The 57,671-nt window shown below is 36.0% G+C and carries 48 protein-coding genes and 2 tRNA genes (1 of these 50 running past the window's edge); 36 read left to right on the top strand and 14 right to left on the bottom strand.

Going from position 1 to position 57,671, the window contains the following annotated elements:
• From G7Y56_RS08255 to G7Y56_RS08245, 3 genes are all read left to right on the top strand, one after another.
• On the top strand, positions 1-865 hold the 3' portion of the coding sequence (locus G7Y56_RS08255) for a hypothetical protein (protein WP_165042640.1). 137 nt of this gene lie to the left of the window's left edge; 865 of the gene's 1,002 nt are visible here — the last part of the coding sequence; the start codon falls outside the window, past its left edge; the stop codon is at positions 863-865.
• 130 nt (positions 866-995) lie between these two features.
• Positions 996-1,985: an aminodeoxychorismate synthase component I gene (locus G7Y56_RS08250; protein WP_165042638.1), complete on the top strand. Its 990-nt coding sequence runs from the start codon at positions 996-998 to the stop codon at positions 1,983-1,985.
• Positions 1,978-2,610 carry an aminotransferase class IV gene (locus G7Y56_RS08245; protein ID WP_165042636.1) on the top strand — a complete coding sequence of 211 codons (633 nt, stop codon included), beginning with the start codon at positions 1,978-1,980 and terminating at the stop codon, positions 2,608-2,610. Before G7Y56_RS08250 ends, G7Y56_RS08245 begins: the two co-directional genes overlap by 8 nt.
• Positions 2,611-2,718: 108 nt before the next feature.
• Here G7Y56_RS08245 and G7Y56_RS08240 read toward each other — a convergent pair whose 3' ends face one another.
• Positions 2,719-4,365: a diphosphate--fructose-6-phosphate 1-phosphotransferase gene (locus tag G7Y56_RS08240; RefSeq protein WP_165042634.1), complete on the bottom strand. Its 1,647-nt coding sequence runs from the start codon at positions 4,363-4,365 to the stop codon at positions 2,719-2,721.
• 219 nt (positions 4,366-4,584) lie between these two features.
• Here G7Y56_RS08240 and G7Y56_RS08235 point away from each other — a divergent pair, with 219 nt between their 5' ends.
• Together G7Y56_RS08235 and G7Y56_RS08230 are read left to right on the top strand one after the other, a co-directional pair.
• On the top strand, positions 4,585-5,652 hold the full coding sequence (locus G7Y56_RS08235) for a PCMD domain-containing protein (RefSeq protein WP_255498685.1): 1,068 nt from the start codon (positions 4,585-4,587) through the stop codon (positions 5,650-5,652).
• A gap of 14 nt (positions 5,653-5,666) precedes the next feature.
• A complete protein-coding gene (locus G7Y56_RS08230) occupies positions 5,667-6,422 on the top strand; it encodes a porin family protein (protein WP_165042630.1) in 756 nt (251 codons plus the stop codon).
• A gap of 74 nt (positions 6,423-6,496) precedes the next feature.
• Here G7Y56_RS08230 and G7Y56_RS08225 read toward each other — a convergent pair whose 3' ends face one another.
• From G7Y56_RS08225 to G7Y56_RS08215, 3 genes are read right to left on the bottom strand one after another with little or no spacing between them, the layout of a single operon-like run.
• On the bottom strand, positions 6,497-7,363 hold the full coding sequence (locus G7Y56_RS08225; protein WP_165042628.1) for a M48 family metallopeptidase: 867 nt from the start codon (positions 7,361-7,363) through the stop codon (positions 6,497-6,499).
• 13 nt (positions 7,364-7,376) lie between these two features.
• Positions 7,377-7,790 (bottom strand): large-conductance mechanosensitive channel protein MscL, encoded by a 414-nt coding sequence (gene mscL, locus G7Y56_RS08220; protein ID WP_165042626.1) that lies wholly within the window; start codon positions 7,788-7,790, stop codon positions 7,377-7,379.
• A 56-nt stretch (positions 7,791-7,846) separates the two neighbouring features.
• On the bottom strand, positions 7,847-8,647 hold the full coding sequence (locus G7Y56_RS08215) for a hypothetical protein (RefSeq protein WP_165042624.1): 801 nt from the start codon (positions 8,645-8,647) through the stop codon (positions 7,847-7,849).
• Positions 8,648-8,678: 31 nt separating this feature from the next.
• On the opposite strand from G7Y56_RS08215, the gene gldG reads away from it, so the two are divergent.
• The 14 genes from gldG to G7Y56_RS08145 all read left to right on the top strand — a co-directional run bounded on the left by gldG (position 8,679) and on the right by G7Y56_RS08145 (position 22,753).
• Positions 8,679-11,072 carry a gliding motility-associated ABC transporter substrate-binding protein GldG gene (gene gldG / locus G7Y56_RS08210; protein ID WP_165042622.1) on the top strand — a complete coding sequence of 798 codons (2,394 nt, stop codon included), beginning with the start codon at positions 8,679-8,681 and terminating at the stop codon, positions 11,070-11,072.
• A gap of 77 nt (positions 11,073-11,149) precedes the next feature.
• Positions 11,150-13,147, top strand: a complete 1,998-nt coding sequence (ligA, locus tag G7Y56_RS08205; protein ID WP_165042620.1) for an NAD-dependent DNA ligase LigA — start codon at positions 11,150-11,152, stop codon at positions 13,145-13,147.
• Positions 13,148-13,275: 128 nt separating this feature from the next.
• Positions 13,276-13,779: a hypothetical protein gene (locus tag G7Y56_RS08200; protein ID WP_165042618.1), complete on the top strand. Its 504-nt coding sequence runs from the start codon at positions 13,276-13,278 to the stop codon at positions 13,777-13,779.
• Positions 13,780-13,862: 83 nt separating this feature from the next.
• Positions 13,863-14,756: a 4-hydroxy-tetrahydrodipicolinate synthase gene (dapA, locus tag G7Y56_RS08195; RefSeq protein WP_165025429.1), complete on the top strand. Its 894-nt coding sequence runs from the start codon at positions 13,863-13,865 to the stop codon at positions 14,754-14,756.
• Between the two features lie 91 nt (positions 14,757-14,847).
• Positions 14,848-14,921: transfer RNA gene (locus tag G7Y56_RS08190), tRNA-Arg, on the top strand.
• 126 nt (positions 14,922-15,047) lie between these two features.
• Positions 15,048-16,247, top strand: a complete 1,200-nt coding sequence (locus G7Y56_RS08185) for a site-specific integrase (RefSeq protein ID WP_165042616.1) — start codon at positions 15,048-15,050, stop codon at positions 16,245-16,247.
• A gap of 179 nt (positions 16,248-16,426) precedes the next feature.
• The gene (locus G7Y56_RS08180; RefSeq protein ID WP_165042614.1) at positions 16,427-16,825 is read left to right on the top strand and encodes a transposase; all 399 of its coding nucleotides are present in this window, start codon (positions 16,427-16,429) and stop codon (positions 16,823-16,825) included.
• Positions 16,818-16,973, top strand: a complete 156-nt coding sequence (locus G7Y56_RS08175) for a hypothetical protein (protein ID WP_165042612.1) — start codon at positions 16,818-16,820, stop codon at positions 16,971-16,973. Before G7Y56_RS08180 ends, G7Y56_RS08175 begins: the two co-directional genes overlap by 8 nt.
• A 95-nt stretch (positions 16,974-17,068) precedes the next feature.
• Positions 17,069-17,833 carry a hypothetical protein gene (locus tag G7Y56_RS08170; protein ID WP_165042610.1) on the top strand — a complete coding sequence of 255 codons (765 nt, stop codon included), beginning with the start codon at positions 17,069-17,071 and terminating at the stop codon, positions 17,831-17,833.
• The gene (locus G7Y56_RS08165) at positions 17,830-18,117 is read left to right on the top strand and encodes a hypothetical protein (RefSeq protein ID WP_165042608.1); all 288 of its coding nucleotides are present in this window, start codon (positions 17,830-17,832) and stop codon (positions 18,115-18,117) included. The genes G7Y56_RS08170 and G7Y56_RS08165 overlap by 4 nt, the downstream gene beginning before the upstream one ends.
• A 445-nt stretch (positions 18,118-18,562) precedes the next feature.
• Positions 18,563-20,437, top strand: coding sequence for a DEAD/DEAH box helicase family protein (locus G7Y56_RS08160; protein ID WP_165042605.1), 1,875 nt, complete (start codon positions 18,563-18,565; stop codon positions 20,435-20,437).
• 908 nt (positions 20,438-21,345) lie between these two features.
• Positions 21,346-22,227: a hypothetical protein gene (locus G7Y56_RS08155; protein WP_165042603.1), complete on the top strand. Its 882-nt coding sequence runs from the start codon at positions 21,346-21,348 to the stop codon at positions 22,225-22,227.
• 12 nt (positions 22,228-22,239) lie between these two features.
• On the top strand, positions 22,240-22,458 hold the full coding sequence (locus G7Y56_RS08150; RefSeq protein WP_165042601.1) for a hypothetical protein: 219 nt from the start codon (positions 22,240-22,242) through the stop codon (positions 22,456-22,458).
• A 221-nt stretch (positions 22,459-22,679) separates the two neighbouring features.
• A tRNA-Arg gene (locus G7Y56_RS08145) sits at positions 22,680-22,753 on the top strand.
• Between the two features lie 169 nt (positions 22,754-22,922).
• On the opposite strand, the gene G7Y56_RS08140 is transcribed toward G7Y56_RS08145, so the two are convergent.
• Positions 22,923-23,516 (bottom strand): thioredoxin family protein, encoded by a 594-nt coding sequence (locus G7Y56_RS08140; RefSeq protein WP_165042599.1) that lies wholly within the window; start codon positions 23,514-23,516, stop codon positions 22,923-22,925.
• On the bottom strand, positions 23,513-24,037 hold the full coding sequence (locus tag G7Y56_RS08135) for a TlpA disulfide reductase family protein (protein WP_165042597.1): 525 nt from the start codon (positions 24,035-24,037) through the stop codon (positions 23,513-23,515). The genes G7Y56_RS08140 and G7Y56_RS08135 overlap by 4 nt, the downstream gene beginning before the upstream one ends.
• Before the next feature lie 918 nt (positions 24,038-24,955).
• Between G7Y56_RS08135 and G7Y56_RS08130 the strand changes: the two genes are divergently transcribed.
• The 3 genes from G7Y56_RS08130 to G7Y56_RS08120 all read left to right on the top strand — a co-directional run bounded on the left by G7Y56_RS08130 (position 24,956) and on the right by G7Y56_RS08120 (position 31,130).
• Complete coding sequence (locus G7Y56_RS08130) at positions 24,956-28,237, top strand: SusC/RagA family TonB-linked outer membrane protein (protein ID WP_255498684.1); 3,282 nt, start codon at positions 24,956-24,958, stop codon at positions 28,235-28,237.
• A 12-nt stretch (positions 28,238-28,249) separates the two neighbouring features.
• Positions 28,250-29,959 carry a SusD/RagB family nutrient-binding outer membrane lipoprotein gene (locus tag G7Y56_RS08125; RefSeq protein WP_165042592.1) on the top strand — a complete coding sequence of 570 codons (1,710 nt, stop codon included), beginning with the start codon at positions 28,250-28,252 and terminating at the stop codon, positions 29,957-29,959.
• Between the two features lie 307 nt (positions 29,960-30,266).
• On the top strand, positions 30,267-31,130 hold the full coding sequence (locus G7Y56_RS08120; RefSeq protein WP_165042590.1) for an AraC family transcriptional regulator: 864 nt from the start codon (positions 30,267-30,269) through the stop codon (positions 31,128-31,130).
• A 2-nt stretch (positions 31,131-31,132) separates the two neighbouring features.
• Here G7Y56_RS08120 and G7Y56_RS08115 read toward each other — a convergent pair whose 3' ends face one another.
• The gene (locus G7Y56_RS08115) at positions 31,133-31,993 is read right to left on the bottom strand and encodes an AraC family transcriptional regulator (RefSeq protein WP_165042588.1); all 861 of its coding nucleotides are present in this window, start codon (positions 31,991-31,993) and stop codon (positions 31,133-31,135) included.
• 219 nt (positions 31,994-32,212) lie between these two features.
• Here G7Y56_RS08115 and G7Y56_RS08110 point away from each other — a divergent pair, with 219 nt between their 5' ends.
• The 13 genes from G7Y56_RS08110 to G7Y56_RS18560 all read left to right on the top strand — a co-directional run bounded on the left by G7Y56_RS08110 (position 32,213) and on the right by G7Y56_RS18560 (position 48,273).
• Entirely contained in the window at positions 32,213-34,000 is a 1,788-nt protein-coding gene (locus G7Y56_RS08110) for an L-fucose isomerase (protein ID WP_165042586.1), read from the top strand.
• A 63-nt stretch (positions 34,001-34,063) separates the two neighbouring features.
• Positions 34,064-34,708 (top strand): class II aldolase/adducin family protein, encoded by a 645-nt coding sequence (locus G7Y56_RS08105; protein ID WP_165042584.1) that lies wholly within the window; start codon positions 34,064-34,066, stop codon positions 34,706-34,708.
• Between the two features lie 249 nt (positions 34,709-34,957).
• A complete protein-coding gene (locus tag G7Y56_RS08100) occupies positions 34,958-36,424 on the top strand; it encodes a rhamnulokinase family protein (RefSeq protein ID WP_165042582.1) in 1,467 nt (488 codons plus the stop codon).
• A 40-nt stretch (positions 36,425-36,464) separates the two neighbouring features.
• Positions 36,465-37,715, top strand: a complete 1,251-nt coding sequence (locus G7Y56_RS08095) for a sugar MFS transporter (protein ID WP_165042580.1) — start codon at positions 36,465-36,467, stop codon at positions 37,713-37,715.
• A gap of 823 nt (positions 37,716-38,538) precedes the next feature.
• On the top strand, positions 38,539-39,405 hold the full coding sequence (locus G7Y56_RS08090) for a hypothetical protein (protein WP_165042578.1): 867 nt from the start codon (positions 38,539-38,541) through the stop codon (positions 39,403-39,405).
• A gap of 46 nt (positions 39,406-39,451) precedes the next feature.
• Positions 39,452-40,513 carry a FimB/Mfa2 family fimbrial subunit gene (locus tag G7Y56_RS08085; RefSeq protein WP_165042576.1) on the top strand — a complete coding sequence of 354 codons (1,062 nt, stop codon included), beginning with the start codon at positions 39,452-39,454 and terminating at the stop codon, positions 40,511-40,513.
• An 81-nt stretch (positions 40,514-40,594) separates the two neighbouring features.
• Positions 40,595-41,650: a hypothetical protein gene (locus G7Y56_RS08080; RefSeq protein ID WP_165042574.1), complete on the top strand. Its 1,056-nt coding sequence runs from the start codon at positions 40,595-40,597 to the stop codon at positions 41,648-41,650.
• Between the two features lie 19 nt (positions 41,651-41,669).
• On the top strand, positions 41,670-43,196 hold the full coding sequence (locus G7Y56_RS08075) for a hypothetical protein (protein ID WP_165042572.1): 1,527 nt from the start codon (positions 41,670-41,672) through the stop codon (positions 43,194-43,196).
• Positions 43,197-43,222: 26 nt separating this feature from the next.
• Complete coding sequence (locus G7Y56_RS08070) at positions 43,223-43,777, top strand: DUF3575 domain-containing protein (RefSeq protein ID WP_165026614.1); 555 nt, start codon at positions 43,223-43,225, stop codon at positions 43,775-43,777.
• A gap of 11 nt (positions 43,778-43,788) precedes the next feature.
• Complete coding sequence (locus tag G7Y56_RS08065) at positions 43,789-45,255, top strand: DUF3868 domain-containing protein (RefSeq protein WP_165042570.1); 1,467 nt, start codon at positions 43,789-43,791, stop codon at positions 45,253-45,255.
• Positions 45,256-45,624: 369 nt separating this feature from the next.
• Positions 45,625-46,815 carry an FISUMP domain-containing protein gene (locus G7Y56_RS08060; RefSeq protein WP_165042568.1) on the top strand — a complete coding sequence of 397 codons (1,191 nt, stop codon included), beginning with the start codon at positions 45,625-45,627 and terminating at the stop codon, positions 46,813-46,815.
• Positions 46,816-47,339: 524 nt separating this feature from the next.
• A complete protein-coding gene (locus tag G7Y56_RS08055) occupies positions 47,340-47,753 on the top strand; it encodes a helix-turn-helix domain-containing protein (protein WP_165042566.1) in 414 nt (137 codons plus the stop codon).
• Between the two features lie 385 nt (positions 47,754-48,138).
• Entirely contained in the window at positions 48,139-48,273 is a 135-nt protein-coding gene (locus tag G7Y56_RS18560) for a hypothetical protein (RefSeq protein WP_255498683.1), read from the top strand.
• 17 nt (positions 48,274-48,290) lie between these two features.
• Here the strand turns inward: G7Y56_RS18560 and G7Y56_RS08050 are convergent, their stop codons facing one another.
• The 7 genes from G7Y56_RS08050 to G7Y56_RS08020 form a co-directional block, all read right to left on the bottom strand.
• Positions 48,291-49,838, bottom strand: coding sequence for a serine hydrolase (locus tag G7Y56_RS08050; RefSeq protein ID WP_165042564.1), 1,548 nt, complete (start codon positions 49,836-49,838; stop codon positions 48,291-48,293).
• Between the two features lie 241 nt (positions 49,839-50,079).
• Positions 50,080-51,183, bottom strand: coding sequence for a 23S rRNA pseudouridine(2604) synthase RluF (rluF, locus tag G7Y56_RS08045; protein WP_165042562.1), 1,104 nt, complete (start codon positions 51,181-51,183; stop codon positions 50,080-50,082).
• Positions 51,184-51,329: 146 nt separating this feature from the next.
• Positions 51,330-52,559, bottom strand: coding sequence for a DEAD/DEAH box helicase (locus G7Y56_RS08040; protein WP_165042560.1), 1,230 nt, complete (start codon positions 52,557-52,559; stop codon positions 51,330-51,332).
• A gap of 209 nt (positions 52,560-52,768) precedes the next feature.
• Positions 52,769-55,096, bottom strand: a complete 2,328-nt coding sequence (locus tag G7Y56_RS08035) for a GH92 family glycosyl hydrolase (RefSeq protein WP_165042557.1) — start codon at positions 55,094-55,096, stop codon at positions 52,769-52,771.
• Positions 55,097-55,641: 545 nt separating this feature from the next.
• Positions 55,642-55,872 (bottom strand): hypothetical protein, encoded by a 231-nt coding sequence (locus G7Y56_RS08030; RefSeq protein WP_165042555.1) that lies wholly within the window; start codon positions 55,870-55,872, stop codon positions 55,642-55,644.
• A gap of 55 nt (positions 55,873-55,927) precedes the next feature.
• Positions 55,928-56,407: a hypothetical protein gene (locus tag G7Y56_RS08025; RefSeq protein WP_165042553.1), complete on the bottom strand. Its 480-nt coding sequence runs from the start codon at positions 56,405-56,407 to the stop codon at positions 55,928-55,930.
• Positions 56,408-56,409: 2 nt separating this feature from the next.
• Positions 56,410-57,153 (bottom strand): S24 family peptidase, encoded by a 744-nt coding sequence (locus tag G7Y56_RS08020; protein ID WP_165042551.1) that lies wholly within the window; start codon positions 57,151-57,153, stop codon positions 56,410-56,412.
• A gap of 89 nt (positions 57,154-57,242) precedes the next feature.
• Between G7Y56_RS08020 and G7Y56_RS08015 the strand changes: the two genes are divergently transcribed.
• Positions 57,243-57,464 carry a hypothetical protein gene (locus G7Y56_RS08015; protein ID WP_165042549.1) on the top strand — a complete coding sequence of 74 codons (222 nt, stop codon included), beginning with the start codon at positions 57,243-57,245 and terminating at the stop codon, positions 57,462-57,464.
• Positions 57,465-57,671: the final 207 nt, after the last annotated feature.

Below are 57,671 nucleotides of genomic sequence, written 5' to 3'. Positions count from 1 at the left end.
AAACGGTGCTAAGGCTGCGGAAGGAGTGAAAATTACAATTGGCGAGCAGGTAGCTAATGCTGTAGATATTACTTTAGAAAACGTGATACTTGGCGAGCCTAAATTAGTATTGAAAGGTACTTTAGCTCAAGATGGCAGAAATTACACTGTAAAATCTACAGATATGAACGAGAATCGTAACATTACAGTAGAAGGAACCACAACTGGTGATAAATTGACTGTGAAAGTTATTACTAACGTTAAATCGCAACTTGTCGGAACTTGGAATCTGAAAATTACAAATGTAACATCTGGAGATAATCAGGGTAAATTTGCTGATATTCTCTTTAATATCAAAACAAAAGATGGTGGTTTTATGGAGGAGATGATACAAGGATTTGTGCCTCTATTCGCTGGGAAAGCAATTGCAGATAAAGTTGAATCAGTTACAGTTATATTTAACGAAGATGGAACTACTAAAATATCTTATAAAGAACTTGGTGGTATGACAGAATATGTAATAACAGAGACAATTCCTATTTCATATTATACAGATTCGAAAACGAATAAATTATATTTAGCTGTTGAAAAAGGTGCTATTGATCAATTACTCGAAACATTAAAAGAATCATTAGCAGGGATTGATCCCGCAGCGATTAAAGTTATATTGATTGAAAATGGTTTATATTACACATTGCCTATCAATGTTACAATAGAAAATAGTCATGCATATTTTTATATATCCAGAGATACGGTAGATAGAGCAGAGCCTTTATTTGATGTTATAAAAGGACTACTTCCTCCAGAAATGAATTTGGAACCAATGGTAGATATTATATTAACAGCTCCAACGTTAAACTTTGGTCTAGGATTCGATAAACAATAATATTTTATTTTACTATATAAAAGAGGTTGCTGAAATAAGATCAGCAACCTCTTTTTTTATTTAACAATATGATTCTTGCTAAGTTGCATATTTTTGTCTTATTTTGATCTCGGATTTACTGTACAGATAAATGAGTACCACATTTCACAACAATATTGATATAATCACAACAAAAATGAACGTATCGGCAAATAGCCGTCGACCTTTTTTGTTTGGTGTCAATTTTGAGTTGACAGAGGGCTTTTTTATTGAAGATCCACTAAAGCAAAATGAGATATTGTTCCAAATAAAGTCGGTTAGCAATAAATTAAATTCAATAAACGAATATCCGAAGACCACTTTCAGAACGAAGCCTATTTCTTATGATAGTTATAAAGAAAAGTTTAATATTGTTCATAAAGGATTAAGGCGCGGAGATTCTTTCTTAACGAATCTGACAATAAAAACTCCTATTGAAACCAATCTGTCGCTCGAGGATATATTCGCACAAAGCAAAGTGCCTTATTCACTATGTATTCCTGATAGGTTTGTTTGCTTCTCTCCCGAGCGATTTGTGAAAATAGCAAATGGGCGGATATCCTCTAATCCGATGAAGGGTACTATAAATGCGAATATACCCGATGCGGAAAGCATTATTCTTTCAGACTTTAAAGAAACAGCCGAGCATAATACCATTGTAGACCTTATTCGTAACGACCTCAGTATATCGGCACATGATGTAAAAGTGGAGCAGTATAGGTATATAGATAAGATAAAAACGAACAATGTTGATATTTTGCAAGTAAGTTCTATGATCGAAGGTCAGCTGCCCCATAACTATCGAGCGCAGATTGGAGATATCTTTTTTAGTATGTTGCCAGCAGGTTCTATTTGTGGCGCACCTAAGCAAGCCACTGTCGATTTGATAAAATTGGCAGAAGGGGAGAAGCGGGGATACTATACAGGCGTATTTGGATATTTTGATGGTGTAGAACTCGATTCGGCAGTACTAATTCGTTTTGTAGAAAAAGATGGAGATCAATTATTTTTCAGAAGTGGTGGGGGTATAACTGCTTATAGTAAATGTGAAGAAGAGTATCAGGAAGTATTAAATAAAATATATTTACCGTTGTATGAGTAGATTGACATTTATAGAAACAATTAAGGTGCTTGATGGTGTCTATTATAATTTGCCATCACATATCGATCGGATAAGGCAGACGATGCAGCTCTTCTTTAATATTACTACAGATATTAATTCGCTTTTTCTATCTGTTCCGGTTAAGTTTCAAAAGGGACTGGTAAAATGCAGGATTGTTTATTCAAATAAAACTGCAATTATTTCTTTTGAACCCTATATATTTCAGAATATAAGAAGTTTATATTTAATTGAAGATGATCAGATCGATTATAGCTATAAGTCTACTGACAGAGGTAATTTTAAAAAATTATTACTAAAGAAAGGGGAGATGGACGAAGTTCTGATAATAAAAAATGGATTGGTTACTGATACATCATATTCAAACGTTGTGTTCGAAAACGAATCCGGTTTATATACTCCAGATAGTTATCTCTTGAATGGTACTAAACGGCAACTGCTTTTACAAAAAGGAGTAATAAAAGAAATAAGCATAAGGGTAGAAGATATTCCTCTTTATGATAAAGTATATTTGATTAACGCAATGATGGATATTGAAGATTCGGTTTGTGTTTCGAGTGATAATATTTTTTATAATAATAAGAAGAGTATTATTAGGGTTGGTTAGTCGCTATTTATAGTTTATATAATATATCTAAATGTAGGATATGTTTTTTTAAGAGCAAAAAGGGAGCTGATGTAAATCAGCTCCCTTTCATTAAAAATCTATTGTAGATTATTTACCTTGTTCCAGTTTCAATGTAACAGTTGGTTGGTCACATACTTCAGTTGGTCCGAAGTATTGGATAGGACCCGGATATACATATTCTGTACCAACAGCCCAAGCTTCGCGATTTGTTGCGAAGAATTTGAATGGAGCACCATCAAGTCTTACTAGTGCTTTTTGGATAACCGGTTTCATTTCGCCATGACGACGTTCCATATTCATCATCATAGTTACAGGAACACCACCTGCAATCCACTCACTAGCAGGAGCAGTCGTGTTACGTACCGATGACATGTAACCTGTTTTTCCTGCACCGATAAGAGCCGAAGCTGTATATCCTAACGAGTAGCAGTAGTCAGCATCGTAGTTAGAAGGAGCAGCGCAACGACCTTCGTATCCGAAGAAATGTACCTGTGCAGCAAATTTACCCTCATATTTACCTGCTTTTTTCATTTCAGCAAGTTTGTTACCTACCATTTCGGCAAGTAATTTTTCTGTTTCTATAAGTGATACTTGTACATTACCATGAGGGTCACGGTCAAGAGTTAACTGACGAGCAACACCTTCCGGAAGGCTTCCGAATACAGTAGCATTAGCTGCTGATAAATTCTTTTTGATATATGCTAATTGCTCAGCTTTAGCTACAGCGTTGAATTCATCTTGATGATGTGCAAGGAAATCGTTCAATTCAGAGATCAAAGCTTTCATTGCAGGGATAAATTCGATAAGTCCTTCAGGGATAAGTACAGTACCGAAGTTGTCGCCATTAGCAGCACGCTTAGCAACAGAGTCAGCAATATTTGCTACGATATCGTCAAGCGAAAGCTCTTTAGCTTCTACTTCTTCTGATATGATACAAACGTTTGGTTGTACTTGAAGAGCACACTCAAGAGCAATATGAGAAGCTGAACGACCCATTAGTTTGATAAAATGCCAGTATTTACGAGCCGAGTTACAGTCACGTTGTATGTTACCGATAACTTCAGAATATACTTTGCAAGCTGTGTCGAATCCGAATGAAGTTTCGATCATTTCATTTTTCAAGTCACCATCGATCGTTTTAGGACAGCCGATTACTTGTACACCTGCATTGATAGCTTTGTAGTATTCGGCAAGCACGCAAGCGTTAGTGTTAGAATCGTCACCACCGATGATAACCAGTGCTTTGATATCTAATTTTTTCAAGATTTCAAGACCTTTATCGAAATGTTCTTTTGTTTCCAGTTTTGTACGACCGGATCCGATTATGTCAAAACCACCAGTATTACGATATTCATCGATAATGCCCGAAGTAAGTTCCATATATTTATGGTCGATCAAGCCACCAGGTCCCATAAGGAAACCATAAACACGGCTGTCAGCGTTAAGAGACTTCATACCGTCGAAGATACCTGCAATCACATTGTGACCACCGGGTGCTTGTCCGCCTGATAAAATAACACCAACATTGATTGCCGGATGATTTGCTTTGTCAGCAGATTCCACAAACTTAAGAGTAGGCATTCCGTATGTGTTAGGGAATAATCTCTTTACTTCGTCCTGGTCAGCGATAGATTGTGTTGCTGCACCTTCTTCGATTTTCACAGAACCATATAATGCTTTAGGCATTTTAGGCTTGTAAGCAGCTCTTGCTACTTGTAACGCGCTTTTTTTCATTCGTTTTTGTTGTTTATTATATTGAATAATTTAATCGTTTTTAAGGTCTGCAAATTTCGTTATTTTTTTTCAAATATAAAAGTTTAATACTGTTCTTATTCTGGTATGTTCATTAACATTTACGATCGGAGACATGATTCCTATTCATTTTTTCATTTTTTTAAATATTATAAGATATTTATTATGGCTATCTTTGTTGCTGTTTTTAGTAAAAAAAATATGAAATATATATTAATATTATTGAGTCTCGGAACATTGTTTCTGACCTCTTGTATCAAAGATGAGCCACTATACAGAGAGGCTGATATTGTTTCGTTTACAATTAAGAGCGATGATTATATATCGAGTTCGATGACAGAAGATCGGGTTCAGCTTGTACTATCAGCAGCAGATAAAACAAATTTAATTCCTGAAATCGAGGTATCTCCAGGTGCAACGATTTCTCCTGCATCGGGCGTCGCACAAGATTTCACGAATGATGTAGTCTATACTGTTGTGTCGGAAGATGGAAACTATAGTAAAAGATATACTGTAAGTGTTACATCAAGAATGGGTTTCAAATATGATTTTGAAAATTGGACAGAGGAAGGTGCATATTGGAAATATCCGGCAATGAGCGATCCTGCTTGGAAATCTGCAAACCAAGGGGTTATGACTGCTAAGGCAGGGAATGTAACAGAATACCCGACACGTTCAACTATTGATGCTTATAGGGGGAAGTATGCGGCTTTGCTAGAAACACAAGTAGGCGGAAATTTCTTTGTTGTAGGGTATGTTCCAGTTTTTTCCGGATCTCTTTTCAGAGGCGATTTTAAATTGCAAATGTCTAATCCGGCAAAGTCTCCTTTATTTGGACAGATACATCCTAAGGAGGACGGTAAACCGCTAAAAATGACAGGTTACTATAAATATACACCGGGTGAGAAACTGATAAACAAACAAGGTGAAGTTGCGGGACAGATGGACGAGTGCTCTATTTATGCTGTTTTGTATAAGGTAACTAAAGGAGCCGAAGGTCAGAAAGAATATCTGGATGGGACTAATATACTGACTTCGGACAAGGTTGTTGCTACGGCTATATTAGAAGATAGAACAGCGAAGAAGGAATATACGAAATTCGAGCTTCCATTCATTTACAAAGGAGATATAGATTATTCTCAAAATGACTATAAATTGGCTATTGTTTTTGCTTCTAGTAAAAATGGTGATTTCTACGAAGGGGCTGTGGGTAGCACTCTTATAGTAGATGAAGTAGAAGTGGAATGCGAATCTTTCGATGAAAATTAATTATAACTATAAAGATGAAAACAATTAAATATATAGCTTTTCTGCTTTTATCTATACTGATAACTTTACCTTCATTCGCTCAGATATGGAAGAATGGTACTTTTGAACATAAAATTGTAGCCGGTTTTAATATTGGAGCTACAACTCCTTTGTCTATTCCAGCCGAGGTGCGGTCCGTTGAGGCTTGGTGGCCTCAATTCACACCACAACTCGGGTACAATGTCGTCTATAGAACAGAGAGTAAATGGGGATTGGGTAGCGGTATCTTGCTCAATTATAAAGGCATGGGCATACGAGATAGAGTGAAATATATGTATACCGAGGTGATTCCCCAAGAAGGTAGCAATAGTATCTTAAAAGGTTACTTCGTTGGTAAGAATCAAACAACCGTAAAGACTGCCTATGTAACTATACCTCTATATGCAACTTATAAAGCTAGTGAGAACTGGGAAATGCGCTTGGGTGGATACGCTTCTTATTTATTTAGCGGACAGTTCAAAGGGCATGTATCGGATGGTTATATCCGACTTGGTGATCCTACGGGTGAAAAAGTTGAAATTACGGAGAAAGCTACGTTTGATTTTAACGATGATTTAAGATCGTTTGATTTTGGATTGACAGTTGGTGCCGAAAGAAAGATAAATGAGCGTTTTGGTGTTTATGGTAATCTCGATTGGGGATTAAGACCGATTTTCCCTTCCGATTTTAGAGCAGTAGAGTTTAATATGTACAATATCTATTTTACTTTTGGACTGACATATAAACTATAATTTTACAGTTGATATATTATATAAAAAGAGGTTATTATTCAATAACCTCTTTTCTATTTATATTATTTTAATTATCAGAATTTCCATTTTTCTGATGTCTTGGCATCCTTAGTGTTCTTGGTATTTGTCGTACCAGTTCCTACTCCTCCATTATAATATTTCAGGGCGTTGGGCAGAGCCTCTTTTATCTCTTTAATCCGTTTAGCATCCGAAGGGTGAGTGCTGGAGAATTCACTTGTATTACTACCCGATTTTTCAGACATCCGTTCCCAGAATCCAACAGCTGCGCGAGGATCGTATCCTGCCATTGCCATGAATATAAGTCCTAATTCATCCGCTTCCAGTTCGTGCTTGCGCGAATATGGCAACAAAAGCCCATATTGAGTACCTAAGCCAAAAGCCGTTGAGGCAACTGTTTTTGTGATTTCAGATGAACCGCCTAGTACTGCGCTTAAAGCTGTACTGCCATAATTTGCGGCAGTTTGCTGACTCATTCTTTCGTTGGCATGTTTTGCTACCGCGTGCGCTACTTCGTGCCCTATAATAACAGCCAGACCTGTTTCATCTTTCGTGTAAGCAAGTATTCCTTCGTATACGACGATCTTACCACCGGGCATACAAAATGCATTTACTTCATTACTTTTTACCAGATTGAATTCCCATGAAAATTGTGAAACCTCTTTTTCGAGTCCATTCTTTTTGAGATATGCTTCTACGGCATTTGCAATATTCCGTCCTACTTTATTTACAAGTTCTGTATTTTTTTTATCAGTTGATATAGGAGCAGATTGGATAAACTCGCCATATTGTTTTAGACTCGAAGTCAATACTTCCTGATCGGACACTAAAAGCATTTGCTTACGTCCGGTAACAGGAACGCTTCCGCAACTGGTAAACAGGATTGCAGAAACTATAAAAAGAAGGGATATATATTTAAGCATAATGTTGGGTGTATTATTTTTTGTTTTGCTCTTTTAAAAGATCTCTTATCTCCCCTAATAATATTTCTTCTTTACTTGGTGCGGGTGCTTCGGCAGGCGCTTCTTCCACCGGTGCTTTTTTCAATGAATTCATTGCTTTAACAGCAAAGAAGATAGCTGTTGAAATAATAACAAAATCAAGAACTGTCTGGATGAAACTTCCATAATTGATAGAGACTGCTGCCACATCGGCTGTAGCATCCTGAAGTATAAATTTAAGATCGGCAAAATCTACACCGCCCAATACTACTCCTATAGGAGGCATAATAATATCACTCACTAACGATGAAACTATTTTACCGAATGCTCCACCGACTACAACACCGACAGCTAAATCGACTACGTTGCCACGCATCATGAACTCTTTCAACTCTTTTATTACAGACATGCTATTTGTTTTTTATAATTACTATTAAATTATTATTCTATCTATTTAAACACCAATTAAAGGTTTTTGTTTAATATCATTTTTATGGTTTTTATACTGTTAGTATCTGCTATTTGTATCTGTTCGATGCATAGGCTGTCAGGTAGTAACAATTTGTATGGAATATCAGGGTCTATGTCGTGCTTATAGTTTAATAAATAGCCATTTAGTTTGATGGAGTCATTGTTGGTGGTATAGTCGAGAGCAAATAAGTTGTCGTTTTCTTTGATAAACAGGCTTATGGGCGATTTTTTCTTTAATTTATATATTGTATTATCGTCTTCATAATTGGTGAAGAATGTGTTTTGAGGGTCTATGTCAATAAAATCGGTTACAAGTTTGTAGTTTTTGCTCAGTGCGAGAATACCTTTATGATAAGTACAGACTAAAAACTGATTGTCGGAAGTACTATACAATAATAGTATTGAATCTTTATATTTTATTTCTTTTGGAGGGTGTGCAGAGATTATTTTTGTTTCCAAAATATTTTTTATATCTATTTCCTGCTCCTTACTTACTTTCATCAATAATATTTTGTCGTATTTGTCTCCATATATTATGATGGGATAAGATATATATTCTTTCAGTGGTTCTATTATCGCTTTTAAGCCTGCATTGTATTGATACAGTTTATCGAAACTATGATTTCTACTAATATGGATCACCTTTTGTGCTTGTGGTGAGATACATGTGTAAATATCTGTATCGAAAAACTGCTTGTTTTGATTCAGTCGTTGATACATATGCCATCCACAAACAATGACGATAAGCATTAGAATCAATAAAATAACTATCTTTATACTTCGTTTATTCAGCATGAAATAATCTAATCAATTGTTACAAAGATATATGAAAGCTTTAGTAATCAAAGAACTCAAATCTGTTTTTTGTTCTTCCGCAGGCGCTTTTTTCTCTTTCGCATTTCTGCTTGTGATGGGCATTATGCTGTGGGCTTTCGGGGGAAGTTACAACTTTATTGACAGCGGTTATGCAAATATGGGACGTTTCTTTGATTTATCTCCTATTCTACTCTGTATTTTGATTCCGGCATTGACGATGCGACAATTTTCGGAGGAGAAACGAAATGGTACTTTAGATATTCTTCTGTCCAGACCTGTTAGCATACTAAGTATATATTTAAGTAAATTTCTGGCTTCTTATCTGTTTATCCTGATAACCCTGCTTCCTACAACCATATATGTATATTCGTTGTACCAACTTGCTAACCCTGTCGGAAATATAGATATTGAAAGTATTGTCGCCTCATATATTTCGTTGCTTTTACTAATTAAGGTATTTATAAGTATAGGTTTGTTTGCATCTTCTACAAGTCGGAATCAGATTGCAGCGTTGGTTTTGGCTGTGTTTCTTAGTCTCTTTTCTTTTTACGGATTTGAATTATTAGCCGGTATGTTCCTTTCGGGCAAAATACAGGCAATAATATCTTCTGTTGGTCTGGTGCATCATTACCAATTGATGCAACGGGGGGTAATACAACTTAAAGACCTATTGGTGGTCTTCAATTATGTATTTATATTCTCTATTTTTACATTGGTAGTTTTGCGTAGAAGCAAAGGGCGAATAGTGAAGGTCTTAATTATTTTAGCTGCTGTTCTCAATGTCGTATTTCTATCTGTTCCTAATCTGCGATTCGATTTTACAGCGGACAAAAGATATACTTTAAATGATTATTCTAAAAATTTACTGGCAAAGGTTGGAGAACAAGAGTCTGTAAAAGTGAATGTGTATTTAGCCGGAGATTTAAATGCCGGATTTCAGCATTTGCAAGATGCCGTAAGCGAGTTATTGACTGATTTTAACAGATATGCCGATAATAAGATCGAAGTAGCTTATAAGAATCCCTATCAATTATATCCTTCTATTCAGGATATGTATAAAGCAATGACCGAAAACGATATGCCGGGTATTGTTCTCAATGAGGTAGATAGAGAGGGTAAATCCAGTCAGAAGGTTATATATCCTTATGCGGAGCTTACAACATCGAAGGGCTCACTTATAGTGCCTTTACTTAAGAATATTGCAGGCTATACGGCTGATGAAAATCTGAATGCTTCGATAGAAAGCCTCGAATTTGAGTTTATTGATGCTATACGCTTACTTAATCAGGAAAATCCTAAAAATATCGCTTTTATAGAAGGGCATGGAGAGTTACCCAGAGCTTATGTCTACGATGCCGAAGAAGCTCTATCTAAATATTACTTTGTGAATAGGGGAGAGATTGGAGCAGAAATTGGAGTTCTTGATGAGTTGGATGCTATAATTATCGCTGGTCCGACTGAAAAATATACAGAAGAAGAGAAATATATTATCGATCAGTATATAATGTCGGGAGGCAAAGTTCTTTGGCTGGTCGATGGTGTTTACTATTCTCAAAGCGATTTGGCTAGAGAAGGTTTTTCGCCAAGCATGAAAAATGATGTTAGCCTCGATGATTTACTGTTTTCGTATGGTGTAAGGATTAATTCCGATTTGGTGCAGGATAAACAGTCTGCTTCTATTTATTTGATGACTGGCGATGATACCCAGAGCGCAACTTTATTACCTTTCTATTATATGCCATTACTGATCCCTTCGCCCGATGATCCGATAACAAAGAATATAAGGGATGTAAAGACAGCTTTTGCGAGTTCGGTGGATATTGTAAACAACTTGCCACAAATTCAAAAATCTATATTGTTGACTAGTTCAGCAAATACTCATTTGGTAAAAGTACCCGAAATGATAGACTTTGATGTTGAGAAAATACAGAATCAGTCCGGTTATTTCGATCAACAGTATATTCCGGTGGCTGTAAGTCTGGAAGGGGAATTTAATTCGGCTTTTACAAACAGAATGATACCCGATAGGGTTATTGGCCAGCATAAGACAATAAATACGAGCAAAAAAACTAAAATGATAGTTGTTGCTTCATCCGAGATTATCCGTAACGAAATAGAAGGACAAGGCGAAGATTCACATGTATTACCTATGGGATATGATCGTGTTTCGCAAAGGCAATATGGTAACCGTGATTTTATCGTGAATGCAGTAAATTGGCTTACAGACGATGATGGATGGATGCAATTGAGAAGTAAGCAGCAATATATGCGTATTCTGAATAAAAAAGAGTCTTTTTCAAATCGTGATAAGTATGCAGTGCTGAATATCGCTTTCCCTGTCTTATTTATGGGATTGATAATGGGTGGAATATTTATGTACAGAAAAAGGAAGTATGAGAAATAAACATCTTTTAGATTTTTAATTTATTTTTGCTGTCAAATCTTGATTATTTTTGCACACACCTACATATAATTTAATAAATGGATTCTATAAAACAAAAAATAGATACACTTCGTGAGGAGTTGAACAAACATAACTATAACTATTATGTATTGTCTACACCTACTATTTCAGATTTTGATTTCGATAAGAAATTAAAAGAGTTATCCGATCTGGAAACACAATATCCTGAATTTTTCGATGCTAATTCGCCTACACAGCGTGTAGGTAGCGATATCAACAAGACATTCAAACAGGTAGCCCATAAATATCCGATGCTCTCGCTAGGTAATACATATACCGAAGAAGAGGTGACGGATTTTTATAACCGTGTAAAGAAAGGTTTGAACGACGATTTTGAAATTGTTTGTGAACTGAAATATGACGGTACATCCATTTCATTGACTTATGTTGACGGACAACTTACGCAGGCTGTAACGCGTGGTGATGGTGTACAGGGTGATGATGTGACGGCCAACGTGCGCACAATCCGCAGTATCCCTCTGCATCTGAATGGAAGTGATTACCCTAAAGAATTTGAGATAAGGGGAGAGATATTATTGCCTTGGTCGGTATTCGAAGAACTGAATAAGGAGCGGGCAGAACAAGAAGAACAATTATTTGCCAATCCTCGTAATGCAGGATCAGGAACACTTAAGCAGCAAGACCCTAAGATAGTAGCATCGCGTAAACTCGATTCTTATTTCTATTATATATTAGGAGAGGATTTGCCGACAGATGGTCATTACGAGAACTTGATGAAGGCTAAAGAGTGGGGCTTTAAAACGTCTGATGCGATGAGAAAGTGCAAAACTCTGGATGAGATATTTGCTTTCATTCATCATTGGGACATTGAACGTAAAGATCTGCCGGTAGCTACAGACGGTATAGTTCTGAAAGTAAATTCGCTTACCCAGCAACGTAATCTGGGGTACACATCTAAATTTCCTCGTTGGGCTATTGCCTTTAAATTTCAGGCAGAAAAAGCATGGACACGATTGCTGTCAGTATCTTATCAGGTGGGTAGGACAGGGGCTGTTACACCTGTGGCTAATCTGGAAGCGGTTAAGCTATCGGGCACTACGGTTAAACGTGCATCACTGTATAATGAAGACAATATAAAAGCGCTCGATTTGCATATCAATGATTTGGTATCGGTAGAGAAGGGTGGGGAGATAATTCCTAAGATCACAGAAGTAGACACTTCGCAACGTAATATATTTGACGAGAAAGTTGAATTTATAAAAGACTGTCCCGAATGTGGAACTCCCCTTATAAAAGATGAAGGAGAAGCTATATTCTATTGTCCTAACGATACTTTATGTCCTCCGCAAATCAAAGGGCGTATAGAGCATTTCTTTACTCGTAAAGCTATGAATATCGGCGGTGGTTCGGAAACTGTCGAGCATCTTTATAATGCCGGATTTATTCATGATATTGCAGACGTTTATACCTTAAAATGGCAAGATGTTGCACGTTTGGAACGTTGGGCTGAAAAAAGTGCAAAGAATCTTATAAGCAGTATCGAAAATTCGGTTGCTGTACCCTACGAAAGGGTTTTGTTTGCTTTGGGCATCCGATATGTAGGTGAAACAGTAGCAAAAAAGCTGGCTATGGCATTTACTAATATTGATACACTAATGGCGGCGACAACAGAAGATTTGGTTCAGGTGGATGAGATTGGCGAACGTATTGCTCAAAGTGTAGTAGCTTATTTTCAAAAGGAGAAAAACAGAGAGGTTATTGCTAAGTTGAGAGAATATGGTTTGCAGTTTGAATTAAGCGATGATATTATATCACAAAAAACAGATAAGCTTGCCGGTCTGTCAATTGTTATCAGCGGTACATTTGAAAAATATTCACGGGACGAATACAAAGCGATGATAGAGCAGAATGGTGGTAAGAATAGTGGCTCTATTTCGGCGAAAACAAGCTATATTCTAGCTGGTGATAATATGGGTCCAGCCAAACTGGAAAAAGCAGAAAAGCTTGGTGTACCCATTATCGATGAGGCTAAATTCTTGGAAATGATTGAATAGTATGCTTAATTGAGAATAAATAATAAGGTTTCGAGCCTTTTACTTTACTTATTTAACCTTAAATAGAAAACAAAATGATTCTGTTTTAGTTATAATTAGATATCTATAAACATCTTAAGAAAAAATATATGCTTGATTTCTATATAAAAAAGAAGGTAAATTCGGTCTTGAAAAACCATACTCGTAAACATGTTTTCCGTTCTCCCGAAAATATGGTTACGATACTTATTCTTTTCAATTCTAAAGACTGGAAAGAGGTAAGTGAAATAGCTCAGGATATGAGGGATAATGGAAAGGAAGTCTTGTTATGGACTATACAACCAAAGAATGCGCCTGCTTTGGATATGCCTAATGTACGAATAATAACCTCAAAAGAATTATCTAAAACGCAAGTGCTTTCATCCTCTGTTATTAATGAATTCGAATCTTTGGAATATGACACTCTTCTTGATCTGACGACTAAAGATGAGAACGCATTGCTTTACTTATTGGGAATCAATACCTCCGAATTTTGTGTAGGCATTAAAGAGTTAGATTATAAAGTATTTGATTTCATAATATTGAAAGAGGATGATAAAAACTTGGTTGAAACTTACACTCAAATAAAATTTTACCTTAACAATATACGTTGAGGTGCAAATAAATTCTTAATTTTGCACAAACCGAAATCAGTTATCTATTCGTAAGATAGAGAGATTAGCTTGAACGACTTTTTATGCCAAGAATGAATTTGAAAGGAATGGGGGTTGCTTTGATAACTCCTTTTAAAGAAGACGAAAGTGTCGATTATGATGCTCTCTCTCGTCTTGTCGATTATCAATTGCAAAATGGAACCGACTACCTTGTGGTATTGGGGACAACAGCCGAAACGCCTACATTGACAGAAGATGAGAAGAAGCAGATAGTAGAATTGATAATTAGTCGTGTAAATGGTCAGATTCCAATCATTTTAGGAGAGGGTGGTAATAATACCCGTTCGATTGTCGAAAGACTGAAAACGTGTGATTATACAGGTATCGATGGTATACTATCGGTTGTTCCATATTACAATAAACCGTCGCAGGAAGGAATTTATCATCATTATAAAGCTATTTCGGATGCATCTCCACTCCCTATTATTCTATATAATGTTCCGGGGCGTACAGGAGTAAATATGAGTGCAGAAACGACGCTTCGTCTTGCATGCGAATGCGATAATGTAATTGCAGTAAAAGAAGCATCGGGCAATATGACCCAGATGGACGAAATAATTAAACGCAAGCCCGAGAACTTTGATGTCATTTCGGGAGACGATGGTATTACTTTTCCACTGATCACACTGGGTGCTGTAGGCGTTATCTCGGTTATAGGGAACGCTTTTCCAAAAGAGTTTAGTCGAATGACACGTTTAGCTCTTGAAGGAGACTATCAAAGTTCGTTGACAATACATCATAGTTTTAGCGAATTATTTAATCTCTTGTTTGTGGATGGAAATCCGGCAGGAGTGAAAAGTATGCTGAATATGATGGGATATATCGAAAATAAGCTTCGTCTACCTCTTGTACCTACACGTATTACTACATACGAACAAATAAGAAATGTACTTATCGATTTGAATATCAAGTGCTGATGCCATTTCTGGCAATAAAAGGTGAAAAATAATGGTAATTAATTTGCATAATTACCAAAACTGTTTTACCTTTGCAACGCAATTAAGCAATGGCTGCGTAGCTCAACTGAATAGAGTATCTGACTACGGATCAGAAGGTTCTAGGTTTGAATCCTAGCGCGGTCACTTTTAAAAGCACTTATAATGAAAGTTATAGGTGCTTTTTTGATTTTAATATAATTGATATTGTTAGAATGGTTTTAATGTGGTTTTCACATCTTAGTTAAACCAAGAGTTAAACCAGTTAAACCAATGAGTGCAACAGTTAATGTAGTGCTATTCAAGTCTAAAACCTTATCTAATGGAGAACATCCTTTGATGATAAGAATTTGTAAAGACAATAAGAAGAAATACAAAAGTCTAGGAGTCTCAATTCACCCACAATTTTGGGATTTTAACAAGAGCAAACCACGTAGAAATTGCCCTAATAAAGAAGCAATACAGAACCTAATTACAGAAAAAACAAAAGAATATTCAGAGCAAATTCTTGCATTTACGCTAGAAAGTAAAGACTACACAGCTACCAAACTTGTTGAAAAAATTAACATTTTTAAAACTAAAAACACGGTTCAAGAATTATTTGATAAAGAGATCAACCGCTTAAAGCAAGAGGGTAGGTTAAAGTATGCTTCTACGTACAAAGAGTTACTAGTCTCATTATTAAAATTTAACATTCACTTAGACATTTACTTCTCAGAGATTGATGTTATTTGGCTTAAAAGATATGAAGCATGGCTAAGATCAAAAGGACTAGCTAGTAATTCAATTGGGGTAAGGTTTAGAACCTTAAGAGTGCTTTTTAATAAGGCTATTGAAGAGAAACTAGTCAAGGCAGAGTATTACCCATTCAAAACTTATAAAGTCTCTAAACTACATGAAGAAACAGTAAAGAGGTCAATCACAAAACTTGATGTAGAGAGAATAATCAGCTATAAGAGTGATAGAGAATATACTCGACTAGCAATTGATCTATTTTATTTCTCTTACCTCTCAGGAGGGATTAACTTTGTTGATATATCCTATCTTACAGAAAGTAACATTGTAGATCAGAGATTAGTTTATACACGCAGAAAAACAAAGAAGTTGATTAAGATACCTATACAGGAGAAAGCATTTGAAATAGTTGTAAAATATAAGCAACAAGATAATCCTTATTTATTTCCTATATTGTCAACATTTCATAAGACTGATATACAGAGAGCTAACAGAGTAAATAAAGTTTTAGCCATAATAAATAAAGGTTTGAAGGGTATAGGTGAGGAACTAAATCTACCAATTGATCTTACTACTTATGTCGCACGTCATACCTATGCAACCGTTTTAAAACGTTCTGGGGTTAATACTTCTATCATTAGTGAATCATTAGGCCATAGTTCTGAAAAAGTGACTCAAATCTATTTGGATAGCTTTGAAAATAGTCAGATTGATGAAGCTATGAAAAATTTGTTGTGAGTATCAAACTTATTATGAATAATTATCTATGATTGCTAAAAGCATTTAAAATATTATATATAAATTTAGGTAATAACCTACAAACCTGACCCAAGATTCCCCTGAAAAAATAAATATAAATTTGCATAACAACTTGATAATTATTGTATTTAATAGTACAATCATTATCAAATATGGATATGTTTAAAGATGAATTTAACAGTCTGATAAAACTCGTTGAATATTTCAAAGAAGAAAAGACCTGTATTGAATATTTAGCAGTTAAAAGATGGGGAGAAAAACCCTGTTGTCCCCATTGTGAATGTGAAAAAGTGTATTGTTTTTCATTTCAGATGGTAAGAGATATTAATGTTCCTCATGTAGTAAACAATTTATGTTCAGGATGGTACAATATTCGAATCACTCAAAAAGTGGTTCATAGCTATCTACCATTCCATGACCCGAAAACATTTACAGAAATGTGTGATGAATTTGTTTTTAGATACAACACAAGAAAGCTAAAAGAAGGAGAACGTCTAAATAAAATGTTATCTTTGTATTGTGCTCGTTTAACTTATGAAAATTTGATTTATGAGTGATGAAAAAGAAAAGAAAGAAAAACCAAATGACAGTAAGAAGAAACCTAATTTTGGTCAGATTATTACTGAAATAGCAAAAATAAAACCGTCTAAAACTGACAAAAAAAGAAGAGATAACAATTTATTACGCCCTTACTTATTACATTAAAAATGTTTCCGCATAATACAGGTCGTACTTATGTGGATTTTTATTTTAAATATATGCTTATAAATGTTATTTTTACAAAAAAAAATCATTTTTACATGAAAAGAACGATTTGTTATTTGTTAGGAACAATAGGGTTAATATTTGTAGGATATATAATAGCTGCATTTATTCCTATTGATTTTTTCAAACCACAATTTGAGCCAGATACAATAAGTAAAGGTCAATATTATGGGAATTTAGTTGAGTTATTGGGTGCAACAGGAACTATAACTGCTGTTATTGTGGCTCTATTTTTAGATGATATAAAATCATTGTTTAAAAAAGTCAAATTTCAAGTACAGTTAATAAATGAAGAAATATCAGAGGAAATAGGGAAAGGACAAGGTTCTACTAAAAAGGCTGTTAGATATTTTCATTCAATCGAAATTATCAATAATGGAAATATTAATGCTGACAATTGTCAACTATATCTTGAAAATCTTACATTTAAAAATGACTCATTAAAACATCCAATAAAATTATTAACAAAAAATTCACCTATAAAATGGGAGCAAGTAGATAAAGATGAGGTTTATATACCACGTTCAGGTAAGAAAATAATGGAAATATTTTATATTTCTCCTCCCCAAATAACTGGAACTCCCGAACAATCGGGTGATCCTATTCCCGCAAAATTATCTCTAATAGGTGCAGATATTGAACATGAATATTTAGGAGGGAAATGGATTGCAGATTTATGTATATATTCATCTAATTGTCAACCTTTTAAATTCAAAGTTGAGATTGATTGGAATGGAGAATGGCATGATCGCCAAAAAGAAATGAATAATATGATAAAAGTAAACATAAACAAGATATGAAAAATATAATCTTAATAACTCATGATCCTCTCATTCAAAATGAAGTTCTTAAAGAAAGGATACGCAATATTGGAAAACATTATAATTTTTTCAATGGACAATGGGTTGTGGAAACAGATTTAAGTCCACAACAAGTATATAATAAAATTGCGCAAGGTGAATTTGAAAAGATTTCTATTTTAGTTGTGTTGATTGATATGGATTCATTTGAGCAAGGATATTGGGGTAGAATGAATGTTGATTTATGGAATTGGTTTAAAGAAGTGAAAAATTTAAATATATAAATTTTACTTTATTTAGCAAGGCATTCTGATTTAGAATGCCTTGCTAATTTTACCTAAATATATTACATCTATTTCAGACATACATGTATTCATAATATACGAGATATAGCCTTTTATATATCACAAGACTGAATAAAGATTTCTACCTACAATATACCAAACTAAAAAAATAAAAATGTCAGATGCTGCAATATGGAATGTATTATAGTATCTTTAAATATCGCTTTTTCTAGCAATAGGAGTCTTCTATAGACAATTATTACATGAAAGCTCACAAGTATATTGTGTGATTTTTAATTTAAATAATAAATATCAATAATAAATATCAATAATAAATATCAATAATAAATATCAATAATAAATATCAATAATAAATATCAATAATAAATATCAATAATAAATATCAATAATAAATATCAATAATAAATATAAAAAAGAAAACATTTTGAATACTGATATAGAGCTTATTAATGCTCCCAAAGGAGCGATGTATGTTAACGAGTTTATGAGAACACTACCAGATGGTATTTTTAATAAAAAGAATACAGGGTGTGGAGCAACATCTTTGATGATTGAAAATGATCAGCCTGTAATCATTTGCTGCCCAACACAACAACTAGTTAATAATAAAGTCGCACAATATCCCAATGATAGATGTGGATATGTGCTTTTAGGTGTACTAGAAGGTGTATACGAAAGTGACATCAAGGCTTATATTGTTGAATGTGAAGGGGTGCAGCCTGTCAAGATTATGGTTACTTACAACTCATTTGGAAAGGTTAGTAATGCACTTGGTGATAAAATTCAAGACTATAAGATAATTGTAGATGAATATCAAGAACTTCTTGATAGTGTTATGTATCGGGACAAAGTAATATTGAAGTTTTTACAAGAATTACAAGATGTACAACACGTTACCTATTTGTCAGCGACCCCAATACCTAACGAGTTCATTCCAAACGAACTGATAGGGCTAAAGCAGTATGAAATAAATTGGGGTGAAAATCAGGTAATAATTACACCTCATCGAATTGAAGTAGATAGTCCATTCTTATACATTTCCAGAATGATAATAGGACATAGGGCAGGAAACTCATTTTCGATAAAGGAAAAAAATGTAAAAGAATATTTTTTTTATGTAAACTCAGTATCAGCAATAAATACAATCATAAAAAAAGTAGGATTGACAAATGATGATGTAAATATCATATGTGCAGATAATGCAAAAAACAGAACTACTTTGGGAGATATTAAGATAGGCTCTATACCTAAAGAAGGAGAATCAAACAAACCTTTCACGTTTTGTACAAAAACAGCATTCTGTGGTGTCGATTTTTTCTCAAAAGCTGGATTAACTGTCGTTGTTAGTGACGGCAAACATACAAGTACTATGCTGGATGTATCAACAGATATACGACAAATAGCAGGACGTATAAGAAATGAAGACAATTTATTCAAACACGCTATACTCCATGTGTATAACACTGGGTATATACTTGACATATATGAGTTTGAGCGCAAACTTTCTGATAAGATAGCAGATGCAGAAAGAGATATAAAATCCTTCGAATGTTTGAAAAAGGAAGAAAAGGGTTATGAACGCAGTATTATAGAAAAAGTTGATAATGACAGTACTGAAAGTTTCGTAATATATGATGAACTGAATAAGAAGATGTATCTAAACGATTTAAAAATAAAATATAATCAATGGAAATTCGAAACTATCCATGCAGTGTATGCAAATGGTCTAACAATGTCAGAGGCTTATGCTAAAGATGGTTTTAATATAGAGGAAGCTATTAAGTGGGAACAAAAACTAAGAGATTTTATGGATGTTGTAAATAAAACACCTCCTTTCAAATCTTTATATGAGGAATATTGTGTTGTTATGGAAAATAAGCCAGAGGGCTTTGCTGCAATACCTCAAAGAGCCAAAGATATAGAATCGATAAATCCACTCGTTGCACATGCATATCAATTTTTAACTATTGGCAAAGTTAAGGCACTGAGATACAATGTAACTGACATTAAAAATGAGGTTCGTAATAATATGCCAGAAACAAAAGAAGCCATAAAATCAATCTTGAAAGATGTTTTTCGAGAAGGAAGTGTATACACTAATGCAGAAGCAAAAGCTATAATAAAAGACTGTTATAAAAAACTACGCATAAATGCTAAAGCAAAAACAACAGACTTGGTAGAGTATTTTGATATAAAAAAAACTAAAGTGACAATAGAGGATAAACGAATGGATGGAGTTAAGATCAGTAAGATTCATTTTATATATACGAGATCGAAGTATCGATTACAAAGAATGTAATTGTTGATATTTAGTTTATTAATGGGGTATTTCAACAGTTGGAATACCTCTTTTTATTATAAAGTAATGTCGAATAATTCTGCAAGTAATAGTCTCTTAAGAAGAAAATTACATAAAAATTCGACATTTGATATTTTTTATTTAAGTATAACCGTATGCTCTATATAACTTTTTTAACCTTAGATTATAAAGTTATATTTATCGATAATCTAAATAATTCAACTTTATTTACTTCCTTAAACGAATATTTACAATAGTAGTCTACCTCTTTTCTTATATATAATGTGTTTAAATTCAATTTTTTAGGTAAAAATTACATTATTTCATCAAAAATAAGCATGTTTAAGAGTATGATAGACCTTAAAAGACTCCCCCCTGTTATTGGATGGGTGGATATTCCCCCATTCTAACATTTAAAAACAATGATATATGGAAGTAATTGTAAAAATTTTAACCTATCTCGTGTGTGGCATAATTACATTTTTAGTTTTTGGGAGAGACAGGCAAGATCGTAGTAAAAAGAAATAAGTTAGAATAATAAATAGCCCATGCCGAGTGTTTTAATCTTATTTTCTTCAAATATGATTTATTCTAAGTAAGAATTTCTATTTTTGTGTAATAGAATTTAAATCATTGCTTATGAAGAAATAGAAGAATTAGAACATAATTAATATAAAGCGTTTGCTTTATTGCTTGTAGTTTCAGAAAATCGCCAATTTAATTGAAACAGCTACATAGTGATAGGTGAATGTTCATGTTATAGGCATGGGCTTTCCTTATTGTGGCTGTAGGTGTTTGGCGATACCTCTGAAACTGATATAGGCGAGTACCATGCCTTCTTTATGTAAATATGTGCACAAAGGGTTGCTGAAAACTTTTAGAGTAAGCCGATACTAGAACTAAATATTATGAAGAAATTTTTATCTCTGTTATTTATTGTGAATTTATTTGGCTTAAGCGCTATATATAGCAAGGGCATTGAGAATACTAATACAACAAAAGAATTAGACCTACCCTCTATAGAACTAACTATAACAAATCCACCATGTAATTTTATTCAAGGTAAACAAGCTGGCTATGAATATTATTATTCTGGGGCTATCAATGAGAAGGATATAGATAATGCTATAGTATATAAAATAATGGCAAATACACTACCTATGAACTTTTCATCCATGATTGAATCAGATAAAAATACGATAAAATCGAATTTATTGAATTGGGCAAAATCTAAGGGAACTCCACAACAAATTCAAGGAAATAATTATATATATGGTTTGACTTTTAAATATCAAGAACAAGGATTTAATATAAAACAGGCTGTAATATTGACTGAGAAATATGTATATGAATTTATGGTCTTTTCAAAACTATCTGTAGATAATGATTTTTATTCATTTTTAGAGAAATGTTTATCAGGATTAAAAAGTGGTCAAGGGGATAATTTATCTCCTGATGCTGATACAAATGATAGATTAGAAAAATTAAAATTAAGAATAGCTAAAAATACTGAAAATTCATTAACAAGACGAATTGGTGATATATTAAGTGAACATAGACCTGCTGAATCTATTGAATCTATTGGTAATCAACTACCTGATTATAGTAGATATGATGATAATATTCAATCTATGCATGATATAGAGAACATCGAAGACTTTAGGAAAAACGAAAGAAATAATGAAATAGGGACTATTGCAATAAACGTAGGCATAGGAACGACTATTTTATTATTTATAATACTACTCATTATAAAATCAGGTGATAAAAAGAAAAAAGATGATAACTAATAAAAACATATTATGAAACTTTCAAGTAAAGAAAAAGGATCATATTTAATATGGGTAGCATTTAACTTGCTGATACTATTATGTTTTGGTAAATTAAAATTCGATAATAGCGATTTCTACCCATTTAGTGATGGATTTGAAGATATCAGTGATTATGATATTGCTGAATTTTTAGTTTATATTCTCATACCTATATTAGTAATAATAGCAATAAAGTATAGGAAAAGCTAAAGTATACCATTCAGATGGAAAATTTCAAAATGAAAGATTTAGTGAGTATGAAAACTGCTCACTATTTTTGTATAAATAGTAAACAAAATTATTAATCATCTTGATTTAATTAAGAAAGTTAAACCACCAGTTAAACCAACAAAATAATATCAAAGAGTGTTTTGAAAGTCTCATTTATAACCTATTGATTATGAGTTACCTTTGCAACGCAATTAAGCAATGGCTGCGTAGCTCAACTGAATAGAGTATCTGACTACGGATCAGAAGGTTCTAGGTTTGAATCCTAGCGCGGTCACTTTTAATAAATAAGAAAGCATGTAATTCAATGAGTTACATGCTTTCTTTATTTAGATACTTGCCACTGTCTTTATTGTTTAAAGTGTAGATTTAGGGTTAATGCATATTTATTCTAACCCAAGATGTAAACCATAAATCAACATGAGTGGAACAGTCAATGTCTTCTTTTATTTAATTCCGCAGCCGATGGCTTTTGTTGTGGTCACAGCGACAGGTTGTCCTGCTAGTAATGCATCTACTGCATCGGCAATGTAGGTCTTTTTGACAGCCGAAGCATCCTCGTAATTATCGTCAATTGCTCCAATATATCTAACCACATTTCCTTTGCTGGTTCTTTCCAACACAAATGCATGAGGAGTTTTGGTAGCTCCAAAGATCGGATAAACTTTTTGGCCGTCATCAAAAAGATATGGGAATGTGAAACCGGCCTCTTTATGGCGTTTCTTCATTTCATCGAAGCTGTCAGCCGGATAAATTACAGGGCTGTTCGGATTGATTGCTATAACAGGATAGCCCTTTTCTTTATATTTTGAGTCCAGAGCCACCAAACGCTCCTGATATGCTTGTGCATACGGACAATGATTGCAAGTGAATACGACAATAAATCCCTTCGCATCTTTATAATCACCGAGCGAAACAAAAGTATCATCTACATTCTTGAGTCTAAAGTCGGTAACGGTATCACCAATCTGATAACCTTGTGCAAATATTCCTGAGCACATTAAAATTAAAACCCCAGCCAATAATATAATTTTTTTCATTTTTCTAAAAATTTAGTTATTAATAAATCAAGTTCCTCATAGGTAAACTCTTTACTGTAAAAAGCCTTTTCTCCCTTCTTCACAATCAGAGTTGCGGGTATAGTTCCATCCCACGAAGGATCTACTTTGTCGATCCAAGCATTAGCATCCGGATCGGCAAGTACGATAACCGGTAACTTTATATTCCTCTTCTCGATAAAAGGAATTACGCCATTTTCAATACGTGATTTGAAGTCAAGGCTTATTAAGACGATTTTTATTTTTTCGTTGGCATATTTCTTGCCGATTGCTTCAAAGTGAGGAAGTTCTTTGATGCAGGGGGCGCAGTAGGTAGCCCAGAAATTGAAAACGTATGTCGTGTCGTTCGATGTTTCAGGATGAAACATCGGTTCTATCTCATCGAAAGTATAGACCGGAATCTTACTGATTTGACTCTCGTTCTCAGTAGGGGGAATTCCACTTGTGAGGAATATAAAGCAACCGGCTAAAAATATATAAGTTGATAATTTATTGATAATCATATACAAAATTTCTTATAGTATTTATCTATTAAATTAACAGATTGATAAACTATAATGTTTGTTGAGAATCGATTTACATAATAAACTTTATAATAATTTAGGAAAATTGTTTATTATTTCTGTAAACAAATTTCTATTATTAAGTAATCTGAATCTTGGCTACATTTTGCATTATGTTTATGAGATAGCTTTTCCATAAGAATAGTTTGGCCGCCCAGTTTATTTCTGTACAACTGAATGACAAAATAAATCTATTTATTTATCCATTTGGTCGATAATTGATTATTACAGTATTATTATAACTTTTGTATCATCTCTTCTTTTGTATTTCTTTCGTTTTGCTATTGTCGAAATGTTTTTGTTTGCCATTGATTTTTTTATTTGTGTAAGGTGTTAAAGGATAGATGTATGTGTGTATGCTAACAATAAAAAAGAGTTTTCCTTTGATTTCTACCTTAGGGACATAAACGATATGTTTTCTCTGCATTAACCAAAACGTCAATAAGTATTATATCGATTATGTATTATTCATTCATCGAAAATGAGCAAGTGTTTATTGATTGTTAACTATACGTTTGTCTTAACTGATTACAATCTTAAGTTAACATAAGATAGCTTATCAATAAATTGTAAAATTACGAAGCCTAGTTATAAAAGGTATGAACTGATCATCTATAGTGCAATTACTGCATTTAGCAAACATTCTGTACGAGCAATAAAACCTAGATAATAATCTGATTTTCTCTGTTCTATTCACAAATATTTTGTTTTAAGCCCCTATTTAGATATAGCATATTGATTGTCTGCAATAAGGTTAATTTAACCTAAAATAAATGAATTATCATTAACTGAAAAAAGAACTTTTAAACTAGAAATCTTAGATCTAACATTTACTCATTAACCCTAAATTTTACGATTATGAATGTTTATTGTAAAAAAAGAAAAATTAGGCTAATCGTTTTCAGATTACTACTTTTTTGTTGTTTTCTTATTAGCCCTCACCTTTTAGTCCAATCACAAACAGTTAGTGGAACTGTTGTGGATACGAACAATGAGCCTATAGCGGGAGCAAGTGTCGCTGTAAAGTATACTACCAACGGTACAATGACTGATACTAATGGAAAATACACGATCTCGGCAACAAATGAAAAAGCGACTCTGGTATTCTCTTTCATCGGTTTTGCTACGCAGGAAGTAGTGGTTGGCACAAAAAAAGTAATAAATGTGACTATGGCCAGCGACGACAAAATTCTGGATGAAGTTGTTGTAACAGCTTTAGGTATGACAAGAGATTCTAAAGCTTTGGGATATGCTATGACTGAACTGAAAGGCGACGATCTTGTAAAGTCTAATATTGTAAATCCGGTTAATGCTTTGCAAGGTAAAGTAGCCGGAGTTCAGATTAATATGGGTTCGTCCGGACCTCAATCTTCGCAACGTATACTGATTCGGGGAAATACTTCGATGTCGGGCAATAATCAACCTATTTTTGTTATTGATGGAATTATTGTAGATAACGAAGTTACCAAAACAGGGGATAATTTTGATCGGGACTTTGGTAACGATCTTAAGAACTTAAATTCGGATGACTTCGAAACTGTATCTGTGCTTAAAGGTGCAGCAGCAACAGCTTTGTATGGATCTCGTGCCTCTAATGGTGTAATATTAATTACCACCAAAAAAGGAAAAAAGAATCAGGGTTTAGGAATCAATTTCTCGCATACGCAACAATGGGAAAGCGTTTACTCTTTTCCTAAATTACAAAATGAATTTGGGATGGGAACATATCCGCTTTGGCCTCTGAATGATGATGGTACAGAAAATAGAAATATTGAAGTAAACAGAAACTTCGGTCCCAAATACGATTATAAGCCATATACTGTTGCCGGAATTTATGATGGTATACATCAGGCTTATCCTAACAATATGAGAGATATGTATCGCACAGGTAGATATATAAATACCAATGTCGCCCTATCAGGAGGTAGCGATAAGGGAACTTTCCGTTTTTCGTATTCCAATCTCCAAAGCGATGGTATTAGTTTAAACAATACTTTCGACAGAAATAGTTTCTCGCTAAATGCTACCCAAGAGATTAGTAGCATTGTATCTACTGAGGCAGGGTTCAGTTATGTAAGCTCTGATGGACGAAACCCAACCTATCAGGGGGGAGATATGTCACCCGTATACGATTTTTCGTATAGTGTACCTCGTGATTACGATACCCAATACTGGATGCAGAACTATTGGAGTGTAGCTCGTGATGGTTACAATGGTAATGATCCGTTTGGCTATTCATCGACAATATTTGATTATCTGGAAAACAATCAAACTCAGAAAGAAGAAAATTATAGAGGTTATGTAAATGTTAATTTCAAATTGACCAACTGGCTTAAATTTGTTGTAAACGCAGATATGAACCGTATCTATAAAACATTCGAAGTCATGAATCTGGCAACAGAACCATCAGAATTTCGTGGAGCTTCCTATCGCCTCAACGAAAGCAAAAAGCTACAATATAGAGCTGCTGCGATGTTGACGGCAACTCATCGGTTCAATGATCTTGGACTTAGTGGTTCGCTAGCGACAGAGCGTTTCGATGAGCGCCAATCGTATCACAATTCGACAACAAATAATGGATTAAGAGTCCCGGGAATATTCGAGTTAAGCAACTCTGTAGACCCTGCTACAACCGAGGCACGTGCGAATGTAAACAGGAAAAGAATAAATTCTGTATACGGTTTTGTTAATGCCGATTGGAAAAGTCAGGTATACTTGGATATAACAGGACGTAACGACTGGTCTTCGACATTAAGATACGTAGATGGTAGTGGAAATGTATCATATTTCTATCCATCAGTAAGTACATCGTGGCTTTTAACTGAGACTTTCAAAGAGAGCTTGCCTAAAGCTATATCTTTTGCTAAGGTCAGAGCATCTTACGCCATCGTTGGTAACGATACCGATCCGTATATGGTTACTAATCCGGGTACATATCTTTATTATAACTCTTTTAAAGATGGTTATTTCGGTTCGGGAACTTATCCGTATTTCAAATATGCAAATAACAACTTAGGAGCAGCAAACCTGAAACCCGAAAAACAATATGCCATCGAATTCGGTATCGATTACAGAATGTTCGACAATCGTATCGGCATAGACGTAGCATACTATAAAACGAATACTAAAAACCAGATTCTGGCACTTCCTACTTCTACAGAAACGGGTGTTGGTTATAGAATCATTAATGCCGGTAATATTCAGAATTCAGGTATTGAACTATTGTTGACTGCGACACCTATTCGAACCAAAGATCTTGTATGGGATTTATCACTAACCTATACCCGAAACAGAAATAAAATCATTGAATTATATCCGGGTGTAACCAAATATCAACTACCCGGAGGAGGAGCCGATACGCAAGCTTGGGCTACCGAGGGTGGTGCATATGGTGATATATATTCAAGCTATGCTTACAAGCGTGATGAGAATGGAAACAAACTGCTCAATTCTGCCGGAGGATGGATTCGTTCGGGAACATCTGAAAAAATCGGTAGTATACAACCTGATTTTTTAGGTGGTTTGGCTACCAATCTTAAATGGAAAGGATTTAATCTGGGGGCTGTTTTTGATGCTCGTGTTGGGGGCGACATATTTTCAGCCTCGTACAACTATGGTATGGCTGGTGGACGATTGGCGAGTAGTTTAGAAGGCCGTACACAAGAATTAGGAGGATTGGAACGCAAATTGTCCGACGGGCGTACCGTATACGATGGTATGATACCCGATGGTGTTTTCGACAAAGGAATTAAAAATAAAAATGGAGTAGACCTGAGTGGCATGACTTATCGTGAGGCTTATGATAAGCAATTGGTAGATCCTCTTTCGGCATATATGTATTATGCGAATATGTATGACTGGGGAAATGGTATCAGAGAAGCTTCGGTACATAAACTGTCGTGGGTTGCACTTCGTGAGGTATCGTTATACTGGGATATTCCTAAAAGATGGACGGAAAAGGCTTTTATAAAAGGGGCTACTTTAGGATTCATTGTTCGTAATGTCGGTTTTCTATATAATAGCCTGCCGGATAATATCCATCCTGAAGGACTAAAATCCAATTACAGCTCGGAGTATTACGAAGCCGGAGGTAGTGTATACAGTAGAAATTATGGAATAAAACTTAATCTAACCTTCTAAAAATGTACTATCATGAATAAAATTAAAATATTGATAATATCGCTGGTAATATCATTGTGCGGAATCCAATTTACCGGTTGTACAGACGATTTTGAGAATCTGAACACAGACCCTGCATCACTTCCTACAATTAATCCTGAGGAAATGTTGTACACTGCCGAAATAAACATGCTTACATCCGGTCATTGCTGGAATGCAATCTATGCATCGAAATATAGATGGCTGCAATATGGAGCCGGTATATGGGGATATACACAGACTCAGTATGATTATTTCTCTACATCTATAGGGAATTCTATTTATGGCGAATACAATGATATGGGTAGTTATGTGACTAATATCAAGTATTTAAGCAGTCTCAAAGATAATGCATCGGATTATTCAAACCTGAATCAGGTTGCCCGCATACTGCTTATTGCTAAAGGGATACAGACATCCGATATGTTTGGTTCACTGGTGTATAGCCAAGGTTGGCTTGCCCGAGAAGGTAAAGTAGATGATGTGAGTATGACTCCCGAGTTCGAAACACAAGAGCAATTGGTTGCAGTATGGGATAATCAGCTGAAAGAATGTATTACAAATTTGCAAGGTGCGATGGGATCTTCATCTCAAGTTTCATTGAAAGGTCAGGATCGTGCATATAACGGAGATACCCAAAAGTGGATAAAGGCAGCGAATGCAATCAGGCTTCGTTTGGCTAGCCGCATATTGAAAAGAGAGCCGGCTAAGGCTAAAACTATCGCTACCGAAGTGCTGGCTTCATCTAATACAGCAAATGTATTCAGTAGTAACGATGATAGTTTTATACTCTGGTTCGACAATTTATATACTAATATACATGGAGGAGATTGGCATTCCATTAAAGATATGGATATAGCAACATACTGTATGATGGATTATTTGAATAGAAATGAAGATCCCCGAAGACGTATGTATTTCGTTATAAATAATCTGACTCCCGAAAATGTGACTGCATTCAATGCTCAACAGACAGATCCTACAAAATTGATTCCCGATACTTATACAAGATGGGAAGGCAGTTCGGCATCTTATGATAGTTGGACAAAGGATAGGCGTCGACTAAGATATTATTTAGAGCAAGGTACAACTCAAACCGACATGCGTCCGGCTAATATGCCGCAGGTTCGCTTATGGAAAGGGAATGATACGGAAGGCAGTGGCGGAAACTGGGCACCCGTTATGACATATGCCGATTTTTGCTTTCTGGCTGCTGAATTTGTTTTGACGGAGAACATTCCTAGTGCTAAAACAGCACAAAAATGGTATGAAGATGGTGTGAGAGCATCTCTCGATCAGTGGAATGCTTTAGGTAAATTCTGCGACATAGCTAATTATGAAGCTATGACTGAGGCTGAAATAACCAATTTCCTATCAAAACCTGATATTAAATGGAATACCGGTAAAGGATTGGAGCAGATATATGCTCAGACTTATATAGAGCATTTTAAGAATGTCGATGAGGCTTATGCCTTTTGGAAACGTACTAACTATCCGAACAGGACATCTTCGATTGTCAAATTTGAAGAACCTATTATATTAGGAGTATCCCGCATAGTTCCTCGTAAAGTAATATTCTCATATCCTAACGAAGGAGTTCATAATTATATCAACCTGAAAAAACGTTTGGACGATATGAAAAGTAATCCTGAGTTTGGTAATATAGATGATGCATATGGTCGCCTATGGTGGGATAAAGAATAAAGAGTTTTTTTTAAAACCTGATTGATGAGTTTTTATAATCAGCAGCATATGGGGATGGTGTAATTAATTTTTATTCTCGTATGTTGCTGATATTTTGCTTTTTTACCACAATCTTATTGTTTGTTTTCGCTCTTTTTTTATTGTGTTTACATTTCATTGTAATAAAAAACATTCGCTTCGCTTCTGGTTTAATAAATTTATAATTAGTTATTTACAATGAACTAAGTGTGATTTTTTTGCAAGTGGTATAACCTGATACTTATTGTTTTTTTTGTTTACTTTTATATAGTATAAAACGATACACCTTATGCCTAAAGACCTGGAGAATCCTAAGTTTATATTGTTGAATGTAGGGTATTCGGAACTTAATGCCAATTGGAACTGGAAAAAAATATACAGCCCTTTTGCACGGATATATTATGTGTCGGAAGGAGATGCTACTATTTATATAAATGAAGCGACATATGATCTGAAACCGGATCATTTATACTTGATACCACCCTTTACATTACACGATGATGAGTGTAAAAGCTATTTTTCACTTTATTATGTTCATTTCTATGAAGATGTTATTAATCGTGAGTCGATGTTCGACAAATACGATTTTCCGATAGAAATAAGGGCGACATCTTTAGATATGATGTTGGTCAGAAGACTGTGGGATATCAATCCTGACCGGCAACTAAGGGATTATGACCCGCAACTCTATGACAATCCTCCCACGTTTTCGCAGTATGTGGCTGATAATAATAAAATGTCGAGGCGCTCAAAATTCGAAACACAGGGAATCCTGTACCAGCTGTTATCTAAATTTTATGCATTAGTAAAATTAAAAGCAGATAGTAAAGATATAAGGGTTAATAATGTATTGAAATATATTCACGAGACTACAGAAAATAACATCACTCTAACTCAGTTAGCCGACATTGCCTGTGTCACGATCGATCACTTTATTCGCATCTTTAAGAAAGAAATGAAATGTACACCATTGAAGTATATTAATATGAAGAAAATAGAAAAGGCACAACTATTGCTCCTGACCACCGATATGCCGATACGGGAGGTAGCTCTCGAACTGTCTTTGGATAATATTTCTTATTTCAACAGGATATTCAAATATTATACGGGACGGACTCCCACTGAATATAGGAAGATAGGTAATAAATTCTGATATTATTTGCTGTATTTTTTTCTATACTTACTCGGTGTCATATTCATATACTGCTTAAATACACGATTGAAGTACGATATATTGTCAATCGACAGATCGAACGCAATATCTCTTATTGCCCGCTCAGTAGTCAGGAGCAATAGTTGTGCCTTTTCTATTTTTTTTAGATTGATGTATCTGACAGGCGTCTGATTCATTACATTTTTAAAAATGCGTATGAAATGATCTTCGGATATACATGCTGCATCAGATAGATCAGAGATAGAAATATTCTTATCGATATTCTCGTGTATATACTTCAGGCTTTTATTTATGCGCGAATCCTTATCATAAGTCTTTATTCTCACCAACTCAAGAAATCTGGACATTAATTGCGATAAGATACCCTGTGTCTCTACAACAGAATGTAGTGGCATTTTATTATTGTCAGCCACATATTGCGAAAACGTGGGAGGGTTGTCATAGAGTTGCGGGTCGAAATGTCTCAAATGCCGGTCGGGGTTTATTTTCAATAGCCTTTCCGTTAACAATAAGTCCAAAGGTGTCGCTTTAATGCCTATTGGAAAATCAAACTTATCAAATACAGATTCTTTGTTTATCAAATTCTCATAGAAGTGAATGTAGAACAACGAGAAATAACTATCGCATTCATCGTCATGTTCAGTAAACGGTGGAGTAAGGTATAAATGGTTTGGTTCCAGAATATAAGTCTGATTTGCAATATTTGTTTTTGCTATACCATCTTTTATGTAGTAAATCCGTGCAAAAGGGCTGTATATTTTTTTCCAGTTCCAATTGGCATTAAGCTCCGAATAGCCGACATTCAACAGTATCAGATCTAAATTCTCTTTTGTACCATGCATAAGGAGTATCGTTTTTATATTATACTACTAAAATATAAATATACTTATTTCTAGCATATAACAAAACATATTATAGAGTAACATCGGAATAGTGTTATTTATTCGTCGAAATAGTGAAAGGCATTATTGGTTTTTCCACATATATTTGTTTAACAGCCGAAATTAACAAATATATCAGTGTTTCGGCAAATTAACCATTTTAATCTATAACCAAATATCATGATGACAAAAAGATTTCAGGGGCAATGGCCAAAAATTGGTATTCGCCCTACTATCGATGGCCGTATGGGCGGAGTGCGCGAATCTCTGGAAACACAAACCATGGATATGGCAAAAAGTGTAATTGCTCTATTAACTTCAACACTAAAATATCCTGATGGAACTCCTGTCGAGTGTATTGTTGCCGATTCTACAATTGGTCGCGTATCCGAAAGTGCTGCATGTGCCGAAAAATTTCGCAAGGAAGGTGTCGGTGTAACCATTACTGTAACCCCTTGCTGGTGTTATGGCAGTGAAACAATGGATATGGAGCCTCATACGGTAAAAGCAGTTTGGGGATTTAATGGAACAGAACGTCCCGGAGCCGTATATCTGGCAGCAGTATTGGCAGGTCATGCACAAAAGGGATTACCTGCATTCGGTATCTATGGACGCGATGTGCAGGATGCCGGTACACAAGAAATTCCGGAAGATGTAAGAACTAAGCTTTTGCGTTTTGCCAAAGCCGGATTAGCTGTGGCGACTATGCGAGGTAAATCTTATCTGTCTATTGGTGCAGTATGTATGGGTATAGCAGGTTCAATTGTTAATACCGATTTCTTTCAAGATTATCTAGGTATGCGCTGCGAAGGCGTTGACGAAGTAGAAATTATTCGTCGTATGACCGAAGGAATCTACGATAAAGAAGAGTATACAAAAGCATTGGCATGGGCTAAAGCGAATTGTAAAGAAGGAGAAGATAATATTAACCGAGCCGATCTGAAAAAAGATAGAGCCGCTAAAGATAAAGACTGGGAGTTCATTGTGAAGATGACTCTCATTGTTCGGGATTTAATGATTGGCAATCCGAAACTGAAAGAAATGGGATTCGGCGAAGAAGCATTGGGACACAATGCCATTGCAGCAGGTTTCCAAGGTCAGCGCCAATGGACGGATTTCTATGCCAATGGTGATTTTACGGAAGCAATACTTAATTCATCATTCGACTGGACAGGTATTCGTGCTCCGTATATATTGGCAACAGAAAATGATGCTCTGAACGGAACAGTTATGTTATTCAGTTACTTGCTGACTAATACTGCACAAATATTTGCGGATGTACGTACCTACTGGAGTCCTGATGCAGTGGAACGCGTTACAGGTAAAAAACTGGATGGCTTAGCTGCAAATGGTATGATTCACCTTATAAACTCTGGTGCTGCCACTCTCGATGGTAGTGGATATCAAAACGATGCAGACGGTAAGCCTACTATGAAACCATTCTGGGATATATCCGAACAAGAAGCTAAAGCATGTCTTGATGCTACAACATGGATGCCTGCTAACCGCGAGTATTTCCGTGGTGGTGGCTTTTCATCCAAATTCCTTACAAGAGGAGGGATGCCATGCACAATGGTTCGTTTAAATCTGATAAAAGGCCTAGGGCCTGTATTGCAAATAGCAGAGGGATGGACTGTCGATCTTGATCCTGCGGTGCATAAAATATTAGATGACCGTACAGATAAAGGCTGGCCTACAACTTGGTTTGTTCCTCGTTTGACTAACGATCCTAATTTTAAAGATGTGTATTCTGTTATGAATAACTGGGGTGCTAATCATGGTTCTATCAGTTGCGGACATATTGGTGCCGACCTTATAACGTTAGCATCGATGCTTCGAATACCTGTATGTATGCATAATGTAGCCGACGACGATGTTTACCGTCCTGCAGCATGGACAGCATTTGGTATGGATAAAGAAAGTGCTGATTATCGTGCATGCGAAACTTACGGACCAATCTATAAATAATAGGAATATAAACGGGTAGAAATATCTGCCCATTTATTGCTTAAATTAAAATAAACGAAGACAATGATAACAAAAGAACATATTGAAAAATTTATAGAACAAGCCCATCGTGTAGGAAAAGAGCGTTTGCAACTTTGCAGCAGCGGAAACCTCTCATGGAGAGTTGAAGGTAATATCGCTCTGGTATCGGGTACAGGTTCGTGGCTTCCACGATTGGCGGAAGAGAATATCGCAGTCTGTAATATTGCTACCGGAATGCCTGTAAATGGCCCCAAACCATCTATGGAGAGTGTATTTCATTTAGGGGTATTGCGTAAACGAAAAGATATGAATGTAGTCCTGCATTTTCAATCGGAGTACGCTACTATCGTTTCGTGTATGAAGAATAAACCTAAAAACTTTAATGTAGTAGCCGAAGTGCCTTGCTACTGTGGGAGCGAAATTCCTGTTATACCTTATTTCAGGCCGGGGTCGAAAGAATTGGCCGATGCTGTTACCGAAGCATTGACAGATCACGACTGTGTATTGATGAGTAAACACGGACAAGCTGTATGTGGAAAAGATTTTGACGATGCTTATCAGAAGGCTGTATTCTTTGAATTGGCTTGTCGGATTATTGTACTTGCCGGAGAAGGTAATTATTTGACCTTAACCGATGAGGAGATACACGATCTTGATGTATATATACTAGGTAAAGTCTCAAAATAATTTTCTGCTGGTATATCAATATATTGAAGTAGTCTCGACTTTTCTTTAACCACAGGGTCGCGCAGAGTATCACAGAATCTATAATTGCTGTGAAATTGATGGTTTCGTTATCAAAATATAGTTTATTTCGGTACTGAAGCTTTAAAACTCTGTAAAACTCCTTTTACTCTGTGGTTAATAGTCAAGATGAACTCATTGGTATATCTTGATATTCCTATATCTATACATTAAATAATTCAATATATTATTATGGCATATCTAGCATTAGATCTCGGAGCCGGAAGCGGACGTGCTATTGTCGGTATAATCGAGAATGGAAGAATCAAGTTAGATGAAATTCATCGTTTCGCTAATTCTCCTGTTAAACTCGGAGATACGCTATATTGGGACTTCCTCTCATTGTATGCAAATATCAAAGAGGGTATTCGTTTAGCTGTGAAGAAAGGCTACAATCTAAAGGGTATTGCAGTCGATACATGGGGAGTCGATTTCGGTCTGATCGATAAATCGGGGAAGCTACTTGGTAATCCTGTCTGCTATCGTGACTTGCGTACAGAGGGTATGTCTGATAAATCGTCTGCTTATATTTCGAAAGAAGAATTGTATGCAGTTACCGGCATTCAGCAAATGGAAATAAATTCTCTATTCCAATTGTTGAGCCTTAAGGTGTGTGAAGATCAAATACTTTCTGTAGCTGATAAACTATTATTCACTCCCGATTTAATTAATTTTTTTCTCACAGGCATAGCTTGCAATGAGTATACAATTGCCTCTACATCTCAACTGTTAAATGCGCAGACGAGGCAATGGGATGAAAAAATATTCGAAAAATTGAATCTTCCTTCCCATTTAATGAGTAATATTGTGCATCCTTGTTCTCTGATTGGCAAACTCAATACCGAAATTGCAGAAGAAACAGGAGCCCTCGATGCAAAGGTGTTTGCTGTGGGTTCGCACGATACAGCCAGTGCTATTGCTGCTATTCCCACTCAGGGAGATAACTGGGCATTTCTTAGTTCAGGTACATGGTCGCTCTTGGGTGTACTCGCCAATGAGCCTATCTTGGCAAGAGAGGTAATGTTGAATGATTTCACAAATGAAGGAGGCGTAGATAATAAAATATTATTTATGCGCAACATTACAGGACTATGGCTTTTACAACGGTTAATAGCCGAATGGGAAAAGGCCGAAAATCCTAATTGCTCTTATGATTATTTGTTATCCGAATGTGAAAAGAGTAAACCGTTCAGAAGCATTGTCAATAGCGATGATCCTAGTTTTACACATCCTGTTTCGATGTCAAAAGCCATACAGGCATATTGTGAAAGAACAGGGCAGCATGTTCCCCAATCGAAAGGTGAGTTTGTACGCTGTGTATTAGAATCATTAGCCGTAAAATATTACTTCGTGATGGATAAACTACAAAAATCGACAGGGAAAGATATTAAACAACTTTTCGTTGTGGGTGGTGGTAGCCAGAATGAATTATTAAATCAGTACATAGCCAATATTCTGAATATGGATGTGATAGTCGGACTGACAGAGAGTACAGCTATTGGCAATGTTATACAACAGGCTATTGCCAATAATGAAATTGCTGATTGGGTAGAAGGACATAAAATTATTAGAAATAGTTTTACTTTAAAAACTTATAAAGCACAAAACTTTGACTATTGGATAAATGTAATTTCCAAGTCGAAACATTTATTCGAATAGCAAAAACGAAAAATACTAAATAACCTTTAAATGAATACCAATGACCGAAAATAATACAAAAGGCTCTTCTATGTTTCGAGGAAAAGAGGGGCAAAACTATCTGTTTCCTTTTATACTTGTTTGTAGTTTGTTTTTCCTTTGGGGGTTTGCACATGCTTTGCTTGATGTGCTTAATGCTCATTTTCAGGAAATATTGCAGATATCGAAAGCTCGTTCAGCGTTGGTTCAGTTTGCGCTCTATGGCGGATACTTTGTGATGGGTATTCCTGCAGGACTAATTATTAAAAAATACGGGTATAAGAAAGGGATAGTTTTCGGACTACTAGTGTTTGCTATCGGAGCATTCCTGTTTTATCCGGCGACGCTGATACGAACATTCCTTCCATTCCTTATAGCATTATTTGTCATTGCTTGTGGATTGACTTGTCTCGAAACAGCGGCTAATCCATACACTACTGTTTTAGGACCATCTAAGTCGGGTGCAAGGCGTATAAATCTGGCACAGTCATTCAATGGCTTGGGGTGGATTTTAGGACCTTTGGTTGGAGGATTACTCCTTTTTTCGGACGAAGGCGACCCCTTTGCGGCATTGGCAACTCCTTATATTGGTATCGGGATAGTAGTATTGCTTATAGCTGTACTCTTTGTAAGAACACCTTTGCCCCAGATATCGGCAGGGGAGGACGATTCTTTAAGTACAGAGGAAGCAGCACAATTGAATAAAAGGAGCCGTTTCAGAGATCTATTGAAACATCCGCTATTTATATTCGCTGTCATTGCTCAGTTCTTTTATGTAGCGGGTCAGACAGGGATAGGTAGTTTCTTTATAAATTATGTAATCGAAGTGAGACCTGATATAAGCCATTTGCAAGCATCACAAATACTCGCATTTGGTGGTATGGGCTTGTTTATGGTGGGTCGTATATCGGGCAGTTATATTATGAAATACTTTAACCCAAAGAAGTTACTGGCAATATATGCATTAATAAATGTATTATTAATGGTTGTTGTTGTAATGGGATTGGGTATGATATCAGTAGTTTGTCTTTTTGTATCTTACTTCTTTATGTCTATCATGTATCCTACTATTTTTGCAGTAGGCATAAGCGGTCTGAAAGAGAATACCGAGAAAGGTTCGTCACTCATTGTTATGGCTGTAGCCGGCGGCGCTGTTATACCTATGTTGATGGGCCGTATTGCAGATATATCTTCAATGACAACCGGATTTATAGTCCCGTTAGTTTGTTTCGTTGTAATCTTTATTTTTGGATTAAGCAAGATGAAAAACTAACATAATCTTAGAATCTTTAGCTTTCAGTATAGAAAGTAAGCCATATATCCATAACAACTGAAAGACCAATAGCAATATTGGTCTTTTTCTGTTATACCTTCCGTTGATGTTCGCCATATTTTTATGCGATTTATATTTTATGTTGTTATTTTATTAGTAATGATATTAATAGATTATAGCCAAATGTAATATAGGAAATGTTGAATAGTCATAGATATTATAAATGAGTCGTATCTGTATGAGGGTAGTTTTGTTTTATTTTTAAATATTGCTTTTAAGTTATTTTTTTTACTTGAAATAAGATTTGATGATTAGTAATTTATATTATTTGGTAATTATTACTTAGTAAATGTTAACTTTTATTTAATTAAATATATTTAATTAAACTTGCTTTTTGGTATGTGTGTATTTTAAAATGTGTCATATTTATACATCTGCTTGTCTTTGTATTCTACTTTTTATTGAAAGATATCCAATCTGTCTATTTATATAATTTCTATATGGTTATTGTGGGTTTTGCTTAAGTGTAAATAGTGTGTGTTGCTATAATTTCTGATATTATTTATTTTGTTCGTTAAAAAATAAATAATTAAGATATATTGTGTTTTTTATTTGAGGTGTTTTTGAACAAAACTTTGGTTATGGAATATGTTTTACAACAAGGTGTTGTTTGTGATTATTTGTATTATTTAGCTCCTTGCTTATTAATTATTGTAATTTATTGTAATACTTATTAAAAATACATTGAACAAAATGAAGTTAACTTCTGTTTAAGCCTTTAATATGCTATAGATTTTATTAATAATACAAAATTGAGTTGCTCATGTTTAATAAGATATTTGTTTTATTATTCTCGATACCTCTAGTATCATGTGTCAAAGAAGCTCTGCCCGAATGTCCATATCAGTATAATATACAGGTATTTGTGTCCGATAAGAACTATTCTAATATATCCGATTTTCCTGATGAAAAGATATCCGAAGATTTACCTTTCAATAAATATATTCAAAATATTTATTATACGCTCACAGATATTAAAACAGGTAAAAATATGATCGATCCGCAGCGTATAGACGTAGCAGGAGATAGTAAAACTCAATCGATAATTATCGATTTAGTACCTGATGGCAAGTATATTTTAGCTGTATGGGGCAATGTCGATAGTTCGGACAAATCGAATATGCTTCCCGAAAATTTGCATGACAAGAGTGCCGAAAGTAAGAATGTCTATTTAGCTTACGATACACTTGATATTGTAACAGGTATTGCTCAGGAGATGTCTATGGGCTTAAAGAGGACAACCGGAATGTTGATGGTTAAATTTAACGGCCTTCCTACTACTATTGCTAAAATAGATGAATCTATAACTTCAATACAAAAAGATGTGGACTGGCATTTCGACTATTCCAATACAACTGATGTCGAAAAGTCTTTCCTAAGTACCTCACAGTCTTTAAGTAAAATAACTACCTATCTGGCTCCTACTGTAACGGGAGAGAAATCTAAATTATCTCTCATGTTGACTAAAACCGATAATACAGTGATTGCGATTCCGATAGCAGAGGTTGTAATTAAACGTAACGAGATTTTAGGCCTTGAGGTTACTTACAATGATACAAACGATACATGGGAAGTGTGGGCCAATATAAACAATGAGTGGGTCTTGATCAATAATTTAGGAATAGATTAATCAGCATACAATTATTTAAAGTGTTTAATATTAAAAAATATTTATTATGAACAAAATTTTTGCTTTTATTATAGCTAGTTTGCTATTTGTTTCGTGCTCAAGCGATGATCAGTCTCCGATTGATGTTGCGAATGAAAAAGGAATAACTTTCGAAGTTACTACAGTTAACAAGGCTGGTGAAGGCTTGAAAGCCGGTACTCCCCTTTATAGTCAGGAAGCCGTACAACATGTATCAAGAGTTGATATACATGCATTTGTGAAAAATGGGGCAGATTATACGTATGTAAGAACATATTCAATATTCGATTGGGCAGACGGTTCTACATTCAGACGCTTTACTGTAGACCCAGATCAGAAAGTGCCGGCTGGAGACTATAAGTTCTTAGCTGTAGGTAGGGGTTCGGATATGTATACTATCACAACATTCGATAATACCGTTAAATTCCAAGATGTGGCTGCATCTATTGCTGCTGCCGGTGATGAATCTGAGATTTTTGCAGGTTCCGCACAAGCACAAGTTCTAGAAAGCGGAACTCGTGTAAGTCTCGAAATTACCCGTAAAGTAGCAGGTGTATTAGGTTATTTTAAAAATATACCTGAAACATTGAATGGTTCTACTGTGAAGTATTTACGTCTATCGGTTGCAGCAACAAATAGTCAGGTCAATCTATCTACCGGAATTGGCTCGTCTAATTTAGCTGCAGTACATAATTTGATAAATATAGATCTTACAGGTCAAGGTACAACAGGTGGTATATTTAATGGTATCGACCTTTCGGGAGCAGGTGTTGCAACACTGCCTAATTCTCAATTGGGAGGAGCTTTTATTATACCAATATCAAGTGCGTCGTTAACACTGGGTCTTTATGATGCTAGTAACGTTGCTATAAAAACTTGGGTTGTAAAAAGTGGTTCAGCAACAGTATTCGATCTTGTAGCTAATAACTTCTATTCATTAGGTCTTAAAACAAAGGCTAGTACTACAAATGGTACAGATCCTGCAGATCCTAATGATGATGATCAAGCGATCGATCTATTGACAGACGAAACTCTTACAATTACGATTACCCCTACATGGAGTACACTTCATAACTTGACTCTACAGTAATGAAAAAAATAAATACAAGGTATCCGTTACTTGGATACCTTGTATTTTATAAATTATCAATTTTAATAATTGAAAGGCGTTATGAATAATAATATCAGGTATAAACAGGCAAAACTGTATTGCTTCTTATTGACTGCAGTTATCTTTTTATTGTCAGGATGTTCTCAGGATGATGAGGTTGTTTTACAAGACGAAAATAGTGTAGTTGTGCCTATCGAGATCGGCTCTACGGAAATAAGCCAGACAAAGGCAATAGAGAATCAACCTTTTACAACGAATAGGGTTTTGATACTACCTTTTAAGAAAATAAATGAAAGTATAGTTGCTAATGATGATAGTAATTTTGCTCCTGACTATAATGCTGCCAGACAGTATGATATAAACAATACAACAGCTTATACCGGTATGCTTAATCTTACAGCTACTTCTACATACAAAGTAATTGTTATAGGATATAATCGCAACGATTATGATTTCAACAATCAGAGTAGTCCGGCAAATCGCTTTAGCATAGGTGCTGTAACAACTCCTGTGACTCTAGCTAATTTTCATCTTCAATCTACATCGGCTACATCTGTACCTGAGTTCTTTACTGGTGTGTGTATGTCTTATGCCGGGGCAACTGCAACGCCGAATAGTCCTTATTTCAGGCCCGATCAGGTAACCAGCCTAAATCTAAAAGCGACTCTGACACGATTAGTCAGTGGACTCAATTTGCAAATTAACAATATACCGGCCTATGTTACTTCTATAACATTGGTTGCGCAACAACTGGTTAAGGCTGTATTGCCCATAACCGGTACCGGCACAGTTTTTCAATTAGCTGCTGATGCCGACAATTTAAAAACATTTGGTGTAAAGTCGCCTGTGGCAGGGAGTGTAGCCTTCAATTATTACCTTCTCCCGACATTCAGTGCACATAGCACAAAATTCTATTTAGATGTCAAATATGCTACATATACCGAAAGATATACGGTAAATGTGCCTGATCTGACAAATATATCTTCTGCAAGTAATATTACTTTCACCCCCAATGAGGTGGTAACAATAGTAGGAAATTATTCCAATATCAATTTTGGATTTACAATAAATAATTCAATTAATCTCGACGATAATGCGTGGGATGGATTACATTAATATTAAACAGTAGGGTAGGATGAAAACAAAATTATTATTATTCAATATATTGCTGTTATTTTTGTTTGCCAGTTGCGACAAGAATGAGTCGGAGGTTGATCTGGTAGGAGAGGGTGAAACCACAGTCGAGAATACTGATCCTCCAGCCGATTTGCCCGAAGGTTTTTTCGAAGTCCGTTTCTTTCCATCGACTTTCGGTGAACACACCAAGGCTGCGGTAACGGGTGCTGATGGAAGAGTACAGCATATTCGCTATATGATTTATAAATCTACAGGTGAGTTTGTGAAAGAAAAGGTTGTCTTGATACCTTCGCAAGGAACACCCACATGGCCATTGGCTGTAGTTAAAGATACTTTGCCTAAAGGATCTTATAAAGCCGTATTCTTAGGGAATGTAGAAAAGACGTTGTTCCCTTATAATAATGGTGCCAGCACGGGGCTTACTGCCGATGTATTGACTAATTATACTACAACATACAGTGCTGCCAGAATAGTATTGCCAGCCAAAGAGTTTACCGATAATAGCGAGTATTACTGGGCGAATGTATCATTCTCCGATACGAATACAACACCTAGTGTATTATTTCAACGGATAATAGGTTCGTTAAAGCTGCACCGTAATTTTGTCGATGCGCAAACTGCACTAAATCAACTGGTCAATAATATTGTTACGCAGGTAGGATATAGAAACATTATACAAACTACTATTCAAGGCTTATTGCCCGGATTGCTCCGAACAGCTTTGGGTCCACTAGGTACTGCTATCGGTTTATTAGTATCGGGAGGTGTTGACGCAATATTAAATCCGATAGTTACCGCTTTGGTAGCCCCCATAACGGATGCCCTGTACAACTTGCTGTTGCAGCAGCTGGTCAATCAGCTCGGTACCGTCCTGACGGGTAATGCGAATCAGACGGGCTTACTGGGATTTCTCGGTACTGCGCTCAATCCATGGGCAAATGTAGCGGCCAGTTCGACTGTAGTGACAATGAATAATTTCCCGAAAACAATAGACTTCGATCTGAATGTAAGGGATGTATACACAGGTCTTCAGCAATTCAAATATGACTTCAATACCACTGTTGTTAGTGATCAAAGATATATTACAATCAAAGGTTTCAATGGTGTTTATGATGTTCGCGATATAAATGTGCTTAAACAGGGTTTAATTTCGGGTCTTGTGGTCGATCAGGTTGTCGATACTTACCTGCTTCCCGGAGCATTTGTCGATATTAAAGATCCTATACAGGCTACAGGACCGAAGAGTAATCTCAGATATCAGGCAGATTATTCGTTTCTCGATCTCGGACTGAAATCTTATACACAACAAACAGATGGTAACCATAGTCTTACACTATCAGTTAAAATAGGAAATATAGCCAATATCGATGGCATATTGGGGGGAGTTCCAATCTTAGGGCCTGTATTGAGTTTAATATTGACTCCTATAAAAAATATAACAGTAAGTGTTCCGCTCAATCTGCCTTTATTAGGTGTCGATAACCTATCGGTAAGTGGTAGTTGGAGCGCAGTCACCACTTACTAATACTGCTTATTTAAAAACCAAATGATATGAAGCGATTTTTATATATATTCTTATTAAGCTTTGCGGTATTATCGTTGAGCGGTCAAGATCTGGGAGTAAAAACCAATATCCTCTATAATGCCTCAATGACCCTGAATCTGGGTGCCGAAGTTGCATTAAATGATCGTTCGACACTCGATATTTCAGGAAGCTATAACCCATGGGGTTCTTCTACCGGAAAGAGAATGAAACTATGGATGGTGCAACCCGAATATCGTTATTGGCTTTGCGAAAAGTTTAACGGGCACTTTTTCGGAGTACATGCTCATGTAGGGCAATACAATTTCAGTCAGGTGAGCTTTACGCAAAAACTAAAAGACAATAACTATCAGGGTGATTTTTATGGAGCAGGACTATCTTATGGTTATCAATGGATTTTGAGCGACCGATGGGGTATAGAGGCCAGTTTAGGACTCGGATATGCACATTTCAAATACGATAAATATCCGTGTGGTGAATGTGGTGCCAAGATAAAGAGTGACACCAAAAATTATTGGGGTCCTACTAAAGCTAACATAAGCCTTACCTATTTCATCTTTTAATTATATCGTATATGAAAACAAAAGCTATAATATTTTTATTTACAGCATCTTTGGTGTTATCCCTTTGTGCTAAAGGCCAGCAGGTATATGATAATATATCGGTGAGTGATGTCATAGCAGAGCAGCAGGATAGTCTATTAACAGTAGAAATGCGAATAAATGGAAGCAGGACAAATCTGCCATCGAATCAAGCTCTTATACTGACACCCGTTATAAAATCGGCAGATAGACTGAAAGAACTTCAGCCTATTGTAATAAAGGGAAGTAACCGATACAAAGCCGATAAAAGAGCTAAGACTTTCGACGATGCAAGAGTAGTGGTGGATAACCCGTTCGTTTCGTTGACAAAAGATCAATCAAGAAATATCAATTATACTCAAACACTACTTTTTGAAGATTGGATGGTAGGTGCAAGTTTAGAAATGAAAGAACAGGTATATGGTTGCGTAGATTGTAAAGGCGTTGAGAAATGGAATGCGCTTTTAGATCCCATTGTTGCACAACAGCCCGTTGTGAGACCAACTATCAAGTATCTTGTTACATTCATTGCACCCAAAGCCGAAGCCGTGAAATCTCGGGATAATCAGGGTACTGCTTATCTCGAATTTCCGGTGGGTAAATCTGTTATCGTTAGCGATTTCAGAAATAACTTCAGAGAATTAAGTAAGATTAATGATGCTATAAATCAATTGCGGGATAATAAGAATGCAACCATTACATCTATATCTTTAAAAGGTTTCGCATCGCCCGAAGGTCCGTATAAGACCAATAGTGCACTGTCGGAGTCGAGAGCGCAGGCTTTGAAAAATTATCTTCAAACGGAGTTTTCATATCCGAGCAGTTTATTTACCGTCAGTTCGATAGCCGAAGATTGGGATGGTCTGAAAACCCTTGTCGAAAATTCGGATATCACCAATAAAGCAAGTGTGTTAGATATTATCAATTCTTCGGATGGCGACGATGTTAAAGAACAAAAACTAAAGGCATTGGGTAGTACTTATAACACATTATTAACTGATTTCTTTCCTAAATTACGGCGGGTAGATTACAAAGTAAATTATACAATCCGTCCATTTAGTGTAGACGAAGGTAAGGAAATCGTGAAAGTAAGCCCTGCTCAAATGAGCTTGAATGAAATGTTCCTTGTAGCCAATACCTACGAAAAAGGCAGTGACGAGTTTAATAACGTATTCGATATCGCAGTGAGGATATTTCCTCTCGATGTAACAGCGAATCTGAATGCTGCCGCCATTGTTCTCGATAAAAATGATACTGCTGCAGCTCATCGCTATCTCGACAAATACGAAGATGTCTCAGATTCGTGGAACAACCAAGGCATACTATATGCACTGGAAGGAAATATAGAAAAAGCAAAAGAATATTTTTTGAAAGCGCAGGCAACAGGTTCTGTCGAAGCAACTCAAAATCTAGAAAAGATTAAAGAACTTGAAGAGTATAATGCTGCCAGTACGAAATAAGAAAAAAAAGTCTTTCTGTTAAGACTGAAACAATATAAGTCGTTAGGTTTTTATTTTGGTAGGTTTTTTTATTGCAAGAGGGTATCTCCTAGTCAGGATACCCTCTTTTTTTGTTTTAATTATTGCCATAAATCCCTACTATGTGTTTGAGATCGATTGGTCAAACTTAAGATGTAATCCTCTAAAGGGAAGGTTTATGTAGCGTTTTATAAGAGTTTTCGAGTGTTTAAAGTTTTTTTAAGATGTTATAAATGAATAATTTTATTTAAAATATTTTTTTCATATAAAAAAAGACTATATTTGTCACGGAAACTTTATATAAAAACTACGACCAATTAACTTTTCTTTAACTTAATGCTTTTCTACACAATGAACAGTAAAATCTTTCGACTAATATTATTAGTTGTTATCTCTACGTATGCTAATTCTGGCATTCATTCTCAAGTAACAATCGGGAATGATGAAGCCCCTGTTGCCGGAGCTTTGCTTCAATTAAAGGAGCAAGCAAATATTACAAATGGAGCAGCAAATTCCTTAAAGGGACTAGGTATGCCAAGGATGTATTTGAACAGTTTAACCAATCTGAACGATATAGATCCGACCAATACTGCACGTCCCGACCGAGACGAACACGTGGGTCTCATGGTATACAATACCAATGGCTGTGTTAATCCGCTAGATGGCTACGAAGGATTGTATGTCTGGGATGGCACAAAATGGGACATGATAGGAGCCCCGTCCATGTCTTCGAACGTACAAATCTATCAGGATCAGGATGGTAATGATTTTAAGGCTGCTACTTTCGGTCCAGCAGGTACATGGATGGTTGAGAATCTACGGGTGAGTAAATATGCGACAAATGTAACAGGGCAACCGGCTCTCACTCTTGGTCTTCCACTGGGCAAACCTACAACTTCTAATTATGCATATCCTGCACCGTCAGGAGATGGTAAAAATGCAGCCTATGTTACTAAACAACCCTCATTGGGATATCTCTACAACTGGCGGGCTGCTTCTGCCAGGGCTACAGATGTAGAAACGACAGACGATAATAGTTCAACTCAAGCTCAATATCAGGGTATCTGTCCCAATGGCTGGCATTTACCAAGCGATTATGAGTGGAACCAATTGGAACAGCAGATTGCAAACAATCCGCAATTGTACAGCAAGTACCCGGCAGGGACAGCAACAAATTGGAATACTGCTTGGGCTACAACGACCAGCACTCGCCCTACCACAATAACTAATCCTGCTGTCGGCTATGCAAATTCGCTGCTAAGTACATGTCCGCCGGTAGATTTTGTAGCAGGAAGTACGAAGATGTATGGACAAAGCCTTCCTGCCACTAAAGGTGGATTTCATGTTGTATTGGCAGGGTATTCCGCCCAAGAATCAAGTTATAGTGTTAACTCTTATGGAACAATAGGTGAATATTGGACTAGTTCATCTCAAAGTTCTTCGGGTAGTTGGATACGCATATTTGTACAAGGAGAGGGGGGGATAAGGAGAAATACAACTTATCGCAATTTTATGATATCGGTACGCTGTAAGAAGAATTAATTTGCAGAAGTCGTCTTGACTTTTTGTTTTTCGTATTATTTTGTCATCCTGAGGAACGAAGGATCTCGGTTAGGAGATGCTTCACTATCGTTCAGCATTACAAAGAGAGTACAAAACAAACAAAAAGAAAATCTTTTGAAAAGTCAAGACGACTTTACTGTAAAAAAAGCGAAGCTATATAAATAATTAAGGCGTTGCCAAAGATAGAGATACCCTCTTTTAGTTATCCCCTTCATACATACTCTCACCGCTTTCGTCAGCAATTTGGTGAGTTCCAGGTAGGGAATGGATTTTGAATGCAAAAATTATATCATTGTATGAAGGGGTAACAAGGTGTTTAATTATGATTGCAAATTTCCTGATAAAATGAAGCAAAGGCAAGAGTAAAAAGAATTTTTTTACTCATTTTTTCTATTTTACTCGCAAACCGCATAATTTTACTCATACCCGTTTATTTTTTCATATTTTTGTTAAATACACATCATTTGATTTGTATATTTGCTTTAAGAATAAAAATATAAGACATGAAAACAGAAAACTTATCGATAAAAAGAGTTCATCACGGACATAATATCCGCGATATCCGCCGTGGTAAGGGTATCAAACAGGAATCAATGGCTGATATGGTTCATCTTTCGCAACAAACCGTATCGAGATACGAATCTGCTCAGGTGATCGATGATGAAATGCTGGAACGATTTGCTAAGGCTCTAGATGTGTCGGTCGAAGAGATTAAAACTATGGAGGAAGAAGCTGGTATTAATATTGAAAATGTTTGTGAAAATAAAACAGTAAATATTGGAGTTCAAAATTTTAATTCACCCATAAATGAAATAATTGAATTGTGTAATCAAAAAGTGGAATTATACGAACGCCTTCTCGAAGTAGAAAAAGGTAAAATAACATGGCTCGAAAAAATTCTTGAGCAAAAGAAATAAAGAAGTAGTCTTGACTTTTTGTTTTTCGTATTATTTTGTCATCCTGAGGAACGAAGGATCTCGGTTAGAAGATGCTTCACTATCGTTCAGCATGACAAAGAGAGTAAAAAAATAAACAAAAAGAAAACATTTTGAAAAGTCAAGACGACTTCAAAGTATAGAATTTAATGTGAGTTCGATATATGGGAAGGAATAATAACTAATAAAATATTTAGTAGAACTTATCATCCCGAGATATTCACCCTCTCTCGCCTTGCCAAAGGGGAGGAACCTAAAAGAATATACAAAGCCACTCTAAGGAGTGGCTTTTTGTCATCCCGATACGAAGTGAGGGATCTGTTCTCCTATAACAAGGAGTAGTCGGGATCCCTCACTCCGTATCGGGATGACAGAGATAGATAGGACGACGATTTCTCTGGTATGGATAATAGATTGGAATCTCAAAGGAGAAAAAATAAATGAAGATGTAGCGTCAGTCAGGAAATGGAATCAAAAAAAAGCTCATGGTGTAATATCATGAGCTTTTTTAATATCTTATCAATTCAAATTCCCGACCAATTCTATTGGCTTACTATCATCTTCACTATTAGTATATAGCAGATTTATTTTTTTACCGTCGAGCGTAATTTTATAATTCTCAAAGCTGCTGTCTTCCAGATAGACTAATTTCAAAAGCAGATTTTGAGCATCTTTCCATGTATAATATCCAGCCATTTTGAAAGGTGACAATCCGATCGGGTTGCGATAGCTCTGATTATAATACGGACTGTTCCGGTCGGTGACGCTGTATTCCCATTTGTTATTGCCTGTAGTGAGGTTGTGAGTAGCAGAACTTGTTCTTAGAATCAGATTGCAAAGATCATTTTGTTGTTTTATTTCGAGGCTTACTATACCTAAGTCGTTTTTCTCCATAGTATATGTTCCTGCGAAATCAGGATTTTTATCTTTTTCGGTTTTCATGTTAGGCTCAGGTAAAGCAAGGCTTTCAAGTTTGGCAGTCAGAGCTTTATAAGCGTCTTTGTTTTCGGGTAGTTCCTTATCCGAAATTGCAGGCAAAATATGATCCCATACCTGTTGTAACTCTTTACCCATATCATGTGTATCTGCCGTAGCAACCAACACAGCGTCCTGATCGGGCATCACAACGATAAGCTGTCCGAATGCGCCATCTGCCCTGAATGCGTTGTGGCGGCATTGCCATATAAAATATCCGTAGCCTTGCCCCCAATCGGTTTGTGCTCTTTCCGAAGGTGAAAGATTAGCTCCGTTGTCTATTTGCATGCTCGACGCTTCTTCGATCCAGCTTTCGGGTAAAAGCTGTTCACCGTTCCATTTTCCTTTTTGCAGGTATAATTGCCCTAACTTAGCCATATCGGCAGTTAGCACACTCATTCCCCAGCCGCCACAGGTAAATCCTGACGGGCTTTGTTCGCTTGCAATATCTGAGATACCTAGCGGTTCGAATAAACGAGGTTTAAGATAATCCAGCATCGTGCTACCTGTAACCCGCTGTATAATAACAGAAGCCATATAAGTAGCATACGAGTTATATATAAATCGGTTGGCTGTTTTTTCGTTGAGGTCTGCGCTCAAAAAATCATTTACCCAATCCATATTACGCATTCTGAAATCGGGCCACGGCTCGTTTCCTGCCGTCATGGTGATTAGGTTTCTTACAGTGAGTTCCTGCATATATGGGTTTGCTGCGTATGCGTCTTTGTATTCGGGAAAGAATGAAACTACTTTGTCATCCAGCGACAGGAGCTTTTCGTTAACTGCAAATCCAACGGCTGTCGATGTGAATATTTTACTTACCGAGTACATAATATGACGGGTATCGGGTTTATATGGATCCCACCAGCCTTCGGCAACTACTTTCCCGTGACGTAGCAGTATAAAACTATGCAGCTTTATATCGTTTTTTTCGACAGCCTCTACAAAATCGAGTATTCCTTGTGATTGAACACCTTCTGCTTCGGGTGTAGACAGAACTAAATCATGGGGATGTATATTGTCAGGACATTGTGTCTTCATACTGCACTGTAAGAATAGAAAGGCTAGTAGGAGTAGGCTGATATTTTTCATAGGATATTTGTTAATATGGTTATCAATTGACAAATATATGAAATTGTATTTTAAATAATGGGTTTTATTACATGCAAAAAAAGCTCATAATTATTGGTTATGAGCTTTTTATATCCTTGCGAGTTGTCTTTAGATTTATCTATAAAATATGGCTTATAAAGTTACATACATAGGAAAAAGGTTACAGTAGAAAAACAATGTAAAAAGTGTTACTTTTGTTACCTTTTTTAATTTACTTGTATTATTTCTTCTTAGCCTGTGGCTTCGGTTTTGGTCTGGCTGACGAAGTTCCTTTCGGTTTAGCAGAAGAAGCTGTTTTCGGCTTAGCTGATTTTGATCTCTCCGTTGGTCTTGGCTTCGGTTTATTCGATGCCACCTTTTGTTTGCCGACTCTTAATCCGCTCGATGGTCTTTTGTTTTTCTTCGGCTTATGGCTAGTTTCTGTTTCGTCAGTAGGAGAGAAAGCTGATTTAGGAGTACCGGCTGATTTATCTTTAGGTTTGTCCGCTTTGTCGTTCTTTTCTTTCTTTCCATACTTAGCAGCTATGCTGCCTTTGCGGTAATCGGTCTTTATATCGAATTGTTCGAGAGCTTTATTGAACGACTTATTGCTGTTGGCAGGTTTTTTAGATCCTGCGGTTTTTTCAGAAGCATCGAGCATATCGAATAATCCTTCCAGTTCGGTGTGAGTAAGGTCACGCCAGTTGCCTTGTCCGAGATTACCCAGTTCGATGTTCATTATCTGGATACGTTCCAACTTGGTTACTTCATATCCGAAAAATTCACACATACGTCTGATCTGTCTGTTCAGACCCTGTATAAGCGATATTTTGAATGTATAGGGGTTTATCTGTGATATTTCGCATCTGCGTGTTACACGGTCTAAGATAGGTACACCCTGCGCCATACGTTCCAGAAAGTCTTTAGTGATAGGTCTGTCGACTGATACTATGTAATCTTTCTTATGATTGTTTCCTGCACGGAGTATCTTATTAACGATGTCACCGTCATTGGTCAGCAAGATCAATCCTTGAGAATCTTTATCTAGCCTGCCGATAGGGAATATGCGTTGTTCGTGCCTGATGAAGTTCACAATATTGTCTTTTTCCATCGGGTCGGTTGTGCTGACAATCCCCACAGGTTTATTGAGTGCAATATATACAGGTTCTATGTCGTTTATGATCAGCTCGCCGTTTACTTTCACCTTTTGTCCGGGTAGTACGCGCATGCCGATTGTGGCACGTTTACCATTAATGGTTACGTTACCGCTTTCTATAAATCGGTCAGCTTCTCTGCGAGAACAATAACCGGAATTACTGATGTATTTATTTAGTCTGTATTCCATTGTTTTAAACTATTAAGGTCTGAGACCTTTTTTATTGCTTTTGTGATTGAAACAGCTATAGAACGTTATAATCTGAAAACAGATCATTAAATACTTTCTTTTATTAATCAAGTGTCAAAAATAATAAATAGGTTTCTTACCCTCAATTATTTTTGCCTTTTTATAACTTTCGGCTGACGATTATTGTTGCTGCTTTGTTCTTTCGGTTTCGCTGCCTCACTTTTAGGCTTATTCGTAGAAGAGGTTTCAACATAAGCATGATCGGTAACAGCAGGAATATTTTTCTTTATCAGCTTATGAATATCTTTCAGTAAAGGTAATTCTTCTCTGTCGCAGAACGATATAGCTACACCGCTTTTCCCCGCTCTACCTGTACGCCCGATACGGTGTACGTAAGTTTCAGGTACGTTAGGCAGATCGTAGTTGAATACATGCGAAAGACTGTCTACGTCTATTCCACGTGCTGCAATGTCGGTAGCTATCAGTACACGCGTTTTACGGCTCTTGAAATTGCTTAGCGCATTTTGACGTGCGTTCTGTGACTTGTTGCCGTGAATAGCTTCAGTACGGATATTTGCCTTATTGAGCATACGTGCTATTTTGTCCGAACCATGTTTTGTACGGGCAAAAACCAGAATAGATTCGAGGCTCTGATCTTGAAGCAGATCGATAAGCAGGTCTATTTTGTCTTTCTTCTCTACATAGTAAACCGATTGTTCGATTGTATCTACTGTAGATGATACAGGGGCAACTTCTACTTTTTTCGGGTTATACAACATCGAATTTGCCAGCTTGGCAATTTCGGGTGGCATAGTAGCCGAGAAGAACAGTGTTTGTCGCTTCTTGGGAAGGAGTGGGAGCAGTCGCTTTATATCGTGAATGAAACCCATGTCGAGCATGCGGTCTGCTTCGTCTAGTACGAAGAACTCGATGGTATTCAGTTTGATATATCCTTGTTTGATCAGATCGAGTAGACGTCCCGGAGTAGCAATAAGAATATCGACACCTCTCTTGAGTATATCTGTCTGATTTTTTTGCGAAACACCTCCGAATATAACTGTGTGTCGAAGCGGCGTGTTACGCCCGTATGCTTCGAACGACTCGTCTATCTGTATAGCAAGCTCACGGGTTGGTGTTAATACCAACGCCTTTATATTTTGATATCTGGCGGGTCTGTATGCTTCAGCCAGTTTTTGGATAATAGGAATTGAGAAAGCGGCAGTTTTTCCTGTACCTGTTTGTGCACATCCCAACAAATCAGTTCCCTCCAGTATAATTGGAATCGCTTCTCTCTGAATAGGGGTTGGGGTAGTATAATTTGCTTGTTGAAGAGCCGTTAATATTGGCTCTATGAGTTTTAAATTGTCAAATGTCATTGTATATCAACCATCTTTATGGCTATTTTGTTTCAGTGCGCAAAGGTAGAGTTTTTTATTTAATGTTAATCAGTATTGATAATTATTTATCTGTTTTTATAATAATCTGTGTACAAAACTATTCTTTAGCTATTTTAGCATACAAAGTAAAAGGGCTGAAAACTAAATTTCAGCCCTTTCTATATCAAGTACTCTGTGGTTTATCCTTATTATTTGCTCAACGATTGAGGAATAGCCTGTGGATCGTTCGAGAATGCCGACTTGCCCGGTTTGTTAGTCATTTCGAATACCAGTTTGCCACCACTCATAATATCGGCATGTTCGATAAATCGTTTAGTGTATGGTTTACCGTTGAATGTAAGCGATTTGATATATCTGTTTGTATCGCTCACGCCTTTAGCTTCTATCTCTAATACTTTACCGCTTTCTAAAGTCAGTTTTACCGATGGTAGGTAAGGCGCACCGATAATGTATTGTGTGCTGCCCGGTGTTACAGGATAGAATCCCATAGCAGTGAAGATATACCATGCCGACATCTGTCCGCAATCGTCGTTACCGCATAATCCGTCGATACCGGGGCGATACATTTTGTTCATAATCTCACGTACCCAATATTGAGTTTTCCAAGGTTGTTGCGTCCACATATACATATATGCTACGTGGTGACTTGGTTCGTTACCATGCACATAGTTTCCAAGAAGTCCTTCGCGTGTAACATCTTCGGTGTTAGCAAAGAATTCGTCAGGAAGGTGCATTGTAAATAATGAATCGAGACGGGTAACAAATTTCTTGTCGCCACCTACTTGGTTAATCAACCCTTTTACATCTTGCGGTACATAAAGCGAATAGTTCCACGAGTTACCTTCTATAAAGCCTTCGTCGTGTGTATTTAATAAGCTGTATGGTTCTTTCCACTTGCCATCGGCTAGTTTAGCTCTGGCAAAGCCGATATTTCTGTCGAATACGTTTTCGTAGTTCAATGCTCTCTTACGATAAGTATCAGCGTCTTTAGTGTCATTCATTAATTTAGCTGTGTTGTAGATAACCCAGTCGTCGTAAGCATATTCGAGCGTGATAGACGAACCGCTACGGCTTTTTTCGTATGGAACGTAACCTAATTCAAGATATTCTTTTGTTCCGTCATAATATGGCACATTGGCACTGCTCATCATCGCTTTCAGCCCCAATGCTTTATCGATAGGCAAGCCTTTTGCAATAGCATCGCCTACAACAGCTACACCATGATAACCGATCATACACCAGTTTTCGTTACCCATGTGCGACCATACGGGAAGCATACCATGTACGCTTTGCTGATAATGTGCAAGCATCGATTTTACCATATCGGTATTACGTGCGCGTTGGAATATATTGTATAGAGGGTGCAATGCGCGGTATGTATCCCATAGAGAAAATACTGTATAGTTGGTAAATCCTTCCGCCTTGTGGATATTATGATCAAGACCTCTGTATTGTCCGTCTACATCCATATAAATAGAAGGGTTGATCATTGTATGATAGAGCGATGTGTAGAACATCGTCATTTGGTCTTTGCTTCCTTGTACATCGAATGCACTAAGTTCTTTTTCCCATTTGTTCTCAGCCTGAGCAACTAGCTGGTCGAATGTTTTACCTTTTGTATCGTGTTCCAGATTGGCGATAGCGCCTAATGTACTTACTGCTGAAACGCCAACTCTTAATTCGAGCGTGTTGCTTGTATTATCATCGAAATCGAAGTAAGCAACGATACCACGCCCACCTATTTCGGGGAAGTTTTTAGTAACATCGAATTTACGCCAGAAACCGTTATAGGTTACATTTTCTTTATTGATGTGTCCGTAGTTTTTGATTGGTTTCGACAACGATATTGCAAAATATGTATAGTTGGTACGTGCCCATCCGCGTGTGATTCTATACCCTGTAAGCAAGGTGTCGTTCTCCACACGTAGGTTTGCCCAAAGTACTTTACCTTCGTAGTTGTAGATGCCGTGCACCATATCGAGAATGATACGTTGCTGTGCCGATGGGAATGTATATTTATGAATACCTGTATGTTCGGTAGCTGTCAGTTGAGCCTTTACTTTATAGTCGTCCAATACTACTTCGTAGTAACCCGGAGTTGCTTTTTCGGTAGAATGCGAGTATCTCGAACGGTATCCGCTATCAGTATTGTCTGCTGTACCCGGATTCAGTTTCAATTCGCCTGTTGTAGGCATAATAAGGATGTCTCCCAAGTCGGAGTGACCTGTACCGCTTAGATGTGTATGGCTGAAACCAACAATTGTTTTATCTTCATACTGGTAGCCTGCACAGTATTTATATGCATCTGCTTGATATTTACCATTAATACTATGTGGAATAGTATCTGTATCAGGACTTAACTGAACTCCTCCGAAAGGCACACAAGCACCCGGAAATGTATGTCCCATTTTTGTTGTTCCGATGAAAGGATCAACAAAATCTGTTTTTTTCTGTGCTAACATGGTGACACTCGATAGTACTAGAATCGATAATAGAGTTTTCTTCACGTTTTTCATTTTGTATTATTAATTGAAATAGCTCGTTTCATTTTGCAACAAAATTAGTAAAAAAAGATGTATATAATAGCCTATATTGTGTAATAAAAAGACGGATTAGCTGTCATTCCATTGAGGGGCATAATCCCAAACGGAGACGTACAGAACGGACTGGTAACACTTAACTAGCACATACACAAACGCAAACACCGAACGCGACTATAATCGGTCGCAAAAAAATGAATACGTTTGAGTGAGATATGAAGTCAAATGACGTAAATAGGTGCGAAATATGCGAAGTTTGCGTGTACAGTGGACTGTAATGAGGTAAGAAACCAAAGAAGACTAAATGAGACCTATGAGAGTGGGTCTCTTTTTTATGCGAAGTGTTACCGAACTATGAGCGAATGTTACAGAGATGTAACACTATTTGTTACATTAATCTGTTACACTGTAACAATGTTAAAAAATACAAATGGCGAAACTTTAACATTTCGCCATTGCTACGGATACAATATCCTTTATCAAATACACCAATACAAATATAAGTTATTTATCTGAAATATCTATAATTGGTTTAAATTATTCTTTCTTCTGATATCTCCAGTAGATTGAGTTTCTTTCTTAGAAATGATAACATGACTGTTTACATAGTCAAACTGGTTGAAATTATGCTTTTCCAATTTAGATTTACTAGCTCCAATAACACTGATATCATTATCTTCTAATAATGCAACCAAAGAAGAATAAGCTTTGATCTTAAGAGGCTTCTGGAATATTAAAATAAATACCTTCATATTTGCAAATTATAAAATTGTTATGCAAACATAATAGTATATAATTGCATAATAGTTATTTTAAGATATCTTTCATAGATAATGTCCAGAAATCGTTACCGCTACTAAATACATATCGTTGATTATTTTTTAAAATATAAGTAGCCTTTTTCTTAGCTAACTCTTCTAGGTTATCTTCATTGTTGATAAACTTTTTCCAAAAAGGGAATAAATCTAAATAACGACCCCTAACATAGTCAAATCTGAATTCAGGAGTACCTTCTATTTCTAAATCCCTGCTTTCACCTACCCATCTAATATTTATATCTACTGATAACTGATCATTATTATCTTCTATATTAATATAATTAAGAGAATATTGATATCTGCCTTTGTTTGTTTCGGACTTGAAAACATAATTTCGTTTAGCATTACTGACAATACTATCAGCAAGAATTCGCATATCATTTTTATCTGAAGAGATAAATTTAATTTGAGATTGTGCAGATAAAAAGCAAAATGAAAGAAATAGAATAATAGTAATTTTTAGTTTCATAGTTATGATATTGTATTATACCTGATCGATATTTTTACTAAAGCTAATGCTCTTATGTTCTTTTTAAGTACATCTTTGGGATTGTGATGATTGTTGTGGCTTACTAAACGTATATAATCATCACCAAGATCAGACTTCTGAACATATTTAAAAGTAAGGTATTGATCTCCACTAACATCTATATCCAACAAATACATTTCACCCCAATAGGCGTCGTTTATATCCTGTATCATTTTATAGCACACTATATCACCTGACTTTAGTATAGGATACATCGAATCGCCTCTTACATAAACAGCGCCATCGCATTTGGGAGCGTTCGGTACAGATATAAAGTCTAAAGGTACTTGTGAATTTTGGTTGGAGAATAGAGTAGATAAACCTGCTGAAGCTTCTATTTCATAAAGCGGTATTTGTTGCTTTTCTACACTGTAATAATCAGTTTTAAGCTGATACAAAGATACTTCATTTGTTGATACTTCTTGATAGGATGTATTCTTTCTTTCATGATGAGATGTCTTAAACATTTCGCCTTCTCCTGATATAAACCAATCTAAATTTATATCGGGGTATGATTTTATCATACTGCATATATGATCTAGCGTCACCTTCTTTTTTTCAGTCTTTAAATCGTTGATACCAGACTTATTAGTGCCTATTATTTCAGCAAGTTCAACATATGTATTTATACGTTTTTGCTGTTTTAGGTTGTCGAACAATGAAAATAATCGGGCTGAATAATCCATAAAAGTATGATATTTTCTTACTTATTTATTTGAAGTATGAAATAATCATACTATATTTGTACCATATCAAGAACAAATGTATAAATAATATGGGAAAAACAGGTTATTCAATCAAAAAACAACATGGAGATGCAAGCAGGCTTGCGCCTCTAATCAATCAAATAAGGATTGAGAATGGTAAGGATCCTTATTCATTAAGGATGATAAATGCCATAATAGATGGTAAAAGATCGATGCCGGACTATGCAAGGGATGTCATAGAACGATATTATTCAGTTCAGGAAGAGTTATCAAAATGTGTATTAGTATGAATTTACCAAAATTATCCATTGATCAGGTATATATCTATTCCTGTGGACTGTATAATATAATTGAAAAGTAGTCCACTTAGTAATTGAAAAGTATACCACTAAGTGTCTCGGATGAGATTGGCTAAAGATATTTATTCTTCATCAGGTTGTAACATTTTTTTAGTTTCTTTAACTCTGTACGACTGTCCATTCATGTTGATAAGGTAT

It is taken from the genome of Dysgonomonas sp. ZJ709 (genome assembly GCF_011039195.1).
In the GTDB taxonomy this organism is placed as follows: Bacteria; Bacteroidota; Bacteroidia; order Bacteroidales; family Dysgonomonadaceae; genus Dysgonomonas.
This window is presented reverse-complemented; position numbering and strand designations above follow the sequence as displayed.

Coding starts and splice junctions, on each gene's coding strand:
- G7Y56_RS08050 (WP_165042564.1), bottom strand. CDS start 49,838: ATGAAAAATATCAGCCTACTCCTACTAGCCTTTCTATTCTTACAGTGC.
- G7Y56_RS08090 (WP_165042578.1), top strand. CDS start 38,539: ATGTTTAATAAGATATTTGTTTTATTATTCTCGATACCTCTAGTATCA.
- G7Y56_RS18560 (WP_255498683.1), top strand. CDS start 48,139: ATGACAGAGATAGATAGGACGACGATTTCTCTGGTATGGATAATAGAT.
- G7Y56_RS08080 (WP_165042574.1), top strand. CDS start 40,595: ATGAATAATAATATCAGGTATAAACAGGCAAAACTGTATTGCTTCTTA.
- G7Y56_RS08085 (WP_165042576.1), top strand. CDS start 39,452: ATGAACAAAATTTTTGCTTTTATTATAGCTAGTTTGCTATTTGTTTCG.
- ligA (WP_165042620.1), top strand. CDS start 11,150: ATGGATTCTATAAAACAAAAAATAGATACACTTCGTGAGGAGTTGAAC.
- G7Y56_RS08175 (WP_165042612.1), top strand. CDS start 16,818: ATGAGTGATGAAAAAGAAAAGAAAGAAAAACCAAATGACAGTAAGAAG.
- G7Y56_RS08225 (WP_165042628.1), bottom strand. CDS start 7,363: ATGCTTAAATATATATCCCTTCTTTTTATAGTTTCTGCAATCCTGTTT.
- G7Y56_RS08185 (WP_165042616.1), top strand. CDS start 15,048: ATGAGTGCAACAGTTAATGTAGTGCTATTCAAGTCTAAAACCTTATCT.
- G7Y56_RS08250 (WP_165042638.1), top strand. CDS start 996: ATGAGTACCACATTTCACAACAATATTGATATAATCACAACAAAAATG.
- G7Y56_RS08025 (WP_165042553.1), bottom strand. CDS start 56,407: ATGAAACTAAAAATTACTATTATTCTATTTCTTTCATTTTGCTTTTTA.
- G7Y56_RS08125 (WP_165042592.1), top strand. CDS start 28,250: ATGAATAAAATTAAAATATTGATAATATCGCTGGTAATATCATTGTGC.
- G7Y56_RS08135 (WP_165042597.1), bottom strand. CDS start 24,037: ATGATTATCAATAAATTATCAACTTATATATTTTTAGCCGGTTGCTTT.
- G7Y56_RS08075 (WP_165042572.1), top strand. CDS start 41,670: ATGAAAACAAAATTATTATTATTCAATATATTGCTGTTATTTTTGTTT.
- G7Y56_RS08180 (WP_165042614.1), top strand. CDS start 16,427: ATGTTTAAAGATGAATTTAACAGTCTGATAAAACTCGTTGAATATTTC.
- G7Y56_RS08130 (WP_255498684.1), top strand. CDS start 24,956: ATGAATGTTTATTGTAAAAAAAGAAAAATTAGGCTAATCGTTTTCAGA.
- G7Y56_RS08230 (WP_165042630.1), top strand. CDS start 5,667: ATGAAAACAATTAAATATATAGCTTTTCTGCTTTTATCTATACTGATA.
- G7Y56_RS08140 (WP_165042599.1), bottom strand. CDS start 23,516: ATGAAAAAAATTATATTATTGGCTGGGGTTTTAATTTTAATGTGCTCA.
- G7Y56_RS08060 (WP_165042568.1), top strand. CDS start 45,625: ATGAACAGTAAAATCTTTCGACTAATATTATTAGTTGTTATCTCTACG.
- G7Y56_RS08110 (WP_165042586.1), top strand. CDS start 32,213: ATGATGACAAAAAGATTTCAGGGGCAATGGCCAAAAATTGGTATTCGC.
- G7Y56_RS08150 (WP_165042601.1), top strand. CDS start 22,240: ATGAAACTTTCAAGTAAAGAAAAAGGATCATATTTAATATGGGTAGCA.
- G7Y56_RS08240 (WP_165042634.1), bottom strand. CDS start 4,365: ATGAAAAAAAGCGCGTTACAAGTAGCAAGAGCTGCTTACAAGCCTAAA.
- G7Y56_RS08035 (WP_165042557.1), bottom strand. CDS start 55,096: ATGAAAAACGTGAAGAAAACTCTATTATCGATTCTAGTACTATCGAGT.
- G7Y56_RS08105 (WP_165042584.1), top strand. CDS start 34,064: ATGATAACAAAAGAACATATTGAAAAATTTATAGAACAAGCCCATCGT.
- mscL (WP_165042626.1), bottom strand. CDS start 7,790: ATGTCTGTAATAAAAGAGTTGAAAGAGTTCATGATGCGTGGCAACGTA.
- G7Y56_RS08095 (WP_165042580.1), top strand. CDS start 36,465: ATGACCGAAAATAATACAAAAGGCTCTTCTATGTTTCGAGGAAAAGAG.
- G7Y56_RS08155 (WP_165042603.1), top strand. CDS start 21,346: ATGAAGAAATTTTTATCTCTGTTATTTATTGTGAATTTATTTGGCTTA.
- G7Y56_RS08100 (WP_165042582.1), top strand. CDS start 34,958: ATGGCATATCTAGCATTAGATCTCGGAGCCGGAAGCGGACGTGCTATT.
- G7Y56_RS08055 (WP_165042566.1), top strand. CDS start 47,340: ATGAAAACAGAAAACTTATCGATAAAAAGAGTTCATCACGGACATAAT.
- G7Y56_RS08200 (WP_165042618.1), top strand. CDS start 13,276: ATGCTTGATTTCTATATAAAAAAGAAGGTAAATTCGGTCTTGAAAAAC.
- G7Y56_RS08015 (WP_165042549.1), top strand. CDS start 57,243: ATGGGAAAAACAGGTTATTCAATCAAAAAACAACATGGAGATGCAAGC.
- rluF (WP_165042562.1), bottom strand. CDS start 51,183: ATGGAATACAGACTAAATAAATACATCAGTAATTCCGGTTATTGTTCT.
- dapA (WP_165025429.1), top strand. CDS start 13,863: ATGCCAAGAATGAATTTGAAAGGAATGGGGGTTGCTTTGATAACTCCT.
- G7Y56_RS08215 (WP_165042624.1), bottom strand. CDS start 8,647: ATGCTGAATAAACGAAGTATAAAGATAGTTATTTTATTGATTCTAATG.
- G7Y56_RS08040 (WP_165042560.1), bottom strand. CDS start 52,559: ATGACATTTGACAATTTAAAACTCATAGAGCCAATATTAACGGCTCTT.
- G7Y56_RS08030 (WP_165042555.1), bottom strand. CDS start 55,872: ATGAAGGTATTTATTTTAATATTCCAGAAGCCTCTTAAGATCAAAGCT.
- G7Y56_RS08165 (WP_165042608.1), top strand. CDS start 17,830: ATGAAAAATATAATCTTAATAACTCATGATCCTCTCATTCAAAATGAA.
- G7Y56_RS08245 (WP_165042636.1), top strand. CDS start 1,978: ATGAGTAGATTGACATTTATAGAAACAATTAAGGTGCTTGATGGTGTC.
- G7Y56_RS08170 (WP_165042610.1), top strand. CDS start 17,069: ATGAAAAGAACGATTTGTTATTTGTTAGGAACAATAGGGTTAATATTT.
- G7Y56_RS08235 (WP_255498685.1), top strand. CDS start 4,585: ATGAAATATATATTAATATTATTGAGTCTCGGAACATTGTTTCTGACC.
- G7Y56_RS08070 (WP_165026614.1), top strand. CDS start 43,223: ATGAAGCGATTTTTATATATATTCTTATTAAGCTTTGCGGTATTATCG.
- G7Y56_RS08065 (WP_165042570.1), top strand. CDS start 43,789: ATGAAAACAAAAGCTATAATATTTTTATTTACAGCATCTTTGGTGTTA.
- gldG (WP_165042622.1), top strand. CDS start 8,679: ATGAAAGCTTTAGTAATCAAAGAACTCAAATCTGTTTTTTGTTCTTCC.
- G7Y56_RS08120 (WP_165042590.1), top strand. CDS start 30,267: ATGCCTAAAGACCTGGAGAATCCTAAGTTTATATTGTTGAATGTAGGG.
- G7Y56_RS08115 (WP_165042588.1), bottom strand. CDS start 31,993: ATGCATGGTACAAAAGAGAATTTAGATCTGATACTGTTGAATGTCGGC.
- G7Y56_RS08020 (WP_165042551.1), bottom strand. CDS start 57,153: ATGGATTATTCAGCCCGATTATTTTCATTGTTCGACAACCTAAAACAG.